Genomic DNA, 56929 nt, shown 5'->3' with positions numbered 1-56929 from the left:
CAGGCTCGGGAAGGTGGCCTGCACGTAGAGGCTGTTCTCATGGTCACGCTGGCGCCTGCCGCCAAAAATGGCATTGCGGGCTTCCGCCACCTTCAGGCGGTGGCCGTAGGCCACGTTCAAGGTGGCCTGCCCGGCAAAGGATTTGTAGACGCCCAGCCGGGCCACCTTCTCGCGGTAGGAGTAAACAGACTGCTGCGCCTCGTTGTCGCGCCAGTACAAGCCGCCATAGGCCACGAGATCGGGCTTGACGGCGTAGTTGGCAAACAGGCTCAGGCCGGTGAAATTGCCCTCCAGCGTCTGGTAGTCGCGCGAGAAATTGCGTACCTTGTACTCGTAGCTCGCCTCGACCTGGGCACGCGCCGTCAACTGCCGGCGAAAGCTCGCGCGCGCGCCAAAGGCGTGGTAGATCTTCTCGCCATACTCCCGGTTGAACTCGAACAGCGGCAGCAGTTGGAGCTGGTTGCGGGCCGAGCCGTACTGGTAGCCCAGGTACGTGGTGGAGACCAGGTTGTCGTAGTCCCCCTCCTCCCGGTAGGTGTTGCCGTAGTTGATGCTGCGCAGCATCACCGCATGATTGCCCGCCAGCGGCCACAGTTTGTTGATGGTGGCCTCGAAGTTCAGACCCGTGCCATGGATCTCGTGGCCCGGGTTGTTCCGCAGGCAAACCCCTTGAAGAACCCACGCGCACTGCTCGACCACCGTCGAGGCACTATTCAGGTTGTCCTCATGCACCAGCGCCAGCGACAGGTTCAACTGCCAGCGCGTGCGCCGCGCAATGTTCGCCAGCGATTCATCCACGTGCCGGGCAATCACCGGCGGCACCTGCTGGCCCTTGAGGTGCGCGTACACCTCGCGGGCATCGCGCAGGCGGCCATCGGCATACAGCGCGCGGGCCAGGTCCAACTCGCCGCGCACGAACTGCGGGTTGCTGCGCATCACCTCGCGGTAGCCCTCGATGGCGCGGGCCAAATCACCCTCGGCGGCGGCGCGGCTGGCATCGACGAAAACGGCCAGCGCCGGATCATGCTGCGGCACCTGCTGGTACTGGCGCAACGACCGGTCCGCGCCGAACCAGTCGCGGCGGTTCACCGCGCCCAGCACTTCCAGCATCAGCCGCTGCAGGCGCGTGCGCGGGCTTTGCGTCATGGCTTCCAGCGCCTGCCGGTAGGATTCGCTGACCGTCTCGTCTTCTTCCTCGTCGGGCCCGGGCGCCGCCTGCTGGCGCAACTGCTGGGACTGCTGCTCCGAGCCCTGCCAGAGCCGGTCGGCCGTATCCTGCTGCGCATGTGCCGCAGGGCTTGTGAAAGCCAGCCAGCCAGCCAGGCCAATAGCCCCTGCGGCTTTGCTCAAAAACGTCCCCGTCATTCGCGCACATTCCCCGGCCATTTCCGAACCTTTCCCCGCACCTTCCACCGTCATTCCGGCGAAGGCGGGAATCCAGGTGGCCCGATTGTGGCGCTGAAGGAAACGGCGACCAATGCACACGGCGCCACTGCATGCCGGGTCAAACCCGAAATGACGAGGCAAAGGCAACAGCATTGGGCCAAAGGCCCAGTCACGCCACCTGCGCAAGGCAGACGAGACAAGAATGGAGATGAAATTCATGGCAATCACAGGGCTTGTCGCCCGCCACGCTCTGCGATGAACACTGCATGTCCGCGCCAAACTGCCGCACGGGCCAAACAACGGGCAGCGAAAAACAGACTGTTCATGGCAGAGCGCGCCAAACGTTCATGTGAAAGAACCTGCCCGCAGGCAGGTTCCAAGGATCATCATGGTTCAACTGGCTTCACTTCTATGTGGCTATATGGATTTGTTGTTATTGACTGGCGTCAGCTCGGCTTATTGCGCAATGCCGCCGAAGGCTGCCTGGTAGGCGGAACCACCATCGGCAACACCCGCCACGGCACTGCTGGAGCCACTGCCGAAGAAAGCTCCGCTAGCAGTACCGGAATCGCTGTTGTAGGCAGAAGTACCGCTGAACGTACCGGCGCCCGCATTCACAGCGGTATTGATCACCAGGGTGTTGGTGCCATCCGTCAGGCCCGCGCCAGCGGTATTCAGATTGCCATTGACCAGATTCAGCGTACCTTGCAGCACGGCAGGGGAACTGCCGTTGCCAGTCGTCTCAACCAGCGCCACCGTGGTGTAGCTGGTGTTGCTGGTCGGGATGGCCCAGCCCGTGCGATCGCCCACGTAGAAGGCGGCGGTGTCGCTGCTGTCGGTGTTGGTGACCAGGCCGAAATACACTTCCTGGTTGCCGGTCGGCACCTGCGCCCAGTTGAAGTTGTAGTTCTCGATGCCATCAACACCCGGATGGGTGTAACCCAGCAACTGGTAGCGGTTGAACCCAGACTCCGAGCCTACTTGCAGCGCGGAGAACGAAATGCTGCTCAGGCTGATGACGTAATCAGCAAATCCGACGCCCGGCGCGCCATTGGGCCCATGGAAATGGGTGTCCGCGAAAGTCGATCCGCCGACATTCAGAAAGGACTTCGTCGTCTCACCGACGGAGTCAAATGCGCTGGCAACGCCTACGACGGCCAGCAGTGCGGTAGCAATGACTGTCTTCTTCATATGGAACTCCTTGACAAAGGGAATTGTGTGCATGGCACACGGTTTGCTTGAAATGTCCCTACCGCCAAGCTTGCGCCTTTTGTTGGGGACGGCGCCATGATTTCAGAAAATTCTCATTTTTCCAAGCAATCCAAATTACCCATGATAATAGTGCCAATATTATTTGGAAGAATGATTAATCCCCTCCGACTGATATGCCAGATATTAAAAACAAAAATTCCACGCCTTTGCATTGCAAAGGATTTTTCATATCAATTTCATCATCAATTCAACACAAATGATTCATTCCGCTGTCATTGACTGGCTGAACTGCCATATGCGTATTTCAAAAATATCTATCTGGATTTACACTCCCTGACAAAAAACTGGGGAAGACCAAAAAAATCCCTGGATCCGTATGGAGATGGAAGGATACGGTGTCCGTCTCCCGCCATGCCAAATGCCGTGACCGAGATCGCATCCCCCCAAACCCCACGCGTCCGCGCCCCGGATCGGGGACAAACAGCCTGTGCCTGCACCCAAAGAGCCGATCAGACCCATTTCATACGGGCATGCCTGCGAACACTCCCCGCATTCCCGCTGATCTCCCGTCATTCCCAAGCAGGCAGGAACCAGTGGCACGACCGAGGCCTCAAAGGCCATCTGGAAATACTGACAATGGATTCCGAGCTTGGCCCTGAATAACGGAGGTGAAATCGAAGATTTTCCTCACGGTTCTGCTCATCTGCCAAAACCCTGAGGGAAGCCCTTCCCCCCATTCGGAGAGAGGGATATATCACGTGCAAGGAATCAAGCCCGGTATTTATTCACTTCCGGCGCCGGTCTGTATCCAGGAAACGAAATGGCTTTCCCTTTCCTTGACCCCCACCACCACATTCAACTCATACGCGGAAGCCGGCTCCGTCTCATAAGCGACACTGAAAATCACCGACTCGCCTTTGCGGATGATTTGACCGTCTGACACTCCTCGCACCAGGGTCACAATGCCACTGGAGTTGTCCTGCACGGTAATCGTGTAATCCTGGTCGAAAGCCGTCAGGCGATACCAAGCAACAATCGAGGTGGTGCTGGTGCTGCCGTCCACTGCATACACACCGCCGGATTTACGGATTGGTAAAAATGCCTGAAGCCATTCCGCGGTATCTGCAGGCGGGTTGACCACGTCTCCGAGAACACCTGCGTACTCAAGCAAAAGGGTTGGATAGTTTTCGCGTGGAACCACGCTGAGCGTGAACGATTCCGCGCTGGTTTCCACGCCATCGCTGAGGAGAAACTCCACTTCATAATCACCCGCGATCAGCGACGGAAATGCCCTATTAACGGTTGCCGAGCCGCCCGTGACGGCGACCGAACTGGAATAGTCGGCTATTTCGGCACTGCCTGCGGGTCTGCTGGCAACCGTCCACGCGTAGTACAACGGGGTATCCTGATCCGGGTCGTATATGCTGGCGTACAGATTCGTCCCAGCGGTTGTTGCGCCATCCGCAATGATCCTGACCTGGCCTTCCGCCTTGCCATATTGCGATAAACCCAGGCTGCCGACCACTGGCGGGTTGTTGGTCTTTTTGGCAAAGACATTGACCACTGAATAGTTGGTGGAAGTGCTCCGGCTCGCCACCCCCTTGGAGTCGATCACCAGCAATTCGGCACTGTAGATGCCGGGCTGGTCGGCCACCACGGTTGCGGTGGAGCCGCTGGCGTTCAATACGGCGTTACTGCCATCGGGCCGGTCACGCAGTGTCCACTGATAGGTCAGTTCGTCGTCGTTGTCGTCTTTGCTGCCGCTGCCGTCGAAGATGATGGTATCGCCCACCAGCACCTTGGCAAGCTCAACCGCGGCCCTCACCGAGGGTGCGACGTTGGCGCCGTTCTTGATGATCAGATCAACACTGTCCGTACCGGTCGCACCTTGGGCGTCGGTGAGTGTGAGTTCGATCCTCCATGTGCCGGCAGTGGCCGCGGGCACATTGATGGTACTGCCACTCGCCTCATACACCTTGGCGGTGTCTTCCTTGTTCCAGTACTTCCAAGCATAGGTCCATGTTCCGCCATCCACGTCATAGGAGTGGGATGCGTAGATGGTGCAATACGGCCATATCGTCCCCATGCCGCCTGTTTCACATTCCAAGCTATCTATGTCCTCTCCCCAGAGTCCGATGACGGCCACTGGCGCGGTGTTGCTGGTGTCAGCCTCGGCCTTGACAACGGTGATGGTCAGTTGCTTCGTTGTGGCAACACTCTGGTCATAGACCGTGAAATCCACATAAAAAGTACCCACGGCATCGGCCACGAAGCTGGCCTGGGCGCTGGTGTGGTTGCTGATTTCCGCATTGGACGCGCGTGGAATGCGCTTGCTGCTCAGAATGGCAGGAAAGGACCAGCGATAGTGCAGGATGTCTCCATCGGGGTCACTGCTGGCGTTGCCATCCAGGCTGACGGTACTGCCCCTGGTCACGGTGAGGGCAGTGACCTCTTCGCCATTGATCTTGGCGACAGCCACCGGGCTGCTGTTGGCGACATTGACGATGACTTCGGCCCCGGCCTCGCTGGTCAAGTCTCCATAGCTGACCACCAGCCTGAGCCTATAGATGCCCACGGTAGCTGGCAGAAAACTGATGCTGGATGCGGTGGCATCGCCCAGAGTGGTGGTGTCGCCATCGGGCTGCTCGGTCAGCGTCCACTGGTAAGTCAGGGCGCTGGCGTCCTTGCCGGTGGGCGGGCGGCTGCCGCTGCCGTCGAGCGTGACGGTTTTGCCCAACAGCACGGCGGCGCTCGCGGGGCTGATGACGGCTACAGGGCTCGGATTGGTGGCGCTGATGGTCTGACTGGTGCTGTTGGTGGCCGTGCCATCGTTGACGGTGAGCTCGGCCACGTAGTCGCCTTCCACATCCGGCGTGAAGCTGACGGTGGCGGCGGTGCCGGAGAGTTCCACCGCGCTGTCATCGGGCTTGCTGCTCAGGGCCCAGGAATAGGTGATGCTGCCGGTATTGGGCGTACTGCTGCCACTGCCGTCGAGCGTGACGGCGGTGCCGATCGGCACGCTCTGGACGCTGGCCGAGATGGCTGCCGTGGGAGGAGTGACGGTGGGTGCGGGGCTGTCATCCCCGCCGCCGCCGCAAGCGGCGAGGAACAGGGCTGTTCCCAGCCCTGCCATCAGGTTGCGCAGAGAGAGCTTCATTGCGAATGTCCTATGCATGAGTGCCCGTTGAGCGTGGGCGGGTTGATGAAAAATCCGGTGGTGCGGCTAGCCATCGCAGCAGCTATTCACATTCAGAACGTCAGCGTCGCGCTCAGGCGCGCAGTGCGGCCGGGCGCGGGAATGAGGCCGAGGCTGAGCGCGTCGATGTAGTAGCGGTCGGTGAAGTTGTCGAGGTTGAAGTCGACGCTGAGGCTGTCGTTGACCTTGTAGCTGGCAAAGAAGTCGAACACCTTGTAGGAGTGCCAGGGCACGACGCGCAGGAAGCTGCGCGAGGTGTCGTTGTTGTATTCGGGCTCGGCATTGCGCTTGCCCATGAAGATGCCGCGCACGCCCAGGGTGAGCTTGCGCTGCAGCAGGCGCGTGCCGAGCGTGAGGTTGCCGTGCCAGTTGGGCGGCACCATGTTGTTGATGTAGCTGCCGGCGATGCCGTAGTCGTTGCACGGGTTGACGCGGTAGCTGCCCGCGTGACAGACCTCGATCTTGTTGTACTTGGTGGCGCCGAATTCGGTGAACACCGCGCCAAGGTCGTAGGAGCCGGAGAGTTCCAGGCCGTGGAAGCTGGCGCTCTGGATGTTGCGCATGACCAGCTCGGTGCTGATCGAGTTGGTGCTGCCACCCTCTTCCCAGAGGTTGGCGGTGGTGCGGGTGAGGTAGTCGCTGATGTCGTTGCGGAAGTAGGCGAACTTCAGGCGCAGCTTGTCGTTGCTGCGCAGCACACCGTCCTTGAGGTAGTTGATGCCGAATTCCTTGTTCCTGGCGTGCTCGGGGCTGAGGTTGATGTCCGGCTGGGTAGTGAAGGAGTAGCCGCTGGTGCTCTCGAACAGGCTGGGCATGCGGTAGGCTTCGGCATAGCGGCCATAGAACTGCAGACCGCGGTTGCCCGGCTCCCAACTCAGGCTGACGATGGGTGCGGTGCCGCTTTTCTTGTTGCGGCTGGCAAGGGTGTCGCAGGCGCCGTCGCCATCGGCGTCGGTGCAGTACGAACTCTCGGAGTCGTAGACGGTGATGCCCTTGGCGTCAAAGGACTTGAAGCGGGTATGGCGCAAGCCGGCATCGAAGGTGATGCTTTGCACGGGCTTGTATTGCCAGGCCGCGAACACGCTGTATTCCTGCCGGTCGCCATCGCGCCCGGCGTCGCGGACGTCATAGGTCAGCTGGGTGGTGCCAACGTCTTCCCGCTGCACGGCCAGTCCATAACGAAGCTGGCTCTCGCCCCAGTTGCCGGGGTGGCGCACGGTGCTGGTGTTGCTGAGGTCGAAACCGGTACGGCGGTATTGCTCCAGGTCGTTGTTGTAGAGCCCGACCTCGGTGTCGCTGGGGCTGTTGTTGGTGGATTTGGTGCGGGTGTGCCAGAGGTTGACGCGCAGATCGACGAGCGGGCGGTCATACGGGTTCCAGCGGTAGCGACTGGTGTAGGTCTGGGCCACTACGTCACTGTTGCGCGGCTGGGTGACATAGGACGTGCCAAGAGCCCGCAGGATCTGCGAGGGCATGATCTCGCTGTAGACGCTGCTGTAGCGCAGGTAGCTGAGTTCCAGTTCCTGGTCGGCCGGCAGAAACAGCTTGCCCTTGAGCAGGCCGGACTTGCTCTCGAAGTTGGTGCCAGGAATGCGTTCGCCGGTCTGGAAGACGGAGGCGCCCTCGACTGTGGGATAGACCTCGGTATAGAAGGGCAGCTTGCGCTGGCTGGCGGTGTCGACCCAGGCCCCGGGACCGTGCTCGCCCGCATAGTAGTTGCCCTGGCGCCGCTGGGCGTAGGCGGCCACGAGGTCGATCTTCTCCCAGCGCCTGGCAGCGGCGATGCTGCCTGCCCAGTTCTTGAAATCGAAGGTGGAGGGGCGGTTCAGCCCCTCGGGGTTGCCCCACTCGGTGGGCAGGGCGTACTGGCCGGAGCAGAGGCTGGGCGTGGCGCAATCGGTGCGGTAAGTGGCATTGCTGCTGCCGGAGTACAGACCGGCCGGCAGGCCAGCGGGCGTGTCGGCCGCCATGGGTGAGCCGGTGGTGTTGCCAATGGCCTGACCCCGGAGGCGCAAACCGAAGCTCTTGCCGGGCTTGGCGATATCGTCGGCATTGATGGTGCGCATACTCACCAGGCCGCCTGTGGCGCCCGTGCCATCGGCCGACATGACGGGGCCCTTGTCGATCTGTATGCCGCCGATCAGATCGGGGTCGATGTAGCTGCGCGAGCTGACGCCCGAGTACCCGCGATAGACGGTGGTTTCCTGCCGCGCGCCGTCGACGAGGATGGGCACGCGCCCCTGCCCCTGCATGCCGCGGATGTTGATGTCCAGGCCGCCGCTGTTGCGGTTTTCGCCCACCAGCACGCCGGTGCTGCCCTTGAAGATGTCGCCCACCGAGGTGCCGCGAAAACGCTCGATGTCGTCGCGCGATAGGACGCTGGTCGAGCGTGCCTCTTGAAAAGTCTGGTCCTTGGTCAGGATGTCGTCATCCGGTGTGGCGGTGACGACCACTTCATTGAGTGATGCCGTGGCGACCACCCCATCGACGGGCAGGGACTCGGACGCCTGGCCAGCCGCTTGCCCCGCCCTGCCAGCTCCCGCCGCCTGTTCAAGCACCACGGTGCCGCCATCGGTGTATCGATGCGCCAGACCAGTGCCCTGCAAAAGACGTTGCAGCGCCTCCTCGACCGTGAAGCGTCCCTGGATTCCAATGGTGTGCAGACCCTGTACCGATTGCGGGTCGAACACCACGCGGATGCCTGCGGTGCCTCCCACCTGCAGCAAAGCCTGGCTCAAGTCCGAGGCTGGCAGTGCGAAGTCATGGCTTGCGGCGACAACGGCGACCTGGGTGGCTGACTGCGCTCGCACCGCCGGTGCACGAACGGTAGCCGTGGCCGCAACCAGCATCGCGATGACGACATGGGCCAGCGTTGCGCAGCCGAGCCGCCCGAAAACCGCCAATGGCTTGCGCGGCATGCGAGGCATGCGCGAAGCAAACGCCGCAAACTCTGGTGGCAGCGCATGTTCTCCCGCCGCGCGAATGGGTTCGCTCATGAATGATCTTCCTGGGTTCTTGCCCCGCGTACATGCTTGTGCTTGCGCGGCTGGCAGTCTTGTTCTTGCAACTACCCTAGGAGACGTTCCATGAAATCCAAAAAAGTAATAGTAATGCGATTATTTTTTATTCTTTTTCTTATTACTAAATGACGTATGCACCAGAAAAGCCAGGAAGCCCTGGCATGCATGGCTCATCCCACTCAGTACAACACCGTCAGCAGCGGCAGGTGCTGCACACGCAGGCCCAGTTCGGCGGCAATGGCGTCAAGGCCTGCCCTGATGTCCTGCGCGGGCACGGAGGCGCTGACGTGGCGCTGCGCCATCGCCTCGGCCCGGAGCACGATGCGTCCGCCCTGGTAGCGCTCCAATTGCGCCAGCACTTCCTGCAGCGGTGCGTCGTCGAACAGCAGCATGCCCTTCTCCCAGGACTGCGCCTGGGCCAGCGGGATGCTTTCGACCGGCCCCAGCCCATTTTCGTCGTAGCGCACGCTCTGTCCTGGCGCGAGAATGACGGCGTCGGCGAGCGGCATGCCATGGGTGCCCACCGCGATGTGATGCTCGACGCCGGTGACGACGGTCTGGCGGCCCAGTCGCTCGACGATGAATTGCGTGCCCAGCGCCTGGGTGCGGCCATCGTCTGTTGCCACGACAAAAGGTCGTCCTCCCGCTGCAGCAGCGCCAATCGGCGCCGCCAAGAACAGGGCCCGGCCTTTGAGCAATTCAATGCGGCGCTGGTCCTGGCCATAGTGCACGGCAATCGCGCTGGCCGAGTCGAGCCGGACGGTGGAACCATCAGAAAGCTGCACGTCGCGGATCTCGCCCGTGGCGCTGCGATAGTCGGCCAGCACAGCCGTGTATGGATCGCCACCGGACCAGGACAATAGCCCGCCCACCAGCACTGCCACTGCCAGAGTGGCCAGCATGCCCGCGCGGCGGACCTGCCTTGTCCAGGCGGACGACCACGCCGAAGGCTGCTCCGCCGTCGTCGACATGTGCATCTGCTTCCGTGTCTGCGTCCGCGCCGGCATGTGCGGCTGCGCGACTGGCCCGGCAGAAAGACCATCTGAAACTTGCATGGGCAACTCGGGCATCAGCTCATCGAGCAGCTCAGGCATCTGCCGCAGTTGCGCAGCCATCAGCCAGTTCTGCAGTGCCTGTTCATAGGCACTGCGATGCAACTCCGACGCCTGCAGCCATTGCTCGAATGCACGCTGCTGTCCGGGACACTGCTCACCATCCAGTGCGACCACCCAAGCAGCGGCCTGCTCGGCCACGGGCATATCACCGGGGGAGGCTGAAGATGGCGTGGGTGCGCCGTTTGCTCGGAATCTTGGCATGTTTTCAAGGCGTGGGGATGACGGGAACGCTGCTGTCGGCCGTTTTTTGTGGTCGATGCAATGAAGACGTATGCACGGGCGCAATCGCGTAATTCATGCCCCGGGTGATCAAGGCGTCGGCAGGGCCTGGAGTGGTCATGGTGGGCTGGATATGTGCAAAACACCTCAGTGGGGCTTCATCCGCTCGGTCACATGGGCCAGGGCACGCGTAAGGTGCTTCTGGACCGTACTGACGGAAACCCCCAGTTGGTCGGCGACTTCCTTGTAGCTCATGTCATGGACCCGATTGAGCAGAAATATCTGCTGGGTCAGCTCCGGCAGCTGTTCGAGACACGCCACCAGTTGGCGCAGCCGCGACCGTGCGGCCGCAATTTGCTCGGGCCCGGGTGCGGTGTCAGGCGCAGAGACCAGCACCAATTCGTCGTGGCCGAGCGACTCGGTCGGCCTTGCCTGCTGCTGGCGCCTCAGATCAATCAGCATGTTGCGCGCCATCTGGAACAGGTAAGCGCGCGAGTCCTCTATCACGTGGGTGGACGCATATTGGACGTAGCGCAGGTACAACTCCTGCACCACATCCTCGGCCTGCTCCCGCTCGCGAAGATGGCGCATAAGCCACGCCAGCAATTCCTGACGGTGGCCGAGAAAAACGATGTGAGGATCCTGCGCCATGCAGCCTGATGATGTTGGGCAAGATGATGATTGTATCGAAGGGCAATAAAACTCATTTGCATGAACTCATGCGCCTTCCCGCTCGGCACTGCGCCAGCCCGGTGCGCGGGGCTATCGGGTGGATGTTTTCGTCATTCCGTGCTCGTCCCCGAAGTCAGTGACGTCGGCCCCATGGGTGCGACGGTCTTCATCACCAGGGCCACGCCACCTGGATTCCCTCCCTCGCGGGAATGACGGAAACATTCGCACGATCGCCCTGCCTTGTGTGCAGAGGGTCTCGCGCACCAAGGACGCAGGCGATATACTCAACCGTTTTGTCCTGCTGACTCCCTGGTTCTGTGCTGGAGATCAGGCGCGCGCTTTCACCAACAACAAAGACATGGTTGAATCCTTTACCTACGAGCAACTGATCGCATCCGGCGAGGGCCGGCTGTTTGGCCCCGACAGCGGCAAGCTGCCCCTGCCCCCGATGCTGATGTTCGATCGCATCAGCCATATCGACGATGAAAGCGGCTCCCACGGCCTCGGCCGGATCACCGCCGAGCTCGACATCAAGCCCGATCTCTGGTTCTTCGACTGCCATTTCAAGGGTGATCCGGTCATGCCTGGCTGCCTGGGTCTGGACGCCATGTGGCAACTCATCGGCTTTTACCTGACCTGGCTGAAGCTGCCGGGCAAGGGGCGTGCGCTGGGTGCCGGCGAGGTCAAGTTCACCGGCGAGGTCAAGCCGGACGTCAAGCTCGTCACCTACGAGATCGACATCAAGCGCGTCATCAAGCGCAAGCTCATCATGGCCATCGGCGACGCCCGCCTGCTGGCCGATGACCAGGAAATCTATACGGCCCATGACCTGCGTGTGGGCCTGTTCGAGACCGGCGCCAAGAAGGCCTGAACCTGTTCACGGTCTTTTCGTGAACGGGTTCTGAGCGGACGCCGCTGCATCCGCTCCATCACGTTGCGCTCACCGCGACCAGAAGCGCGGCACCTCGCTCAAGCTACGCAGGCTGTCGGCACAATCGCGCACCAGCTGTGGCTGGCGGGCGCTGAGCCAGCCCACGCCGAACCATGCCTGTGGCTGCGTGTCGCACAACTCTCGCCAGACCTGCAGTGCCACCACCTCGTCGTTGTAGTGGCCCAGCGCATCCTGCACCGGCCGCAGCCGGGCCAGATAGCGCGCAGACTGCGACCTGTCGAACAAGCCACCGACGAATTCACCCAGGTAACGCAGCCGCTTGAGCCGCTTGCGTGCCGCGTGCCGCTCTTGCGGCGCGAGCTTCGCAAACCGCTTGCCTGCACGCACGCTGCGCGCATGCAGGCGCGCCAGACGTTGACGCAGCAGCGCCATGGCTGCATCAGCGTCAAGCCCGGTCGCATCACCACCCTGTGGCTCCGAGACTGAATCGGCAGCAATGGACTCGGCCGCAAAGCCTGCCAGGCCCGCGAGGGCGCTCTGAAAGGCCGCATGACGCACGATCGCCTGCGCGCCAGGGCCACCGGATGCCGGCGGCAAAGCCACCGGCGGGCCGCCCGCCGCCAGCAGTTGCGCCCGCGTGGCTTCGAGCACCTCGTCCCGGTCACGCAGTTCTCCCAGCGCCCGGAACACCGCCACCAGCGGCGCCTGCCAGCCCGGGTCGATGGCCTGCGGCGCCAGTGGCGCCAACTCCCGCAAGGCGGTGCGCAAGCGGCGAATGCCGATGCGCAACTGGTGGATCTGCTCGGCATCGTCGCTGCCCGCGGCGATTTCGCTGGCATTGGGAAGAATCTGCGCCAGACAGGAGGCCACGGCCGCTTGCACGATCTCGCGTCCGCCCGGGTTCCGGCTTGCAAAGCGCGTGGGCTCTGCCTTGACCGCCGGCACCCGCGTGATGCCCGCGCGCAGACGCTCGCCCTGCTCGGCCTTGCTGACGGTGCTCAGCCACAGGCCGTGTCGGCTGGCCCAGCGCTGCGCGAGGGCCGTCAGTCCGGCCAGTTCTCCCTTGACCAGTTCCAGCTCGAGTTCCAGCACCGGAGCGCGCCGGCGCCGTCCTCCTTCCGGTGACTGCGCGCGAATCCAGCCTTGGTCGAGCGCCAGCTCGACCCAGCCGCCCGGAATGCGCAGCAGGCGTGTCAGACGCCAGATGTCGGTCTCATAGGTCAGGCCCAGCGGCTCATCGGTGCCCGACAGGGTCTTGAGCAGCAACTGCCCCGCCGGCGTATCGGCATGCAGGGACGGATCGGGTTCGGGCTGCGCACCAGAGCACGCCACGCCCAGATCGACGTTGTGCTCCAGGCGTTGCAGGCTGCCCTCGCCAGCGGCCTTGACGGTCTGCACCCAGCGGCTTCCTTCCTTGCGCAAGCGCAGGGCGATGCCATGGCGAGCCAGCACACTGGAGGCCGTGTCGAAGTAGCGCGCCTGCAGGCGGGTGCGCTCGACGCTGCCACGCCGCACTGCCGCCTCGACGGCCTTGTGCTGCTCAGGCGGAATGCAGAATTTGAATTCGATCTCGGTGTTGGCCATGCTGAGAAGACCCCGGGTTGAAAGCCGCCATCTTGCCTCAAGCCATCAAGGCCGGGACGAGGCAGTGCAAAAAATCATGCAGGGCCATTGGCGAGCCACACCGATGCACCGATCGAAGGATCGACCAATGGTCAATATGGAGTTGGAGCGGCATTGTCCGCACAGCCGCCATGCACGCGACATGGCGGCACCAACTCGCCATTCGCTCCACGCCATTGGCGCTCGCCATCGGTCTGGGGCTCGCGCACATCAGCAGGCCCCGCCACCGGCGAAGCTGCCGGCTGGGCATGCAACGGCCTGGCGTCGGGCCGATCGGGATCGTAGAGCACGGTGCCCACACCGGTGCCCACCCCCACGCGTGCCCCCCCGCCCACCGAGGTACTGGCACCGACCCCGACACCTCCACTGACCTGGCCGCGCTGGTTCACACCAACCCCGACGCCCACCGGTCCGGCACCGGTGCCAACCCCGGCGGAGACACCACCGCTACCCACTCCGACACCCACTGACACCGGCCCTACCGGCACCCCCACGCCCAGATAGGGGGAGCCGCACCCAGCCAGGGCCGTCAGCAGTGCTACCGCGCACAGCCCGCAGGCGATGCGACCGAAGCGGGGGAAGTGACTGTTTGAAAACATGGACCGAAATGGGAAACCGGATGAACAGGCGTTCCATGATACCTGTCCCGGATCACCCCTTCCAGATGCCATTCCGGCAGGCGCGGCCTGGCCGGTCCACCAGACGACGTGTACCGCCAGCAGCCGTTTCTTAGAACCTGTTGACGATCTTTTCGTGGGCCACGCAGGCGGTCAAAAATGCAGTGGGCAAGACGCCCGTCGCAGCCCAGACTGGCCGTCTGGGCAAGGCGGGCAACGCCGCCCGGTGCGTTTTTGACATCCTGCCCTTCGGGTTGCCCCGGCAGGCGCGCGCTGCGGCGTTACAAATCCTCGCCGGGCCACCAGCCCGACTGCGGTTTGCGCCTTGCATCGCATCGCCTGCCGGGGCAACGTAGCTCGCGAAAAGATCGTCAACAGGTTCTCAGATACGGGCATTGACCTTGAGATCCCCCGGGCGAATCCAGCCCCAGTGCCGCAGCACGGCGGCAAACAACAACGTCAGCAATGCCGGCAGCAGGAAGTGCAGCAGGCCGATCGAGAGCCATACGCTGGCGCCATCGCCCATGGCTGCGAGCGTGCCGACCTGCCCCACGAAGCCGCTGGTACCCATGCCGGAGCCGGTCGGAACGTTCTGCATGCCGAACAGCAGCGTAGCCACTGGCCCGAGGATGGCGGCACTGAGCGTGGGCGGAATCCAGATGCGCGGATTGCGCACGATGTTGGGCAACTGCAGCATGCTGGTGCCCAGCCCCTGGCTGAGCAGGCCCGAGAAGCCGTTCTCCCGGTAGCTCATGACGGCAAAGCCGATCATCTGTGAGGCGCAGCCCACGGTCGCCGCACCACCGGCGAGGCCACCCAGGTTCAGCGAGATGGCCAACGCCGCGCTGGACGTGGGCCCGGTGAGGATCATGCCCATCACCACCGCCAGGAAGATGCTCATCAGCAACGGCTGCCAGGTCATGGCCCACTGAATGGTATTGCCCGTCACCTCCAGCACGTTGCCGATCAGCGGTGAAAGCCAGTGGGCCACCAGAAAGCCGCTGGCCAGCGCCGTGGCGGGCGTGACGATGATGTCGATCGGCGTGGTCTTGGAGACCAGCTTGCTCATCTCGGTGGCCACCGCCACCGCCACGAAGCAGCCCACCGGCCCGCCCAGCCTGGCGCCCAGCGCACCGATGGCGGCACTGGCAAAGATCACGATCGGCGGCCCTTGCAGGCCATAGGCCACGGCCACGCCAATGGCTGCGCCCATGCTCTGCTGGGCCATCGCGCCAGCCTCGACCAGCCAGGCCTGCCCGGTCCACCCGCCCACGGTCTTGAGGATCAGGCCGATCACCAATGAGCCGAAGAGCCCCAGCGTCATGTAATTGAGCGCGTCGATACCATAGCGGCGCAGCGAAAACTCGATGTTGCGCGATTGCAGGAATGCCTTGAGCGACATGGCGCGGTCCCTTTCCATTCGGATGGCTGAGCCGTTAAAATGCTCTTTATGAGTATTATTTGAATTGGACGCCACTATATCCGAAAACAGGAGTGGGAATCACCGGCAACGGGAGCGGCCAAACCAGCGCTGGCAGCTCACCGCCGTCGCCTGCGTCAGTGCCTGTGCCTGTAGCTGTGCCAGCAAGGTTCAGGACCGCGCCGCCGCCGGGGCGCGCAGCGAACTGGCGATGCCCGCCAGCAGTGCACAGCCTGCAGCCAGCGCAAAGGCCACCTGCGGCCCCTGCGGCGCCAGCGTCGGCGGCCACAGCGCAAACACGCCGGCGGCCAGCGCCGCGCCCAGCGACTGGCCGGTCAGCCGGCCGGTGCCCAGCATGCCGCCGGCTGCGCCGGCTCGCTCGCGTGGACCGGTGGTGAGGATCACATGGTTGTTGGGCGACTGGAACAGCCCGAAGCCCAGGCCGCACAACGCCAGGCGCCAAGCCAGTTGCCAGGGCGACGCATCCGCGGGCGAGAGCAGCGCCAGCAGCAGCGACCCCAGCGTCAGCATGGCCATGCCGATGCCGCCGAGCACCGCGCCCGAATACCGTCCGATCAGGCGCCCCGCCAATGGGGCCATCAGCACAATGGCCACCGGCCAGACGCTGACCACCAGGCCGGCCTGCAGCGGCGTCTGGTGCAGGATCGTCAGGCACAGGAAAGGCAATGCGATGAAAGTGAGCATCTGTGCGCTGAAAGCCATCACCGAACTGCACATCGACAGCGCAAACACCGGCATGCGCAGCAGATCGAGCGGCAACAGGGGCGCGGCCAGGTGCCATTGGCGCCGCACGTACCAGCCCCACAGGAACAGGCTGACCAGCAATGCCGCCAGGCTGTTGACACCCTGGGACGTGAGCCGCCAGTCGGCGAAGCCGCGCGTGCTCAGGCCGTCGAATGCCCAGAAGAACAGACCGAAGGCGAGAATGTTGAGGATCACATCCAGCAGCACGATGTGCGTCTGCCCGTGGGCCTCACTCGGCGGCAGGCAGCGCCAGCCCAGCCATACCGTCAGAGCCACCAGCGGCACGTTCAGGCCGAACAGCCACGGCCAGCTCAGCGCCGAGAGAATCACGGCAGCCAGCGACGGCCCCGCCACCGAGGCAACCGCCACCACCATGGCATTGAGCGCAATGCCCCGCCCGAGCAGGCCCAGCGGATAGACCTGCCGCACCAGCGCCGCATTGACACCCATCACCGCCGCGCCGGCCAGGCCCTGCACGGTGCGGAACACCACCAGTTGCCACAGCGTCTGCGACAGCGCGCACAGCAGCGAGGCCACGCCAAACACCACCATGCCATGCAGGTAGACGCGGTGGTAGCCGATGCGCTCGCCGAGCGAGGCCATCGGCAGCAGCAAGCCCAGCACCGCCAGCTGATAGCCGGTGATGACCCACACCGCATCGGCGGCCGAGACATCCATGGCCGCGGCGATCCGGGGCAGCGCCAGCGTGGCGATCGAGCCATCGAGCACCACCAGCACCAGCCCGAGCAAAATCACCAGCACGGCCTTGCGGCGCTGGGCCGGTGGCAGGCCATCCTGGTGGGACGGGAGATGGGGAAGCGGAGAATTCAAGGTTGCCATGCGGAAGCCGGGGTCAGCCCGCGATTATCGCCATGCGCAGCCTGGCTTGCCTGTTCGCGTGGTGACAGGGCTGCAGGGGCAGTGTCCGCGGTCATGTCGGTATCGGTGGCGTTGGAGCGGCCACCGGCCAGATAGCTGACGGCGCGAAAGGCCAGAAAAGGCACGCCATTGGCCTGCGCCACCGTCGCAATGGCCGCCCACAGGACGTCGAGCCGACGCCGTTGGTGCAGCGATTGCTGCGCGCGCAGGGTTGACGCCTGGCTGGCGCCTGCCGCGCCTCAATGCAGGAAGTGCCGCACGCCCGAGAACACCATCACCACGCCGCGCTCGTTGGCCGCGTCGATGACTTCCTGGTCGCGCATCGAGCCGCCCGGCTGGATCACGCTGGTGGCACCGGCATCGACCACCACGTCCAGCCCGTCGCGGAACGGGAAGAAGGCGTCGCTGGCCACCGCCGTGCCCTGCAGCGAGAGCTTGGCGTGTTCGGCCTTGATGCTGGCAATGCGGGCCGAATCGAGGCGGCTCATCTGCCCTGCCCCCACACCCATGGTCATGCCACCCTTGCAGAACACAATGGCATTGCTCTTGACGAACTTGGCCACCTTCCAGGCGAACAGCAGGTCCTGCAGTTGCTCGGGTGTCGGCTGCTTGGTGGTCACCACCTTGAGGTCGCTGGCAGCGAGCACGTGGTTGTCCGAACTCTGCACCAGAATGCCGGAGCCAATGCGCTTGGCTTCCTGCGCGTTGCGGCCCTGCAGCCAGGGCGTGGCGCCGCCTTCGGGCAGCGCGATCCGCAGCAGGCGCACATTGGCCTTGGCCTTGAAGACCTCTTGTGCCTCGGGTGTGAAATCGGGCGCGATCAGCACCTCGACGAACTGCTTGACCACCGCCTCGGCCGCCTTGCCATCGAGCGTGCGGTTGAAGGCGATGATGCCGCCGAAAGCACTGGTCGGATCGGTCTGGAAGGCCTTGGAGTAAGCCTCGAAGGGATCGGCGCCCACGGCCACGCCACACGGATTGGCATGCTTGATGATCACGCAGGCGGGCACGTCGAAGCTCTTGACGCATTCCCAGGCCGCGTCCGAATCGGCGATGTTGTTGTAGCTCAGCTCCTTGCCCTGCAGCTGCTGGGCGGTGACCAGCGAACCCGGCGCCGGATACAGGTCGCGGTAGAAGGCGGCGTGCTGGTGCGGGTTCTCGCCATAGCGCAGGTCCTGCAGTTTGACGAAGCTGCTGTTGAGCTGGCCGGGAAACTCGCTGCGCGTCGGGGCATAGGCCTCGTCGGAGGCCCGGCTGTCGTCGAGTTGCACGGCCGAGAGAAAGTTGCTGATGGCCGCGTCATACTGGGCAATGCGGTTGAATGCCGCCACCGCCAGCTTGAAGCGCAGTGCATCGCTCAGCGGGCCCGCGTTGAGTTCGGCCAGCACCTCGGCGTACTGCGATGCATCGGTGACCACGCCCACGTCCTTCCAGTTCTTGGCGGCGCTGCGCACCATGGCCGGGCCGCCAATGTCGATGTTCTCGATCGCATCGGCCAGCGTCACACCGGGCTTGGCCACCGTGGCCTCGAACGGGTAGAGGTTGACCACCAGCAGATCGATGGTGTCGATGCCATGGGCCTTGAGCGCCTCGACATGGCTGGGAACGTCACGGCGTGCCAGCAGGCCGCCATGGATCTTTGGATGCAGCGTCTTGACCCGGCCATCGAGCATTTCCGGGAACTCGGTCACCTCCGCCACCTCGGTCACGGCCAGACCCGCCTCGGCCAGCAGTTTGGCCGTGCCCCCCGTCGAGAGCAGGCGTGCGCCGAGTTGCTGCAGCGACTGGGCAAATTCCACAATGCCGGTTTTGTCGGAAACGGATAAAAGGGCGGTAAAAGACATGGTCAAAGGCCTGAGAGCGGACAAAACCATTATTGTAGGCGCCATGCCCCATGACGAGCCGCCAAGCCTGCGGCAGCCGGCTTGGCATGGCGACGGGCGGGCAGACAGGCTCGGCCAGCGTTCGCGTCAGTGGCAGGCATCACGTACCCAATGAACCATATTTAACACTTCGTTAAACATTGGCACGATTCTGGCTTCCCCCCTCCCATCCATTCCGGATGCAGACTGGAGGCACATTGCAAAATGAGTGAATCGGAATTTGAACTGGCCCAATTGATGGCCCGCTTCAAGCTGCATGTGCGCAAGCACCTCGGTCTTGCCGTTGATCTGGAGCAAATGGCCAACGACAAAACCTACGCCAGTGCCATGCTGCGTGCCGTCGAAAACGAAGCAGAGGACGAAGACCTGCTGATATTGCTGGTGCGCCTGCGCAGCCGCCTCAACCGGCCGGCACCAGTCAGTACGGCCGGGGAAGCTCCCGCCGCCACGGACACACCCCGGAAGCCCTCACCCCTGCTCAGGGATCACCGTTTCGGTGCAAGAGGTTGAGCTCCCACTCAGAAGGCACAAATAAGACGCATAAGACGCATCGATTCCCCTGCAATGAGGCATTGCGCCTCCACCCCAGTGCCGTTCCGTTCTTGACTTCAGTTTCAGTTTCGCCTCAGAACCTGTTGACGATCTTTTCATGGGTCACGCGGGAGGTCAAAAACGCAGTGGGCAAGACACCCGTCGCAGCCCAGACTGGACGTCTGGGCAAGGCGGGCAAAGCCGCCCGGTGCGTTTTTGACCTCCTGCCCTTCGGGTTGCCCCGGCAGGCGCGCTCTGCGGTGTGACAAATCCTCGCCGAGCCACCGGCCCGACTGCGGTTTGCGCCTTGCATCGCATCGTCTGTCGGGACAACGTGACCCATGAAAAGATCGTCAACAGGTTCTCAGCGCCGCCCTGACAGCGCAATGCCCGCCAGGATCGCGGCCATGCCCACGACCTGGTAAGGCTGGGGCTGCTCGTCCAGCAGCACAGCCGAGAGCAACACCCCAAAAAGGGGCATCAGGTGGATGAACAGGCCGGCGCGCGCCGCACCGGCCTGGGCCACACCCCAGTTGTAGAGCAGATAGGCCAGCACCGACGGAAAAATGCCGATGTAGGCCAGCGCCAGCAATGAACTGGCCGTCCACACCGGCAATGCCCCGCCATGGCGCTCCCACAGCCAGAGCGGCAACAGCGCCAGCAGCGCCAGTGCCATCTGCACGGCCAGCAGGCCGGTACGGTCGATTCCGGCCGGAATGGCGCGCAGCCACAGGGTATAGACCGCCCAGCACACCATGGCCGAAAAGACGATCAGGTCGCCACGCCCGAACGACAGGCCCAGCAGGCGCGACCAATCCCCGTGCAGGACGATGGTGAGCACGCCGCAGAATGACAGCAGCAGGCCCAGCGCCTGCGGTCGGCGCAAGGCCTGCCCATAAAACAGCCAGCCCAGCAGCGCAATCAGGATCGGGATAAAGGAGTTGAGCAGAATGCCGTTGGTGGCCGTGGTGCTCTGCAGGCCGGTGTAGACCAGCGTATTGAAAGCGGCCACGCCGACGATGGAGAGGCCCAGCACACGCCAGCGGTAATGCCAGTAAAGCCGCCAGTCGCGGCGCAACGGCCGCAATGCGAACGGCAGCAGGCAAAGCAGCGCGATCACCCAGCGCAGGAACGAGAGCGTCACCGGCGGCACCGTGCCGCTCATGGCACGCCCGACGATGAAATTGCCAGCCCAGAACAGCGGCGGCAAGGACAGCAGCAAGGCCAAGCCGGCCGGGCTGCGGGCAGCCGGCTGATCGACGCTCACCGGACACCCGCTGGGAGTTTACGAGACACGCTCGGCCACCTGGGTCAGGCCATGCTCGAGCAGCTTCTTGCGCAGTGTGTTGCGGTTCAGGCCAAGCCACTCGGCCGCACGCGACTGGTTGCTGCCGGCCTGCTGCATGACCTCGTCGAGCAGCGGCTTCTCGACCAGATGCAGCACCATCTCATACAGATTGGACGGGGTCTGCTCGCCCAGGTCACTGAAATACTGCCGCAGGCTCTGGCGGACACATTCTTCGATATTCAGGCTCATATGCTCAATTCTTCTTGCTCGGACACAGCATCTGCGTCATGGCGGGCCTGCCGGGCCGGGGCTGCCGCCCCAGCAGGCTCGCCATTTCTGATCCTGTTCTCGTTGTCTTCGATGGTTGCTGGCCATTGTTCATGCTGGGCGGCCAGTTCACCCAGAAAATCCGCCACTGCCTGCCATTGCAGGCGCGCCTCTTCGATCGTGTTCATGTGGCGCCGGAATGCATCGCCGCCGGGCACGCCATGCAGATACCAGCCGATGTGCTTGCGTGCGCTGCGCACGCCACTGGCTTCGCCATAAAGCTGGTAATGGTCCAGCAGGTGATCGAGCAGCCACTGCCGCACTTCTACTACCGAAGGCGCGGGCAAATCTTGACCTGTCTCCAGAAAATGGGCGATTTCCCGAAAGATCCAGGGCCGCCCCTGCGCGGCGCGGCCAATCATCAGCGCATCGGCACCGGTGGCTGCCAACACCTGCCGGGCCTTGGCGCCACTGCCGATGTCGCCGTTGGCCACCACCGGAATGCGCACCGCCTGCTTGACGGCGGCGATCGTCGCATATTCCGCCGCGCCCCGGTAACCCTGCTCGCGGGTGCGCCCGTGCACGGTCAGCATCTGGATGCCAGCCTCCTCGAAGCGCCGCGCCAGCACCGTGGCATTGCGCTGCTGCTGCGACCAGCCGGTGCGCATTTTCAGCGTCACCGGCACGCCATGCGGCGCGCAGACAGCCACCACGGCCTCGGCGATGGCCACCGCCAGCGGCTCGTTCTGCATCAGCGCCGAGCCGGCCCACTTGTTGCAGACCTTCTTGGCCGGGCAACCCATGTTGATGTCGATGATCTGCGCGCCGCGCTCGATGTTGTAGCGCGCCGCCTCGGCCATCATGGCCGCATCGGTGCCGGCGATCTGCACCGCGATCGGCCCGGGCTCTCCGGCATGGTTGGCGCGGCGCGAGGTCTTGAGGCTCTGGAACAGATCGGGCCGGGAGGTCACCATCTCGCTGACCGCATGGCCGGCGCCAAGCCGGCGGCACAGCATGCGAAACGGCCGGTCCGTCACCCCGGCCATGGGAGCGACGAACAGGCGATTGGCAGGCGTGAAAGGGCCGATCTGCATGGCGGGGGAGTGCTGGAGGAGGATCACCTGCGCCAAGCAGGCGCGGGAGGCGGACCCGCGTGCGAGTGCGACGACAGGCCGAATAAGGAGGGCGGATTGTACTGCTGTTTTTTTAGGCAATCACCATGCTTTGCACAATGACCGCACGCAGCCCGCATGATGCTTCTTCATGGCTGCCGTCATCGCGGCATGCGGCCATGCGACATGACGGCAGGGCCTCCACCATCGGCTGGGCAAGACTTCTGCCCCATCCCGGGGCTGGACATCAGCGCCGCAAGGTCGACTGGCGCGACGACGCCCTGGAGACCGCCGTGCCACCGGCGCGCTGGCTGCCAGCGTCCGGCAGGCCCGCCAGTGCGGTCTCGCCATCGCCGCACGCGGGATCATCCTCGTCCGGAATCCACAGTGCGACGTCCTTGAGGCCCTGGTTGACCATGCCCAGGCGCTCGGCGGCCGCGCGGCTCAAGTCGATGATGCGATGGCCGGAATACGGGCCGCGGTCGTTGATGCGCACCAGCACCTCACGCCCGGTCAGCAGGCCGCGCACGCACACCTCGGTGCCGAACGGCAGGCTGCGGTGCGCCGCCGTCAGCGCATTCATGTTGTAGCGCTCGCCATTGGCCGTGCTCCGGCCATGGAAGCGGTCGCCATACCAGGAAGCCGTGCCGGTCTGGTACAGGTCCTTGACGGTCTCGTCGATGCGGCGCTCCCATTCCCGGAATCCCGGTATCAATCGGGCGTTGATCGAGGCCTCGCTGGCGCGCAGGCCAAGCGAACCCGTCAGTTGCGCACGCGGTGTCAGCAGCTCATAGACGTCCGGGGCAGTGGCGACGCCCAGGATTTCCATCACGTCCCAGCGCTCGTCCTCCAGAGCCTGGCGCTGTTGCAGGCCGGTACACGACGCCAGCAGCAGTGACAGAGCCACCGCGAGCGCGATCCGCCAGCGATGCAGCCGCTCAGCCATGGGGCCCGAGTCCCAGGCGGCGAGCGATTTCCCGCACCGGCTCGCTCTGGTTCATGGTGTAGAAGTGCAGGCTGGGCACGCCCTGGGCGATCAGCCGCTCGCACAAGGCCGTCACCACATCCAGCCCGAAGGCGCGGATGGATTCCACGTCATCGCCATAGCCGCGCAGGCGCAGGCGCAGCCAGCGCGGCACCTCCGCGCCACAGGCATCGGAAAAGCGCAGCAACTGGCTGGCACCGAGGATCGGCATGATGCCCGGGACGATGGGCGCCTCGATGCCCATGGCACGCACCTCGTCGACAAAGCGGAAGTAGGCATCCGCGTTGAAAAAATACTGGGTGATGGCGGAGTTGGCACCGGCCCGCACCTTGGTCGCGAAAGCCTGCAGATCCTGCTCGGGCGAATGGGCCTGCGGATGCATCTCCGGGTAGGCTGCCACCTCGATGTGGAAGGCATCGCCGGTCTCCGCCCGGATGAAGGCCACCAGATCGCTGGCGTAATGGAAATCGCCGCCCATGCCATAACCGCTGGGCAGGTCGCCGCGCAACGCCACCAGACGCTTGACCCCCATGCCTCGCAGCTGCTGCAGCTCGGCACGCACTTTCTCGCGCGTGGCACCGATGCAGGAAAAGTGCGAGGCGGCCGGGATGCCCTCGGCCTGGATCTCGGCCACGGTGGCAAAGGTGCCGGCCTGCGTGGAGCCGCCCGCGCCATAGGTCACCGAGCAGAATTCCGGCTGCAGGGCATAGAGCGCCTGCCGCACGCCCTTGAGCTTGGCGGCGCCCGCCTCGGTCTTGGGTGGAAAGAATTCCAGACTGACCGGCAGTGGGCTGCCGTGCTTGTTGTGTTGCGTGTGATTCACCACAGCGTCCTCTGTCAAAAAATACACGGCAGTCGGCCATGCCGGCCATCGGGCCGCCACGGAACGGGCTTCCGCATCGAATCGCCATCCAACCGCCGGCCGCAACCGAATCGCAGCCCGATTGGCGCGAGCAGTTCACGCGCGTGCGCGCACCGCCCACATGAAAAACTCCCGATTGCCATCGCCTCCGGTGATGGGGCTGGGGAGCCATTGGCGCACCTGCAGATCCAGCGGCAAGCAGGCGGCGCGGATGCGCGCCTCGACCTCGGCGTAGAGCCGCTCGTCGCGCACCACTCCGCCCTTGCCCAGTTGCTGCGGCTGCAGCTCGAACTGGGGCTTGACCAGCATCAGCAACTGGGTGTCACCATCCATGCACGCCGCCAGCGCCGGCAACACCAGCGCCAGCGAGATGAAGGAGAGATCCCCGGTAATCAGCGCAAAGCCAGCACCCGCTGGATCGACCTGCGCGCGCTGCAGTTCCCGTGCGTTGCACTTCTCCAGACTTGTTACGCGCACATCGCCAGCCAGGCGCGGGTGCAGCTGGCCATGGCCCACGTCCACCCCCACCACCGCGGCAGCGCCGCGTTGCAGCAGGCAATCGGTGAAGCCACCGGTGGACTGGCCGACGTCCAGACAACGCCAGCCGCGCACCACAAGACCACAGGCATCGAGCGCGCCTTCGAGCTTGAGGCCGCCGCGCGAGACGTAGCGCGCCTCCGCATCGTCGAGCAACTGCAATTCGGCCGCCAGAGGCAGTTCATCGCCGTTCTTGCGCACCGGCTGCCAGGCACCGCCCGCCAGCCGCCACTGCGCGCCGGCGGCAATCAGCCGCTGCGCCTGCGAACGGGTCCGGGCCAGCCCGGCCTGCACCAGCAACTGATCGGCTCGCATTTGCCCGGACAGCCCTTCAGCCCCGGTGTCAGCCGCGTGCGAACACGCTGGTCAGCAGCCAGATGATGAGCCCGTAGAGCACACCACCGAAGACACCGGACCAGAAGCCCTCGACCCGGAAGCTCTGCGTGACGCTGCCGGCCAGCCAGAACAGCAGACCGTTGAGGACCACGTAAAAGAGTCCCAGCGTCAGCACCGTCAGCGGAAAGGTCATGACCACCAGCACGGGGCGCAGCAGCGCATTGATGAGGCCCAGCACGACCGCGGCCAGCAACGCCGCCTTGAAGTTCTCGACATGCACGGAGGGCATGACATAGGCCACGCCCATCAGGGCCAGCGCACTGAGGATCCAGGTGAGTAGCAGATTGAAGATCATCGACGGCTCCTTCCAGCCATTTGCAGCGCACCCGCGCCGCTGCGGAGTGCAGACGCTGCGGCGCTGCCTTCGGCAGGGACTCGCAGCAACAGGTTCGGCCCGATCATAGCGCCGCCCGCTGCCGCCTGCCAGGCGGGGCAGCCGGCACGCACCAGCAGCGATCGATCAGTAGCGATAGGTATCGGGCTTGTAGGGCCCTTGCTTGCTGACGCCGATGTAGGCCGCCTGCGCGTCGCTGAGCACCGTCAGCTCGGCCCCCAGCTTGGAGAGCTGCAGGCGCGCGACGTGCTCGTCCAGGTGCTTGGGCAGCACGTAGACCTTGCCGGCTTCATACGCATCCGGCTTGGTGAACAGCTCGATCTGCGCCAGCGTCTGGTTGGCGAAGGAAGAGGACATCACATAGCTCGGGTGGCCGGTGGCGCAGCCCAGGTTCACCAGGCGCCCCTTGGCCAGCAGCGTGATGCGGCGGCCCGAGGGGAAGATCACGTGATCGACCTGCGGCTTGATCTCTTCCCACTGGTACTGCTCCAGCGAAGCCACATCGATCTCGTTGTCGAAGTGGCCGATGTTGCAGACGATGGCCTCGTTCTTCATCTCCACCATGTGCTCATGGCGGATCACGTCCTTGTTGCCGGTGGTGGTGACGAAGATGTCGGCCTTGTCGGCGGCGTACTCCATGGTCACGACGCGGTAGCCCTCCATGGCCGCCTGCAGCGCGCAAATCGGGTCGATTTCGGTCACCCAGACCTGGGCGCGCAGTGCCGCCAGCGCCTGGGCGCAGCCCTTGCCCACGTCACCATAGCCGGCCACCACGGCGATCTTGCCGGCAACCATCACGTCGGTGGCGCGCTTGATGCCGTCGACCAGCGACTCGCGGCAGCCATACAGGTTGTCGAACTTGCTCTTGGTGACCGAGTCGTTGACGTTGATGGCGCGGAACAGCAGCTCGCCCCTGGCCGACATTTCATTCAAGCGGTGCACGCCGGTGGTGGTCTCCTCGGTCACGCCGATGATCTCGGCGCCCTTGCGGCTGTACCAGGTGGCGTCCTCGGCCAGCCTGGCCTTGATGGCGGCGAACAGCACGCGCTCTTCCTCGCTGGCCGGGCTGACCAGCACGCTGGCATCGGTCTCGGCGCGGCGGCCCAGGTGCATCAGCAGTGTGGCGTCGCCGCCATCGTCGAGGATCATGTTCGGGCCTTCGCCCGGCGTGCCTTTGGCGCCGAACTCGAAGATGCGGTGGGTGTAGTCCCAGTAGTCGGCCAGCGATTCGCCCTTGACGGCGAACACCGGCGTGCCCTGGCCGCCATTGGCGCCGTTGAGGGCGATGGCGGCGGCGGCATGGTCCTGCGTCGAGAAGATATTGCACGAGGCCCAGCGCACCGTGGCGCCCAGTGCCTGGAGCGTCTCGATCAGCACGGCGGTCTGGATCGTCATGTGCAGGCTGCCGGTGATGCGCGCCCCCTTGAGCGGCTGGGCTGCGGCGTATTCGTCGCGAATGGCCATCAGGCCGGGCATTTCCGTCTCGGCAATGCGGATTTCCTTGCGGCCCCAGCCAGCGAGGGCGGGGTCGGCGATCACGCTCTGGTGCGCCAAGGGCAGATCGGTGTGGGCGTTCATGGAACTCTCCAATTCAATTCAGCAGTTGGAACAAGCCGCCGGCAGGAGAGGGGTTGCGCTGAGGATGGAATGCCACGCCCTCCGGCCCGTGCCGCGGATGAGCGTCGTTGCGAATGATGAAGGGGACAAACGCCCAGCCATGGCAGCATGGGGCCTGCGCCGGTTCTCGAGCCTCACACCGGGGCAGTGGGCCCATCTGGCCACGCCGGTGCTGCAACGCTCCTCGAAAACGGAGGCCGATTATAAGGCAAGGGCGTGCGGCAGGTGTCAGCGGCCCCTGCCCTGCGTTCAGCCCAGCGCACGCTCGATCGCGGCGGCCAGCCGCTCGGGCCGGGTCGCCGGCGCGAAGCGCCGCAGCACCTGGCCGTCGCGCCCCACCAGGAACTTGGTGAAATTCCACTTGATGCGCCGCGTGCCCAGGACGCCCGGCGCCTGCGCGGTCAGCCACGCGAACAGCGGGCTGGCATCGCTGCCCTGCACGTCGACCTTGGCCATCATCGGAAAGTCCACGCCGTAGTTGCGCTCGCAGAACTGTGCGATCTCGCCGTTGGCGCCCGGATCCTGGCCACCGAACTGGTTGCACGGAAAACCCAGCACCACCAGCCCCCGCTCGCGATACTGGCGCCACAGGCCTTCCAGGCCGCCAAGCTGCGGCGTGAAGCCACAGGCGCTGGCGGTGTTGACGATCAGCAGGACCTGACCCTGGTACTGCCGCAGCGCCAGCGGCGTGCCGTCGATGGCGGTGACGGTGAAATCGAAGACGGTGGTCGGCGGCATGGCGCAGCTCCGGTCAAAGACGGCGAAATGGAATCGATGTGGCGCACATCATGCCGCAACGGCAGCGTGGTCGCGCGCGCAAGGGGTATAGTCCTTGGCCTCCCTATGCAACATCTTCTCAATCTGCTTGCCGCCATCGCCCTGCTGGTCTGGGGCACGCATCTGGTGCGTGCCGGCATCCTGCAGGTGTTTGGCGCCAACCTGCGCCAGATCATCTCGCACGGCGTGCGCACGCGCCTGACGGCCATGCTCTCTGGCCTGGGCGTGACGGCGCTGGTGCAGTCGAGCACGGCCACCGCGCTGATCGTTTCCTCCTTCGTCGGCAAGGGGCTGATGGGCCTGAGTGCGGCGCTGGCGGTGATGCTGGGCGCCGACATCGGCACCAGCGTGATGGCGGTGGTGTTCTCGCTGGACCTGTCGTGGCTCTCGCCGCTGCTGATCTTCCTGGGCGTGGTGCTGTTCATCTCGCGCCAGGACAGCAATGCCGGCCGGTTCGGACGCACCATGATCGGCCTGGGGCTGATGCTGCTGTCGCTGCGGCTGATCACCGAGACCACCACCACGCTGACGCAGTCGGAGGTGATCCGCAGCCTGCTCGAGGCCCTCAGCAGCGACCTGATGCTGGAGATCACGCTGGGCGCGGCGCTGGCCGTGCTCTCCTACAGCAGCCTGGCGACCGTGCTGCTGACGGCCACGCTGGCGGGCTCGGGCGGCATTCCGCTCGAAGTGGCGCTGGGGCTGGTGGTGGGCGCCAACCTGGGCAGCGGCATCCTGGCGGTGCTCACCACGCTCAAGTCCAGCATCGCCACGCGCCAAGTGCCACTGGGCAACCTCGTTTTCAAGCTCATCGGGGTGTGCCTGATGGCGCCGCTGATCGGCGTCTGGCTGCAATACGCGGTGCCGCACATCGACGATCGCATCGCTCAGGTGGTGCTGTTCCACCTGGCCTTCAACCTCGCCACCGTGCTGGTCTGCATCGGCCTGTGCGGCTCGGTGGCGCGCCTGGTCCAGCGCCTGCTGCCCGATGAGGAGAGTACCGAGTCGCCGCTGCTGCGTCCGCTGCACCTGGACGCCTCGGCACTGGCCACGCCGTCGCTGGCGATCTCCGCGGCCGCGCGCGAGGCCCTGCACCAGGCCGACGTGGTCGAGACCATGCTGCGCGGTCTGCTGGCCGTCATCCAGAACAACGACCAGCGCCTCGCGCACGAATTGCAGGAACTCGATGACACCGTCGACAGCCTGCACTCGGCCATCAAGTACTACATGACACGCATCTCCCGCGCCGAGCTTGATGCCGACGAAAGCAAGCGCTGGACCGACATCATGGACTTCACCATCAACATGGAGCAGATCGCCGACGTCATCGAGCGCGTGCTGCAGGATGTGGAGGACAAGAAGATCCGCCGGGGCCTGCAATTCTCCGAGGCCGGCATGCAGGAAATCCGCGCCATGCATACCATGCTGGTGGCCAACATGCAGCTGGCCATGAGCGTGTTCCTCAACGGCAATGTGCGCGACGCGCGACGGCTGCTCGAGGAGAAGGCGCGTTTTCGCGATCTCGAACGCCAATACGCCGCCTCGCACCTGCAGCGCCTCTCCAACCAGACCCCGCGCAGCATGGAAACCAGCTCGCTGCACATCGACCTCATCAGCGACCTGCGCCGCGTCAACTCGATGCTGTGCGCCGTCGCCTACCCGGTGCTTGAGCCCACCGGGGTGCTGGCGCCGACGCGGCTGCGCAAGAAGAAAGTGGCCGAACGCAAGGCCGCCAGCGCAGCCGAGACGCGGGCGGGCAGCGGCCTGCCGGCTGCGCCCGATGCCGCCTTGCCGCCGGCGGCTTCTGGTGACGCACCGCCAACCGCCGCACCCAGGACAAGCGAATCGGCCGATGCACCACCACCTGCTCCGAAAGCAGAGGGAGGCAACGGGGCGCGCTGACTCCCCATGTACCGCCACGGCACCGCACGGCACGCGGACCAAGGGAAAAACCGCGTCAGCCCGCCGGGGATGCCTGCGCATCCTGCTGCAGGCGCAGACGCTCGAACTTCTGCCAGAGCGTCTCGCGGCTCTCGACATGCTGCGGGTTGACCGGAATGCAGGCCACCGGGCAGATCTCCACGCACTGGGGCGTGTCGAAATGTCCGACGCACTCGGTGCACTTGCCCGGCTCGATCTGGTAGTACAGCTCGCCCATCGAAATCGCATCATTGGGGCATTCGGGCTCGCACACATCACAGTTGATGCATTCGTCCGTGATCATCAATGCCATGCTGTCACCTTGCCTGCTCGTCGGATCATGCGCCGATCTTCATCGGGAAACGGGGATTCTGGAAAAACGGGTTTTAAACGGGGTCTTGCCCGGGCACACCATGGCGCCGGAGAGGCCCCAAGCATACGCGCTGCGACCAGTCCTGCCACCGCGCATGGGTTTTGTGGTGCAAGCCATCGACAGCGGCTCACAAGCGCTGCGGCACATCATCAAGGTACAGACCATACCCGGCTGCGCAGGCCACATCAAGGCCCGGCATGTCGTCCCTCGCCGGCAGCCCGCTGCAGACTGCGCACGAAACCGAAACGCCCCGGCAGATCGGCCCAGCGCGCCGGCAGGGGCTGCCAGGCGGGCTGCCGCTCCAGCGCATTGGCGAAGAACAGCATGTCCATGCTGTGCACCAGTCCCAGGCCGCGCTGGGTCTCCATATAGATGCGGCCCGCCTCGTCCTCATGGCAGCCCTGGCACTGCACCGGCAGACCGGTGTGGGTGCTGACCTCCCCGGCCTCATCGACGCGCAACACCCAGGGCGCCGATTCCAGTTCGACATAGACGCGCTGCGGGCCGTTCTGGAAATACCAGCAGCCATCGGCATCACAGGCATAGTTGCGCCCGATGAAGGCGACCAGGCCCTCGTGCTGCAGCTCGGCACCTTTGCTTTGCGGGAACGGCCCGCGCTGCTGCGTGGCATCGTCGCGCATGAACCAGTGCCCACGCGCATCGAGCCCCAGCCAGCCGCGGCAGGCCGGCACGTTCGGCCACTTGGCCATGGCTTGCTTGACGATGTCATCCATGCCCGCATTGTGCCGCAGACGCCTGCCATGCGGGCATGTCGTGATCGTCCGGGGCCGTGCACCGGCAGTACCGGCACAGTACCGCCAGCACTGGCAGCACCAAAACGCGGCCACCGTCTCTGCGGTACATTGGCCATCCAAACCATCTCCACAGCAAGCCCATGTCCTCCTCCACCTGGATCGAACGCAAGCGCCAGAGCGACGAACCCTATGTCGGTGCCGATTTCAATTCCGGTGCCCCCGACGCCCAGTACCAGCGCGACCGCGCCCGCATCATCCACAGCGCCGCGTTCCGGCGCCTGCAGTCGAAAACCCAGGTACTCAAGCCCGGCGAGAGCGATTTCTACCGCACCCGCCTGACCCACTCGCTGGAAGTCGCGCAACTGGGTTCCGGCATCTGCGCGCAGTTGGCGGCAACGCAACCGGCCGAGTACAGGGCCTGCATTCCCTCGCCGATGCTGATCGAGGCCATCTGCCTGGCCCACGATCTGGGCCACCCGCCCTTCGGCCATGGCGGCGAGGGCGCGCTCAATACCTTCATGAAGGACCATGGCGGCTTCGAGGGCAACGGCCAGACGCTGCGCATCGCCACCCGGCTGGGCGAATACTCCGAAGCGCATGGGCTGGACCTGACGCGCCGCACCCTGCTGGGCCTGCTCAAGTACCCCGCGCCGCACCACCGCGTGGCGCATTACCCGCAGCCGGATGCGGGCTGGCAGGCGCCCGCGCCAGGCAGCGGTATTCCCCGGCAGGCCTGCAAGCCGCCCAAGTGCATCCACGACGACGAAGCCGATGTGCTGGCCTGGATCCTGGCGCCGTTCTCTTCGGGGGACCGGCAGCGCTTCACCGCCATCGACGCCCCGGCGACGCCAGGCCGCCATGCCCGCACCCGCCACAAGGCTTTCGATACGTCCATCATGGAACTGGCCGACGACATCGCCTACGGCGTGCACGACCTGGAGGACGCCATCGCGCTGCGCCTGGTCACCGCCGCGCAGTGGCAGGCCAACGTGGTTGCACGTGCCGACGCCCTGCGCTGGGACACGCCCGAGCAGGCGCAGCAGTTCGGCGAATTGCTGACGTTTGCCAGCGCCCAGCTCTTTGGGGATGGCGAGAAGCCGCGCAAGCACGCCATCAGCAGGATCGTGGGCTTTCTGGTGCGGCATATCCGCATCGAACCCCAGCACCGCTTCGAGGCACCGCTGCTGGACCTGCAGGCCGTCATGGCACCGGGCGTGCAGGGCTTTCTGGCGCTGCTCAAGGATTTCGTGATGCAGTACGTGATCCTGCGGCAGCAAGTGCAGGAACTGGAATACAAAGGCCAGCACATGCTTATGCGCCTCTTCGAGGTGCTGCTGGAGAATCCCCGCCGGCTGCTGCCGCTTGACTGCCAGCAACTGCTGGAACAGGGCGCAGCGCTGGAGCGCACGGTCTGCGACCACCTCGCCAGCATGACGGACCGCGAGGCCACGCTCGGCTATGGCCGCCTGTTCATGCCCGGCATCGGCGCCTTTCCGGCCCACTGAGCTGCACTCTGGATGCACGGCAGCGGATGGTGTCGGCTTGCGTCAAAATAGGCGTCCGCCGCCCAAAGACAGCAGGAGCAGGACGGCGCCGTGACCGGCGCCGCCCACCGGGCCAGTTCGCGGCTCGTTCTACCCACATGCATTGTTCTTTATAACCATTTGGTTATACATGCGTGAGTATTCATTCGTTTGAAATCCGACGCGCCAAGGCTACAGTAGCGCCCTCAACAGCGGAAGATGCCACCTTTGGCCCTGCGCCCCGGTGCGACAGGACGGCCAAGGCCCAGAGATAACAGAATCCCCATGTACCAATACACCGATTTCGACCAGGATTTCGTGCGCAAGCGCTCGGAGCAGTTCCGCGACCAGCTCGAGCGCTGGCAGACCGGCAAGATCAGCGAGGACGAGTTCCGCCCGCTGCGCCTGCAGAACGGCTGGTACGTGCAGCGCTACGCGCCGATGTTGCGCGTGGCCGTGCCCTATGGCGAGATCTCCGCGCCCCAGTTGCGCGTGCTGGCCCGGATCGCGCGCGAGTACGACGAGCCCGAGGCCGAGGCCTACCGCCAGGCGCTGGATATCCAGGGCGCCATGGGCACCACTTACCTGCCCACGCACTACGCCCACTTCACCACCCGCACCAATGTGCAGTTCAACTGGATTCCGCTGTCCAAAGCCGCCGATGTGATGGACCTGCTGGCATCCGTCAGCATGCACGGCATCCAGACCAGCGGCAACTGCATCCGCAACACCACCACCGACGCGCTGGCCGGCGTGGCGATCGACGAGATCATCGATCCACGCCCGTATGCCGAGATACTGCGCCAGTGGACCACGCTGCACCCGGAGTTCGCCTTCCTGCCGCGCAAGTTCAAGATCGCCATCAGCGGTGCCCAGGAAGACCGCGCCGCCACCGGCTGGCATGACGTGGGCCTGCACCTGGTCAGGAACGAGGCCGGCGAGATCGGCTTCAAGGTCTTCGTCGGCGGCGGCATGGGCCGCACGCCGGTGATCGGCACGCCGATCCGCGAGTTCCTACCGTGGAACCAGATCATGAACTACATCGAGGCCATCGTGCGCGTCTACAACGAGCATGGCCGGCGCGACAACAAGTACAAGGCGCGCATCAAGATTCTGGTCAAGGCCGAGGGCCAGAAGTACATCGACGACGTGGAAGAGGAATTCCGCCAGATCGTCGAAGTCGACGGCGGCCCGCACACCGTGCCCGATGCCGAGCTGGAGCGCGTCAAGGCCTGCTTCACCGATCCCGACCTGAGCCACTACCCGGCTTTGAACGGTGCGGACGCCGAGCAGCTGCTGGCGCAACAGGCTGCGGCCGAACCCACCTTCGCCCGCTGGCTGGGGCGCAACGTGCACCCGCACCGCATCCCGGCACTGCGTGCCGTGACGCTGTCGTTCAAGCGCGTCGGCCAGGCACCGGGCGACGCCTCGGCCGACCAGCTCGACGCGCTGGCCGATCTGGTCGACCAGTTCTCGGCCGGCGAGGCACGCGTCACGCACGACCAGAACGTCGTGCTGCCCTGGGTGCATGCCTCGCAACTGCACGCGCTGTGGGAAAGAGCCAAGCAACTGGGCCTGGCCAGCACCAACGTCGACCTGCTGACCGACATGATCGCCTGCCCCGGTGGTGACCTGTGCGCGCTGGCCAATGCCCGCTCGCTGCCGATCGCCGCGACCATCACCGAGCGCTACCAGGACCTCGACGAGCTCGACGACATCGGCGACATCGACCTGCACATCAGCGGCTGCATCAACTCCTGCGGCCACCACCACACCGGCAACATCGGCATCCTCGGCGTCGACAAGGACGGCAAGGAGTGGTACCAGATCACCGTCGGTGGCTCGGACGGCTCGACCCTCTCGGGTCCGGCGCAGGCCGGCAAGGTGATCGGCCCGTCGTTCTCGGCGGGTGAGGTGCCGGACGTCATCGAGGCCTTGCTGACCACCTACCGCGATCTGCGCGAGCGTGGCGAGCACTTCATCGACACCGTGCGCCGCGTGGGCATCGACCCGTTCAAGAAAGCCGGTGCCGCCGCGCGCCACCCGGCGCCCGAGGCCGAGACCGCAGAAGCGGAAGGCTGAAGGCCAAAAGACCGCCCCCTTGCCCCACCGAATCGAACCCGTCATGAGTTTCCACGTTCTCACCCACGACCAGCACCAGCCGCCCGCCGAGGGCGATACCAGCATCCTGGCGCTGCCCAATGACGCCGACGCGCTGACCGTGCCGCTCGACGGCGTCACCCGCATCGACCTGGATTTCCCCGCTTTCACCGATGGCCGAGCCTTCAGCCAAGCCTACCTGCTGCGCCGCCGCCGCCGCTTCACCGGCGACATCCGCGCCACCGGCGACGTGCTGATCGACCAATTGCTGCAAATGCAGCGCAGCGGCTTCTCCACCGCCGTGCTCAAGGAAGGTGTGGACCCGGCCGATGCCCAGCGTCAGCTCGACCGCTTTGCGCACGGTTTCTACCAAGCCGATGCGATCCATGCCAAGCCGCACTTCGCCGAGCGCGCAGGCGCCTGAGACGTCCGAGAAGCCCCAGGCCCGAGAAGAAAGAAGAAGCCGCCCATGAACACCGTTGCCGAAGCCCCGCTGCTGAACCAGCTCTCCAACACCCACCTTGATGCGCTGGAGGAAGAGACCATCTTCATCCTGCGCGAAGTCGCTGCCAGCTTCGAGCGGCCCACGCTGCTGTTCTCCGGCGGCAAGGACTCGCTGGTCATGCTCAAGTGCGCCGAGAAGGCTTTCGGAGGCAAAAGCAGCCCATCCAGTAGCGGCCGCATTCCCTACCCGCTGCTGATGATCGACACCGGCCACAACTTCCCCGAAGTCACCGAGTTCCGCGACCGCCGCGCCAGGGAGCTGGGCGCCGAGCTGATCGTGCGCAGCGTCGAGGACTCGATGGCGCGCGGCACCGTGCGCCTGGCGCACCCTGGTGAAAGCCGCAACGCCCACCAGTCGGTCACGCTGCTCGAAGCCATCGAGGAATTCCGCTTCGACGCGCTGATCGGCGGCGCCCGCCGCGACGAGGAGAAGGCCCGCGCCAAGGAGCGCATCTTCAGCCACCGCGACAGCTTCGGCCAGTGGCAGCCCAAGGCGCAGCGCCCGGAATTGTGGACGCTCTTCAACACCCGCCTGGCGCCAGGCGAGCACTTCCGCGTGTTCCCCATCAGCAACTGGACCGAGCTGGACGTGTGGCAATACATCGACCGCGAGGCCATCGAACTGCCCAGCCTCTACTACGCGCACCGCCGCCCGGTGGTCGAGCGCAAGGGCCTGCTGGTGCCCGTCACGCCACTGACGCCGCCGCAGACGGGCGAGGCCGTGGTCGAACGCGAGGTGCGCTTTCGCACTGTCGGCGACATCACCTGCACCTGCCCGGTGGCCAGCAGCGCCGCCAGTGCCGCCGACATCGTCGCCGAGACCCTCACCGTCAGCGTCAGCGAGCGCGGTGCCACCCGCATGGACGACAAGACCTCCGACGCCTCGATGGAAAAGCGCAAGCGGGATGGGTATTTCTGAACCAGCACTGCGGCACACGCGGCAATCCGCGCCCCGAACACTCAACGAATGACATGAGCACTGACCAACCAAAAGCCGCTTTGCGCTTCATCACCTGCGGCAGCGTCGATGATGGCAAGAGCACCCTGATCGGCCGCCTGCTGGTGGACAGCAAGAGCGTGCTGCAGGACCAGCTCGCCGGCATCACGCGCCACAGCGCAGCGAGCAAGGAAGAGATCGACCTCGCGCAACTCACTGACGGCCTGGCCGCCGAACGCGAACAAGGCATCACCATCGACGTCGCCTGGCGCTACTTCTCGACCGCCGCGCGCAAGTTCATCATCGGCGACGCCCCCGGTCACGAGCAGTACACCCGCAACATGGTCACCGCCGCCAGCAACGCCGATGCCGCGGTGGTGCTGATCGATGCCACCAAGCTCGACTGGCAGAACCCCGCGCTGCAGCTGCTGCCGCAAACCAAGCGCCACAGCCTGCTCGCACACCTGCTGCGCGTGCCCTCGCTGATCTTTGCCGTCAACAAGCTCGATGCCGTGGCCGATCCGGCCCAGGCCTTCGCCAACATCCGTGCGGCCTTGCAACGCTTCACTGATGCGGAGGGGCTGCAACCCACCGCCATCGTGCCGATCTCGGCGCTCAAGGGCTACAACGTGGTCGACACCGAGCCTGGCTTTGCCGGCTACGATGGCCCGGCCCTGCTGCCGCTGCTCGAGGCGCTGCCCACCACGCCGGCCGACACCACGCTGCCGCTGGCACTGCCGGTGCAATGGGTGGAGAAGTTCTCCTCGTCCGCCGACACCAGCAAAAGCCGCCGCATCTTCTGGGGGCGCGTCGCCACTGGCCGGCTGCAGGCCGGCCAGGAAGTGCGCGTCTTCCCGAGCGGCCAGGCCGCCCGCGTCGTCGAGGTGCTGGACCATGCCCGCCAGCCCGTCGGCGCCACCGGCCTGCATGCCGGCACGAGTGCCGGCGTAGCGCTCGACCGCGAGCTCGACATCTCGCGCGGCGACTGGCTGCTGGCCGCCGAGGCACCTGCGGCCACGACCGGCGCCGACGATGACTTCGACGATTTCGACACCCTGGCCGCACCGGCACACGCCTGGCCGGGCCGGCGCGAGATCACTGCCACCATCGCCTGGATGGACGACGAGCCAGCCGCCCTCGGCCGCGTCTATTGGGCTCTGCACGGCCATCGCTGGGTCAAGGCCAAGATCCGCCGCATCGTGCAACGCCTGAACATCCACACGCTCGAACGCGAGGCTGCCGAGACGCTGGAGCCCAATGCGCTGGGAACTGTCGAACTGGTACTGCAAGAGGCCATCCCGGCAGCGCCTTTCGGCCAGTCGCGCTCGCTCGGTGCGCTGATTCTGGTGGACACGGCCAGCCACAAGACGGCCGCCGCGGTGCTGGTGAACCACTGAAACAAGGAGCATGCCGGGCACACTGACGCTCCCGATGCCGCATGGATGCACCGATTCGCGCACCGGTTCAAGCAGCGATTGATGCACCAAGTCCACACCAGCCGTCGGACGCCTTGTCCAAACTGGTGCCGGAAATGCGCCGCAGGACTAAAATCCGGGTTTCCCCCACGCTCCAACACAACCATAGATCGATTGCCCAGCCATGACACACGTCGTCACTGAAAACTGTATCAAGTGCAAATACACGGATTGCGTCGATGTGTGTCCGGTGGACTGCTTCAAGGAAGGGCCGAACTTCCTGATCATCGACCCGGATGAATGCATCGACTGCGCCGTCTGCGTGCCCGAGTGCCCGGCCGAAGCCATCTTCGCCGAGGAAGACGTGCCTGCCGATCAGCAGCAATTCATCCAGATCAATGCCGAGCTGTGCGAGAGCAAGAACTACAAGACGCTGACCAAGAAGAAGGCCTCGCTGCCCGATGCCGATGACTGGAACGGCACGCCCGACAAGCTGCAATACCTGGAGCGCTGAGGCAGGCTGAACACCAGGCCCGACCCCATCAGGATCGCCCCAGCCATGCACTCCGAGGCCGCGCCCATCTCCGTCCCGCTGGAGACCGAGGTCGTCGTCATCGGCGCCGGACCGGCCGGGCTGTTCCAGCTGTTCCAGCTCGGGCTGCAGGGCCTGGCCTGTCACGCCATCGAAGCTTTGCCGCATCCTGGCGGCCAGTGCGCCGAACTCTACCCCCACAAGCCGATTTACGACATCCCGGCACTGCCCGCCTGTTCGGGCGCCGAACTGGCCGAGCGCCTGCATGCACAGCTGGCGCCGTTTGCCATCGATTGGCACTGGGGTCAGCAGGTCACGGGGCTGCGCGACCAGCCCGACGGGCGCCTGCTGGTCGAGACGGCCCAGGGCCTGCGCATCACCGCGCAGGCCGTCGTGCTGGCGCTTGGTGCCGGCGCCTTTGTGCCACGCAAACCACGGCTGGAGGGCCTGGAGGCGCTGCTGGCCAGCGGCCATCAGGTGTTTCTGCAATCGCATGACCGTCTGGCCCCCGTAGCCGGGGCACGCGTGCTCATCCACGGCGGCGACGAGACGGCCGTCGCCAAGGCCCTGACGCTGGCGGCCCTGCCGGCCGAACAGGCCCCCCAGAGCATCGGGCTGCTGCACCGCCGCGATGTGTTCAAGGCCGATGCCCGGTCACTGCAAACCCTGCAGGCGCTGCGCGCGCAAGGCCGCATCCGTGTGCACATCGGCCAGCCCGAGGCGCTGCTCACCAGCGCCGATGCCACACCGGATGGCCGGACGCGCCTGCAGGCTCTGCAAATCCTCGATGCCGAAGGCAACACGCAGGAACTGCCGATCGACGTGCTGCTGGTCTACCAGGGTATCTCACCCAAGCTCGGCGAGGCACTCGACTGGGGACTGGCGCAGCAGAACAAGTACTTCATCGTCGATCCCGCCACGCAGCGCAGCAGCCGCACCGGCGTCTATGCGATCGGCGACATTGCCCACTACCCCGGCAAGCGCAAGCTGATCGCCAGTGCCTTTCACGAGGCCATCATGGCCGGCTTTGCCCTGGCCGAACAACTGCGCGGCCAGCCCGTGCTGCTGCAGTACACCACCACCAGTACGCAGTTGCTCGAGCGCCTGGGCAAGCCCGCCGCAGCACGCGACTGAGCGCCAGGCATCGAGCTCCGAGGGCTTGAGCGGGCGGGCGGCATGCCGGCTGACCGACAGGTGTCAGACAGCCGGCCGCCCATCCATCAACCCGCCAGTGCCGCCTTGACCGCCGCCGAGACCTCACCCATGTCGGCCTTGCCAGCCAGTGCCTTCTTGGCCGCGCCCATCACCTTGCCCATGTCGCCAGGGCCGCTGGCACCCACCTCGGCAACGATGGAGGCGACTGCTGCGGCAATCTCGGCCGCGGCCATGCGCGCCGGCAGATAGGCGCGCAGCACTTCCAGCTCGGCCTGTTCCTGGTCGACCAGATCCTGGCGGCCGGCCTGCTCGAAGGCGGCAATCGAATCCTTGCGCTGCTTGACCAGCTTGTCGATGAGCGCGACCACGGCGGCATCGTCGAGTTCGATCCGCTCATCAACCTCACGCTGCTTGATCGCCGCCTGCAACAGGCGGATCGTACCCAGGCGCTGAGCCTCCTTGGCGCGCATGGCGTTCTTCATGTCTTCGGTGATACGGGATTTGAGTGTGCTCATGGTTGAAATACTCCAGGAAAAGGCCGGTGCCTCGACGTCCCGGCCGCAGACCCGTCGCCAATGCTCGCGGGCGGGTCACAAAAACAAAAAACCGCGCAAGGCGTCCCTGGCGCGGTTGTCGGCAAGCTGCCTGACTTGTCCCTGGCTGGCATGCGCCAGCCGGTCATCAGTACATGCGCTTGGGCAGCTGCTGGCTGCGCACGCGCTTGTAATGGCGCTTGACCGCAGCAGCCTTCTTGCGCTTGCGCTCGGCAGTCGGCTTTTCGTAGAACTCGCGGGCGCGCAGCTCATTGAGCAGGCCCAGCTTCTCGATGGTGCGCTTGAAGCGGCGCAGTGCGATTTCGTACGGCTCGTTTTCTTTTACACGGATGGTAGTCATTCAAAAAAACATGTCTTGTGCCAAGCCAGCGTGTGCAGGGAGATCAGACCCGCAAGCGGCCCGGCGGTTTCGCCCCATTTATCGAAACTAGTATTGGCCAATGGGGCAATTGCCAGCAAAGTCGGCCATTATAAGCATGGCATTGTGGAAAGTACAGCATCAAGCGCGCACGCCCTGCCAATTGGCATGCAGCCGCCGCCCCGCAGGCGGTCATTGTGGTCAACTCGCAGCAGTCGCTGCAACACGCTGCACCGCCAGCGCCTCTGCGCAGGCATGGGCGCTGGCCCAGGCCCACTGGAAGTTGTAGCCACCCAGCCAACCAGTCACGTCCACCACCTCGCCAATGAAATAAAGCCCCGGCTGCTGCGTGCATTCCATGCTTCTGGAAGACAGCGCGCGGGTATCGACCCCCCCTAGCGTGACTTCGGCCTTGGCATAGCCTTCGGTGCCGCTGGGCGTGAGCTGCCAGTGCTGGATGCGCTCGGCAAGGCGGGCCAATGCCTTGTCCGGCACCTGATCGATGGCGCGCTGCCAGAGCACGTCCTCGCCGGCCAGTGCCTGCGCCAGCCGCACCGGCAGGTGGTCGGCCAGCACATTGACGAGCAGTTTGCGGCTGGTCTGCTTGGCCTCCAGCAGCAGCGCCGGCACATCCTGCCCCGGCAGCAGGTCGATCACCAACGGCATGCCGGCCTGCCAATAGTTGGATATCTGCAGGATGGCCGGACCGGACAGTCCCCGGTGCGTGAACAGCAGGTCCTCGAGAAACGCCGTGCGCTGCCGCCCGGCACCGACACTGATTTCCACCGGCAGCGCCAGCCCGGCCAGCTCGACATAAGGCTGCCAGCTGGCCGCATCGAAGGTCAGCGGCACCAGGCCGGGGCGCTGTGCCACCAACGGCACGCCAAACTGGCGGGCAATGCGGTAGCCCAGGTCGGTCGCACCGATCTTGGGAATGGAAAGGCCTCCGGTCGCCACCACCAGACTGGACGCCCAGGCCGTGCCTTCGGACGTGCGCACCCCATAACCGCTCTGTGCCTGGTGCGTGACGGTGTCGATCTCCAGCACCGTGCAGGGGCGCCACGACTGAACGCCCGCAGCCGCACACTGCGCCTGTAGCCATTCGATGATGTCCTGCGCACGGTGGTCGCAGAACAATTGCCCCTTGTGCTTTTCGTGGTAAGCGATGCCCTGGCGCTCGATCAGATCCACGAAATGCTGGGGCGTGAAGCGGGAGAGCGCCGAGCGGCAGAAATTCGGGTTATCGCTGATGAAGTGGCGCTGCGGCGCGCGTGTATCCAGCTCGCGGTTGGTGAAGTTGCAGCGCCCGCCGCCGGAGATGCGGATTTTCTCGGCCAACCGGCGTGCATGGTCGATGAGCAGCACCCGGCATCCGGCCGCGCCAGCCTGGGCGGCACAGAACAGCCCCGCCGCGCCGGCGCCGAGGATGATGGCATCGAACCAGGCCGGATCACTCCCGCCTCGTTGGGTAGGCGCGCCGGCACCGCTGGCCTCAACCAAACTGGAATTGTCCTTGCCTGCTGGCGGCAGGGACATGGGATGATCCGGCAGATTCGGTAGATTCGGCGGATTCAGAAAGTTCGGTCGGGACGCTGGCATACCCGTATTGTTGCAGCATGGCACTGGCCCGGAGCACATCGCCGACGACGATGATGGAGGGGCTGCCGAGTCCATGCACCTGCATGTCGGTGCACAGCCGCTCCAGCGTGCTGATCAGCCGCTGCTGCGCCGGAAGCGAGGCCGACTGCACGACGGCCACTGGCGTCTGTGCCGGCAAGCCCTGCAACAAACCGGCCTGGATGCGCGCCGCGCACTTGACGCCCATGTAGATCACCAGCGTGAGTTGCGCGGCATGGGCGGTCTGGGCCAATTGCGCCCAGTCGATTTCGCGCTGGCCGGGCGCGGCGTGGCCGGTCACCATCACCACGCCATGCGCGTGCTCGCGGTGCGTCAGCGGCACGCCCAGTGCAGTGGCCGCCTGCAGACCCGAGGTGATGCCATTGATCACCTCCACCTCGATGCCGGCCGCCCGCAGGGCTTCGAGCTCCTCGCCGCTGCGGCCGAAGATCAGCGGATCACCGCCCTTGAGGCGCACTACCGTCTCGCCTGCCCGCGCCTGCTGCACCATCAGCTTCTCGATGAAGGCCTGCGGCGTGCTCTTGCAGCCGCCGCGCTTGCCCACGTGGATGACCCGCGCATCTGGCGCCGCATGGGCCAGCACCGCGTCGCCGACCAGATCATCAACCAGCAGCACGGTGGCACGGCCCATGGCCTTGACCGCCTTGAGTGTGAGCAAGTCCGGATCTCCCGGCCCGGCGCCAACCAGGATGCAGCGGCCCGGCTGCTGAATACCAGCCGGATCGGCGGTCGGCGCATGCGCGCGCCTGGAGGGGGGAAGTGTGCCAGCGTCCATCATGGATATATCAAATTTCCCGTCATTATCCGAAATTCCCGAATGCTTGTTCTTATATGGAGAATGCCATGCGAGGCAAACCCATCCACATGGCGACGGCAACGACGCACCACCCGGGATGCCCTGATAATGGCCGTATCGGCAATACCCGGCCAAGGCACTGCGCGCCAGCGCCGATTCCAACAAGGAGCCACCATGAACATCCGCTTGATCCTCATCCTCCTGCTGACGGCCGCACTCGCGGGCATCTCCTTCCTGAACTGGGGCACCCTGATCACCCCGTCGGAACTGTCGCTGGGGTTCATGACGGTGCAGGCGCCGCTGGGGCTCATCATCCTCGTGCTGACCATTGCGCTGGGAGCCCTGTTCCTCGCCTACATCCTGTGGCTGCAGGGCACGGTGCTGCTGGACTACCACCGTCACAGCAAGGAAATGGCGCAGCAGCGTGAGCTGGCCGACAAGGCCGAGGCCTCGCGCTTTACCGAACTGCGGGAGTTCCTGATCGAGTATTACGGCCAGGGCCAGCAGGCACTGACGCAGCACCTCGACGCACTGGAAGCCCGCCTGCAAAGCCGCGCCGATGCATCCGACAACAGTACTGCAGCCTACATCGGCCAGCTCGAGGATCAGCTGCAATCGCGCCAGGGCAGCACCCTTGCGCCAGCATCGCAAGCGGCCTCCGACGACGGCACGCCGCGCCTGGGCTGAAGCGGCTCCACAGACCTCTTCATCGAGGCCTGACCCGTCCTGCCATAGGTTGACACCTATGAGGGACACAGAGCCGGCCTGCAGGACGGTCCATGGTTGCCATGGGAACAGTACTGGATACCTCGCTCAAAGTGATGCTCCAGCGCCTGTTGCCCGTGCCGGCCTTTGAGCGCCGCCCTCAGCGCGCGGCTGACCTGCGCGACAGCAAGCTGTTGTGCACGTGATGACCCACGATCTTGCACGCCCCCCATCGGTGACCAGGCTGAGGTAGACGAATCCCCGATCGATGGGCAGGTACATGGCATTGCCTCCCACACCTGCTCGAGCACCAACAGCTTAAAGCCAGCGCATGGTCACGCGGTATGCGTTTGATGCCTGATTCCATTGAGTCCACCGTTTCTCAGAGGAAAAGGCATCAACCCTGGGTAGCACGCGGGTCAGGCAAAAAGAAAAAGCCCTGCAAAAGCAGGGCTTCGGGCCTACTGACGCATTGCGCGCCATGGGCAGGATCTTTCTCGATCAGACCAGGCCAGCCTTCTGGACCAGACGGGTGGCAACCCAGTTCTTGGTCTTGGAAAGCGGACGGCTCTCGGTGATCTCGATGGTATCGCCCAGCTTGTACTCGCCCGTTTCGTCATGAGCGTGGTACTTGCTCGAACGAACCACGATCTTGCCGTAGATCGGGTGCTTGACGCGGCGTTCGACCAGCACGGTCACGGTCTTGGCACGCTTGTCGCTGACCACCTTGCCAATCAAGGTGCGCTTGAGGGATTTCTTTTCTTCCGTCATTTCGGCTCCTTAGTTGGCTTTGGCGGCTTGTTCAGCGGCCTGTTTCTCGGCCAGGATCGTCTTGGCGCGGGCAATGTCGCGACGCGTCGTGCGCAGCACCGAGGTGTTGGCGAGCTGTTGCGTGGCCACTTGCATGCGCAGGCCGAAATGGGCCTTTTGCAGCGACTTGACTTCTTCCTTCAGACCGGCGACATCCTTGCCGCGCAGCACTTCAGCCTTGGTTTGCTTGTCAGCAGATTTCTTAGCCATGTTCATCTCCTGATCAGGCGCCCAGCTGGCGGGCAACGAAGGTGGTGCGCAGCGGCAGCTTGGCTGCGGCCAGGCGGAAAGCCTCGCGCGCCAGATCCTCGGGGACTCCGGTGATCTCGTAGATCACCTTGCCCGGCTGGATCTCGGCCACGTAGTAATCCGGATTGCCCTTGCCGTTACCCATACGCACTTCGGCGGGCTTGGTGGAAATGGGCTTGTCCGGAAACACGCGGATCCAGATGCGGCCGCCACGCTTGACGTGACGGGTGATCGCACGGCGCGCCGACTCGATCTGGCGGGCCGTCAGACGGCCGCGGTCGGTGGACTTCAGGCCGTATTCACCGAACGCCACCGTGTTACCACGGGTTGCGATGCCGGTGTTGCGACCCTTTTGCTCTTTGCGGAATTTGCGACGAGCAGGTTGCAGCATGGTTATTCTCCTTTACCGTCCGCAGCTGTAGCGGGCGCGCTTTCGGCGCGCTTAACGGCGGTAGATGCAGAGCCTGTGGCTTCTGCGGGTTTGTCACTTCCGTCTGCAGGCGCGGCATTGCTGCCACGTCCACGGCGATCGCCACGATCCCCACGGCCACCACCGGCCGGACGACGGCCGCGCGGACGGCGCTCGTCATCGGCACGCGGCTCGGGAGCAGCAGGCAGGTCGCCCCGGCCCAGCGTATCGCCCTTGTAGACCCACACCTTGACACCGATGATGCCGTAGGTGGTGGAGGCTTCGGACGTCGCGTAGTCGATATCGGCGCGCAGCGTGTGCAGCGGCACTCGGCCTTCGCGGTACCACTCGGTACGGGCGATTTCGATGCCGTTCAGGCGGCCCGACGACATGATCTTGATGCCCTGGGCACCCAGACGCATGGCGTTCTGCATGGCTCGCTTCATAGCGCGGCGGAACATGATGCGCTTCTCGAGCTGCTGGGTGATGCTGTCGGCGATCAGCTGTGCATCGATTTCGGGCTTGCGCACTTCCTCGATGTTCACTGCGACGGGCACGCCCAGGCGCTTGGTGAGTTCCTTCTTCAGATTCTCGATGTCCTCGCCCTTCTTGCCGATCACCACGCCCGGACGTGCCGAGTAGATGGTGATGCGGGCGTTCTTGGCGGGGCGCTCGATCAGCACGCGCGAGACTTGCGCGTTCTTGAGCTTCTTCTTGAGGTAGGCGCGAACCTCGATGTCCTCGGCGAGCATGCCGGCGAAATCGCGGTTGTTGGCGTACCAACGGCTGGACCAATCACGGCTTACCGCCAGGCGGAAACCGGTTGGGTTGATTTTCTGTCCCATAGTCTTCCTCTGGCTTAATTGCCCACGGTCACGTAGACATGGCAGGTGGGTTTGCTGATGCGGTTGCCACGGCCCTTGGCGCGGGCGGTGAAGCGCTTCAGCGTCGTACCTTGCTCGACATAGATGGTCTTGACCCGCAACTCGTCGATGTCGGCGCCATCATTGTGCTCGGCATTGGCGATGGCCGATTCGAGCACTTTCTGGATGATGCCGGCCGCCTTCTTGGGCGTGAAGGCCAGGATGTTCAGGGCCTGGTCCACCTTCTTGCCGCGGATCAGGTCTGCCACCAGGCGGCCCTTGTCCACGGAGAGGCGGACGCCACGGAGTACAGCACGTGTTTCAGACATGGTTTACTCCTTAGCGCTTGGCTTTTTTATCAGCCGGGTGACCCTTGAAGGTGCGAGTCAGTGCGAACTCGCCCAGCTTGTGGCCAACCATTTGATCGGTAACATAAACAGGCACATGCTGCTTGCCGTTGTGCACAGCGATCGTCAGACCGATGAACTCCGGCAGCACCATGGAACGACGCGACCAGGTCTTGACCGGGCGCTTGTCCTTGCCAGCGACAGCCTTCTCGGCCTTGGCCAGCAGGTGGTGATCCACGAAGGGACCTTTTTTGAGTGAACGTGTCATGGCGCCCTACCCTTATTTCTTGCGACGCGACACAATGAAAGTCTGTGTCCGCTTGTTGTTACGGGTCCTGTAGCCCTTGGTCAGGTTGCCCCATGGGTCGACAGGATGACGGCCTTCACCGGTCTTGCCTTCACCACCACCATGCGGGTGGTCAACCGGGTTCATCACCACACCGCGCACGGTCGGGCGAATACCCATCCAGCGCTTGACACCGGCCTTGCCGAAGCGGCGCAGGCTGTGCTCTTCGTTGGCGACTTCACCGATGGTGGCACGGCACTCGATGTGCACCCTGCGCACTTCACCCGAACGCAGGCGAATCTGAGCGTACACACCTTCGCGGGCCAGCAACGTGGCCGAGGTACCGGCCGAACGGGCGATCTGGGCACCGGCACCGGGCTTGAGCTCGATGGCGTGGATGGTCGAACCGACGGGGATGTTGCGGATCGGCAGCGTGTTGCCAGCCTTGATCGGCGCTTCCGAGCCGGACACCACGGTGGCACCGACTTCCAGGCCACGCGGGGCGATGATGTAGCGACGCTCGCCATCGGCGTACAGCACCAGGGCCAGATGGGCCGAACGGTTCGGGTCGTACTCGATGCGCTCGATCTTGGCGGCGATGCCATCCTTGTCGTTGCGGCAGAAGTCGACCACGCGGTAATGGTGCTTGTGACCACCGCCCTTGTGACGGGTGGTGATGTGGCCGTTGTTGTTGCGGCCCGACTTCTGGAACTGCGGCTCCAGCAGGGGGGCGTAACCACTGCCCTTGTGCAGGTGGTCGCGGGAGATCTTCACCGCACCGCGCTGACCCGGGGTCTGGGGTTTGAGTTTGATGATAGCCATGGTTTACGCAGCCTCCCCGGACAGGTTCAGCTCTTGACCTTCCTTCAAACGGACATAAGCCTTGCGAACATGGTCGCGGCGGCCGGTCGTGCGTCCGAAACGCTTGGTCTTGCCTTTGACGTTGACGACGGAGACGCCAGCCACTTCAACCTTGAACAGCAGTTCGACGGCGGCCTTGATTTCGGCCTTGGTAGCATCACGCAGGACCTTGAAGGTCACGGCGTTGGACTGTTCGGCCGCGAAAGTGGCCTTCTCCGAGACGATGGGAGCCACCAGCACCTGGTACAGACGACCTTCGGTGAACTGACGCTCTTTGGGAGTCGGGTTGGTGCGGCTCATGCGAACATCTCCTTGAGCTTGTCGACGGCACCCTTGGTCACCAGCACCTTCTTGAAGTGCACCAGCGACAGGGGATCCACGTAACGCGGCTCGACGACATACACGTTGGTCAGATTGCGCGACGCCAGGTAGAGATTCTCATCAATCTCTTCGGCGATCACCAGCGCGGAATCGACCTTCAGGTTCTTGAGTTTGGAAGCGAAGGCCTTGGTCTTCGGGCTGTCCAGCTTGATGTCCTCGACGATCGACAGGCGCCCATCGGCAACCAGCTTCGAGAAGATCGAAACGATACCGGCGCGGTACTGCTTCTTGTTGACCTTGTGCGAGAAGTTTTCTTCCGGCAGGTTCGGGAACACGCGACCGCCCCCACGCCAGATCGGCGAGGACGTCATACCGGCACGGGCATTGCCCGTACCCTTTTGGCGGAACGGCTTCTTGGTCGAGTGCTTGACCTGCTCGCGATCCTTCTGGGCACGCGTGCCTTGGCGGGCATTGGCCTGGTAGGCCACCACGATCTGGTGGATCAGCGATTCGTTGTAGTCACGACCGAACAGGTCCTCGGGCGCATCGAAGGTCGATGCCTGGCCTTGGTCATTCAGGAGCTCGAGTTGCATGGCTTATGCTCCCTTCTGTACAGGCGCCTTGACGGCGGGACGGACGGTCACGAAACCACCCTTGGAGCCGGGCACGGCACCCTTGATGAGCAGCAGCTGGCGGGCTTCGTCCACGCGGACGATGTCCAGGTTCTGCGTCGTCACGGTCTCGTCACCCATATGGCCAGTCATGCGCTTGCCGGGGAAAATGCGACCCGGATCCTGCGCCATGCCGATCGAGCCGGGCACGTTGTGCGAGCGGCTGTTACCGTGCGAGGCGCGCTGCGAACCGAAGTTGTGGCGCTTGATGGTACCGGCGTAGCCCTTACCAATGGAAGTACCCTGCACGTCCACCTTCTGGCCAGCAGCGAAGAGGTTGGCCACGGGAACCGTGGCTCCGGCGGCGTATTGGCCGGCAGTCTCTTCACTGACGCGGAATTCACGAATGATTTCGCCCGCTTCGACACCAGCCTTGGCTAGGTGACCCGCTTGGGGCTTGGTCACACGCGAGGCCTTGCGCGACCCGAAGGTCACCTGCAGAGCGGTGTAACCGTCATTCTCTTGGGTTTTGACCTGGGTCACGCGGTTGCCGGACACGTCCACCACCGTGACAGGGATCGATTCCCCGTCGTCGGTGAAGATGCGCATCATGCCCACCTTGCGGCCCAGCAACCCCAGGGAGTTACTCAGACTCATGTTATTACTCCAAAACTCCCACCACAGCCACTGCAATTGGTGAGCTGTGTTGCCAGCGGCCGCCCGCGACACGGACCAGGCCAAGGCATGAGAGAAGGTTGATAAAAAGACTCCACCGGAAAAGGCCCACCCATGCAATGGGCGCACCAATCCTAGCGAAGCCGCAGATTATAGCGCGCCCCTCGAAAGGGGGCAAGCATTCATCATGCCCAAGTGCATCTCAGCAACGCCGGCGCCACACTCGAACATCATTCGGGCATCACGGTCACGCCCACGTCGAGCTCATGCGAGCCGCCACCACGAATCACCCCGCGCAGCGGTGCCACATCGCCATAGTCGCGGCCATAGGCCAGCCGCACATGGGTCTCGCCGGCGAGGCAGTTGTTCGTCGGATCGAACTCCAGCCAGCCGGCCTGCGGGCAGTACACGCTGACCCAGGCATGCGAGGCGTCGGCGCCAACCAGCCGCGGCTGGCCTGGCGGTGGCTCGGTGAGCAGGTAGCCGCTGACGTAGCGCGCCGCCAGCCCCAGCGAGCGCAGCGCGGCGATCATGACCTGCGCAAAGTCCTGGCAGACGCCGGCACGCAGCGCCAGTGCACGCAGCGGCGGCGTGCTCACATCGGTGGCCTGCGGCTTGTACTGAAAGTCGCGATAGATGCGGTGGCACAGCGCCGCGGCGACTTGGTGTGCCGACCAGTCGCGGCGCGGCGCCGTCGCCAGCGCATAGTCCCGGAAGGAATCCTGCACCGGTGCCAGCGGCGACGGCTGGGCATATTCGCGCGCATCGTCGAAGGCCTGGCCGGCCTCGTACTGCATGGCGCGCGCCACGGCTTCCCAGGGTATGCCGTCGGGCAGCACCACACTGGGGAACTTGCCCTGCCATGCGGGCGGCAGGGCCGTGGTGCTCAGGCGGCTTCGGGCCACCACCAGCAGTTCCTCGTGCGGCTCGGTGAGTTCGAAGTAGCAGCGCTGCTGGCCATAGCGGTCCATGCTCCAGGCCTGCGCCGAGGGTTCGGGTTCGATGGCGAGACTGAATTCATGCAACTGCTGCTCGCTCGAATTCACCGGCCGTAGATAGGCCATGTGGTGGGCCTGCAACACCGGTGTCTCGTACCGGTAGCGGGTTTCGTGAATGACGCTCAGTTGCATGGGGATGAACTCGGCGGGAACGGCAGGGACGGCCGGCGCTCAGCCACCGCCGACGGAATGGCTATCGGCGTGGGCATGGATGAAGAACTGCTGCGTCAGGCGGTCCGAGATGTGCTGGGCGGCCATGCGCGCGGTGTGGATGCGTGCCGCCAGGTGCATGTACTCGCGGCGATCGGCCCAGCCCAGCAGCTCCTGCGAGCACCAGCACTGTGGCAGTCCCTGGAACTCGCTCTCGACCTGCCAGGCCGCCAGTGGATGACCAGGCAGGCGCGCCAGCCGTCCGGTGAGCGTGTCGGAAATCCAGGCCAGCGAGCGGGGATTTTCCTGCTCGAGCACCAATAGCTCGATCAGCGCGTAGGCATCACGGTGCTGCTGGTAGCGCGAACGGTAGGTGATGGTGCTGTCGAACAGCTCGAGCAGCAGCGCAAAGCCGGCCTCATCATCGACCACGCCCAACTCGAAGGCCGAACCCAGTGTGCCGGCCAGCGTGCCCAGTCGCTCGACCTGACGGCCCAGTGACAGCATGCGCCAGCCGTCGTCGCGGGTCATGCGGTCGAGCTGCGCGCCGGTCATGGCCATGGCCTGGGTAGCCAACAACTCCAGTGCGCGCTGGGCCTGGCGCGTCTGCAGCGGCTCGCCCTGCAGCGCCGCCAGAAACTGCTGCTGGGCCTGGTTGACCATGGTCCACTGCTCTTGCGCCAGCCGCTCGCGCACGGCAAAGGCGGAGAACTGCAGCGAGTCGAGCACGGTGGCCACGCTCCAGGCGCCATGCTTGGCATGGCGGTCGCCCAGCGAGGCCACCAGGGCCCGCTCGAACATGGCCTTGGCCACACGCGGCGATGGGGCTGCCTTGCTGACCAGGCCGTGGTCCTCGCACAGATGGTGCAGCCAGTCCAGGGTGACCGGCGTCAGGTCCATCTCGATGTTGTTGAGCGCCTCGAGCACGATGCGCGCGAGACGCACGCTGTTGTCGAGCCGCTCCGAATAGCGCCCCAGCCAGAACAGGTTCTCGGCGGCGCGGCTGGTGATGACGCTGCCGGGTCGGTGGTGCGGTCCCATGGCGCTGGGGCGATCGGGCACCTCGCGATCGGCCATCACCCAGAGATCGGCGGAACTGCCGCCCCGGAACATCGAGACCACTTCGCGGCCTACCGGGGCGATGCGGGTCAGGCCGCCCGGCATCACATGCCAGCGGCCCGGACCGTCCGAAAGCGCGAACACGCGGATCATCATGGCCTGGCTGCCCATCGGAGCCTGGTAAGGCGAGGCTTCGCCCTGCGCCGCCGCACCGCCGGGCCGCCAGGTGGGCATGTGCGAGAGCGGAATCCAGGCCTGCGCGGCATGGTCCTCGGGCCGGGCCTGGATGCGCTGGCGCCACTGCGCCAGCTCGGCAGGCTTGAGCCGCAAGCCCATGGCCGGAACGAAGCGGCGCGGCTGGTCGTTGAAGGTCGGCTTGATCACGTAATCGGGCAATTGCGGCAGCAGGTGGCGCATGGCAGCACGCTCGCCAAACCACCAGCTGGCGACCGAGGGCAGCGACAGCGGCTCGCCCAGCAGACGCTCGCTGATGGCGGGCAGAAAGCCCATCACGGCGGTCGACTCCAGGAAGCCGCTGCCCGGCGCGTTGGCGATGACGACATGGCCGGCGCGCCAGGCCTGCATCATGCCGGGGATGCCCAGCGCCGAATCGGCACGCAACTCGAGCGGGTCGAGGTAGTCGTCGTCAAGCCGCCGGATGATCACATGCACCGGCTCCAGCCCCTTGATGGTCTTGAGCCAGACGCGTTGCTCGCGCACCACCAGGTCACCGCCTTCGACCAGCGTGATGCCGAGGTAGCGCGCCAGGTAAATGTGTTCGAAATAGGTCTCGCTATAAGGCCCGGGCGTCAGCAGCACGATGCGCGCGTCGTCACCGGCGCTGCTGTGCGCGGCCAGGCTGCGCAGCAGCGCCGAATAACTCTCGACCAGCCGCTCGATGCGCAGCGCGGAGAAGGCCTGCGGGAACAGGCGCGAGACGATCAGCCGGTTCTCCAGCGCGTAGCCCAGCCCCGAGGGCGCCTGGGCCCGCTGGGACATGACCCACCAGTGGCCATCCGGCCCCTGTGCGAGATCGAAGGCGGCAATGTGCAGGTAGGTTCCCCCCGCCGGCTCGATGCCATGTGCCGCCCGGAAGTAGCCGGGATGGCCATGCACCAGCGCACTGGGCAGCAGGCCCTCCTGCACCAGGTGCTGCGGGCCGTACACATCGGCCAGAATGCGGTTGAGCAGCTCGGCACGCTGCGCCACGCCGGCCCGGATCGCCTGCCAGTCCTGCTGGGTGACGATCATCGGGAACAGGTCCAGCGACCAGGGGCGGCTGTGATTGACGGCGTCCGAATACAGGTTGTAGGTGATGCCGTTGTCCTCGACGCTGCGCACCAGGCTTTGCTGCAGTTCGTCGAGGCGGCTGGTCAGCAGGTGTGCCGTATCGGCCATGCCGGCCTGGCTGTGCAGGCTGTCGATGGCACTGGCGAAAAAGGTGTTCCAGTGCTTCGCCAGGCCGCCGCGGCCGAGCCCGTCGCGCAGGTTGTCGAAATGACCGGCGGGCGGATGGTTGGCCAGTGGCGGGATCAGGCTGTCGGCCAGATCGGTCGCGGCAAGCTCGGTATCGAACAAGGACATAGGCATCGTGGGCGCGTAGTGTAATGCCGCCGGGCCCCAACCATCAGTTGGCGGCCACGTCCCTGCCCACGGGCGAGAATCGGTTGACATTCAGCGTGGAAAAACCGCGACAGGCGGCCACTGCGGCACGCCTGTCCGAGCGGACTCCCGCCTGACCGTCCACGGCCTTCACACCCTTCGCAGGTCAAGCGTGAACGGCATTTCCCGGCTCGGCTTGGGTTGTGCCACCACCATGCGTCCCGGTGTGTGGCCGATGCGGAAGAAGCGCGCCAACCGACGCGACTCTGCCTCATAGGCATTGATCGGGAACGTGGAAGGGTTGGCCCCGCCAGGATGCTGCACGTGGTATTGGCAGCCGCCCAGACTGCGCTGCATCCAGGTGTCGACGATGTCGAAGCTCAGCGGCGCATGCACGCCGATGCTCGGGTGCAGCGCCGAGGGCGGGTTCCAGGCCTTGTAGCGCACGCCGGCGACGAATTCACCCGCCGTGCCGGTGGGCTGCAGCGGCAGCGCATGGCCGTTGACAGTGACCAGATAGCGACTGCCGGCCATGCCGCTCATCTTGACTTCCAGGCGCTCCAGCGAGGAATCGACGTAACGCACCATCCCCGCCGCAGCGCCCTCCTCGCCCATCACATGCCAGGGTTCGAGCGCACCGCGCAGCGTCAACTGCATGCCGTGTACGGCAATTTCGCCAAACTGCGGGAAACGGAACTCGAAATGCGGCGCGAACCAGGCCGGATCGAAGGCATAGCCGCCATGCTCGGGCAAAGCCAGCTCGGCCAGCACATCCTCGAAGTCCATCCGGATGAAGGTCGGCAGCATGAAACGGTCATGCAGCGCCGTTTCCCAGCGCGCCAGCGGCGCACGGTAGGGCTGGTTCCAGAACCGGGCCACCAGCGCACGCAGCAGCAGCTGCTGCACGATGCTCATGCGGGCATGCGGCGGCATCTCGAAGGCACGCAGCTCCAAGAGGCCCAGGCGGCCGGTCGGGCCATCGGGCGAATACAGCTTGTCGATGGAGAACTCGCTGCGGTGAGTGTTGCCGGTCACATCGACGAGGATGTTGCGCAAGGTGCGGTCGAGTACCCAGGGCGGCATCTCCTGGCCATGGATGCGGCGATTGCGCTCGACCTGCGCAATGGCGATCTCCAGTTCGTAGATCTGATCGTTGCGCGCCTCGTCCAGGCGCGGAGCCTGGCTGGTCGGGCCGATGAAGAGACCGCTGAAGAGATACGACAGGCTGGGATGGTTGTTCCAGTAAGCCAACAGGCTGGTCAGCAGTTCGGGGCGGCGCAGGAAGGGCGAATCCGCCGGTGTCTTGCCACCAAGCACGAAATGGTTGCCGCCGCCGGTGCCGGTGTGACGCCCGTCGAGCGCGAACTTCTCGGCGCACAGATGCGTCTCGAACGAAGACTGGTAAAGGAATTCAGTGTGTTCGACCAGCTCATTCCAGTTGCTGGCGGGATGAATGTTGACCTCGATCACTCCGGGGTCGGGCGTGACCTGCAGCACCTTCAGACGCGCATCGCGCGGTGGCGGATAGCCTTCGAGCACGATCTTCACGCCCAGTTGCGTGGCGGTGGCCTCCACGGCAGCCAGCAGGTCGAGGTAATCGTCCAGCTCGGCCAGCGGCGGCATGAATACATAGAGCACGCCCTGGCGCGCCTCCACCACCAGCGCGGTGCGGATCAGCCAGTAGGCCGACTCGAAGCGCCGGGGCATCAAGGTCGGAATGGCCGGCTGGTAACCCGCCGGCCCCGATCCGGCAGATGCCGCAGCCGCGCCCGCGCCCGTCGAGCCACTCAAGCCCGTTGAACCCACCGGGCCAGCCGTTGGGCCATCGATCCCGTCAGCCTTTTCCGCAATGGGTTGCTGCATGCGCAGCGGCGCCGTGCCATCGCCTGCCGCGCCATAGCGCTCGGCGAAAGTGCGCGCTGACGGCAGCTCTTGCTGCGGCGCGTAGGGATCGCGGTCGATGAAGTACGGGTAGTCGCCCTTGCCGACCCAGGGCAGCGAGTCGAGCGGCAGGCGATAGCCCATGGCCGAGTCACCCGGGATCAGGTACATGCGCTCATCACGCAAGAACCAGGGGCCGGTCTCCCAGCGCGAACCACTCAGGCCCACGGCGCTGGCCGGGGTGAGTGGCAACACGTAGCCGACCTTGTGCGCCAGACCCTGGAGGGCCCAGCGGCGCAGACGATCGCGCTCCATTTCATCGTCGATGCGCGCATCGAACGGATCGACGTTGACCGGCAGACGCCGCTCGCGCCAGAGAAAGTACCAGGTATCCTCGTAGCCTGGCTGGACGAACTCATCGCTCAAACCCAGCGTGCGGCTGAGCGTACCGATGAAGCGCTGGGCATCGTCCCCGCCATAGTGCGACGCCTCGCGCTCGTCGGCAAAGAGTTCGGGGTTCTGCCAGATCGGCTGACCGTCGGCTCGCCAGAAGATCGACAGTGCCCAGCGCGGCAACTGCTCGCCCGGGTACCACTTGCCCTGCCCGAAATGCAGGAATCCACCCGCACCATAATGGGCACGCAGCTTTTGCACCAGTGCATTGGCATATCCCCTTTTGGTGGGGCCGAGTGCCGCCGTGTTCCATTCCGGTGCGTCGCGGTCGCTGTCGGCCACGAAGGTCGGTTCGCCCCCTTGCGTCAGGCGCACATCACGGGTTTCCAGATCGCGCTCGACCTGCTCGCCCAGGGTCAATACAGACTGCCATTGCTCGTCGGTGTAGGGCCGGGTCACGCGCGGCGATTCATGGATGCGCATCACCGCCATGTGGTGGGAGAACTCCACCTCGGACTGGGTCACCGCGCCCTCGATTGGTGCGGCTGACGATGGCTGTGGGGTGCAGGCCAGCGGGATGTGCCCTTCGCCGGCCAGCAGCCCGGAAGTCGGATCGAGACCGATCCAGCCGGCACCGGGCAGAAACACCTCGCACCAGGCATGCAGGTCGGTGAAATCGCTCTCGGGCCCGCTCGGGCCGTCGAGCGCCTTGACATCCGGTGCCAGCTGGATCAGGTAGCCCGAGACGAAGCGCGCGGCCAGTCCCAGGTGGCGCAGCAGATTGACCAGCAGCCAGCCGGAATCACGGCACGAGCCGCTGCGCAACTGCAGGGTCTGCTCGGGCGTCTGCACGCCCGGCTCCATGCGGATGGTGTAGTCGATGTCCTCGTAGAGCATGCGGTTGATGTCCACCAGGAAATCCACCGTGCGGCGCGGACGGCGATCGACACGCCCGAGGTATTGGGCCAGCAGCGGCGTCAGCGGCCCGGGCGTGCGGTAGGGCACCAGATCCTGCAGCAGTTCCGGCGCGTAGCTGAACGGGAATTCCTCGGCTTCGGGCTCCAGGAAAAAGTCGAACGGATTGTGGACCGCCATCTCGGCCACCAGATCGATGGTGACCTTGAACTCCCGCGTGCGTTCGGGAAAGACCAGCCGCGCCATGTAGTTGGCAAATGGGTCCTGCTGCCAGTTGCAGAAATGGTTCGCCGGCTCGATGCGCTGGCTGAACGAGAGAATGCGCGTGCGGCAATGCGGGGCCGGGCGCAGGCGCACGATTTGCGGTCCCAGCTCGACCGGACGGTCGTATCGGTAATGGGTGACGTGGTTGAGCGCAACGTGAATGGTCATGGTCAGCGGCTGGAGAGTGTGGATGGCGTCAAGCAAAAAGCACGCCACCAGCCGCTTCCAGGCCAGGCCGGGCAAAGGCATGCACGCTGCCAGTATGCCTGCCCGGCATGACGAATGCCAGACACATGGGTTGCCACGGCCCCCGTCGCCAGCACCATGAAAAAAGGCCCCGACGCATCGCGCCAGGGCCTTGCAGGGCTCGGCCGATCACTCGGCCGTGCATCGATTACTGCAGCTTGATCTCGACGTCCACGCCGGCCGGCAGGTCCAGCTTCATCAGCGCGTCGACCGTCTTGTCGGTCGGATCGACGATGTCCATCAGACGCTGGTGGGTGCGGATTTCCAGCTGGTCGCGGCTCGTCTTGTTGACGTGCGGCGAACGCAGGATGTCGAAGCGCTTGAAGCGTGTCGGCAGGGGCACGGGGCCCTTGACGATGGCGCCGGTGCGCTTGGCGGTATCGACGATCTCGGCAGCGGATTGGTCAATCAGCTTGTAGTCGAACGCCTTGAGGCGGATGCGGATGCGTTGCTTGCTCACTGTGTGTTTTCCTTTCACACAGGCGATCAGGCAATGATCTTGGCAACCACGCCGGCGCCGACGGTGCGGCCACCTTCGCGGATGGCGAAGCGCAGGCCTTCTTCCATGGCGATCGGGGCGATCAGCTTGACGGTGATGGCCACGTTGTCGCCAGGCATGACCATTTCCTTGCCTTCAGGCAGGGTGATCGAGCCGGTCACGTCGGTGGTACGGAAGTAGAACTGCGGACGGTAGTTGCTGAAGAACGGCGTGTGACGGCCACCTTCGTCCTTGGAGAGCACATACACTTCGGCAGTGAACTCGGTGTGCGGCTTGATCGAGCCGGGCTTGGCCAGCACTTGGCCGCGCTCGACGTCTTCACGCTTGGTGCCGCGCAGCAGCAGGCCGACGTTGTCGCCAGCCTGGCCTTGGTCCAGCAGCTTGCGGAACATTTCGACGCCGGTGACGGTGGTTTTCTGCAGGTCGCGGATACCGACGATTTCGATTTCCTCACCGACCTTGATGATGCCGCGCTCGACACGACCGGTCACCACGGTGCCTCGGCCGGAGATCGAGAACACGTCTTCAACGGGCATCAGGAAGGCGCCGTCAACGGCACGTTCCGGCGTCGGGATGTAGCTGTCGAGCGCGTCGGCCAGGCTCAGGATGGCCGGCTCGCCGAT

General features: G+C 64.8%; 53 protein-coding genes and 1 riboswitch (1 of these 54 cut by a window edge). Of the genes, 12 read left to right on the top strand and 41 right to left on the bottom strand.

Annotation, left to right across the window (positions count from 1 at the left end; translation table 11 throughout):
• The 6 genes from EV687_RS16810 to EV687_RS16785 all read right to left on the bottom strand — a co-directional run.
• Window positions 1–1350 carry the 5' portion of a surface lipoprotein assembly modifier gene (locus tag EV687_RS16810; protein WP_162846661.1) on the bottom strand. 120 nt of this gene lie to the left of the window's left edge, so the window shows 1350 of its 1470 coding nt (coding positions 1–1350); it begins with the start codon at window positions 1348–1350; its stop codon lies beyond the left edge, outside the window.
• 492 nt (window positions 1351–1842) lie between these two features.
• Window positions 1843–2577 (bottom strand): HupA family protein, encoded by a 735-nt coding sequence (locus EV687_RS16805; RefSeq protein WP_122231355.1) that lies wholly within the window; start codon window positions 2575–2577, stop codon window positions 1843–1845.
• An 802-nt stretch (window positions 2578–3379) separates the two neighbouring features.
• Entirely contained in the window at window positions 3380–5755 is a 2376-nt protein-coding gene (locus tag EV687_RS16800; RefSeq protein WP_122231353.1) for a PKD domain-containing protein, read from the bottom strand.
• A 92-nt stretch (window positions 5756–5847) separates the two neighbouring features.
• A complete protein-coding gene (locus tag EV687_RS16795; RefSeq protein ID WP_122231351.1) occupies window positions 5848–8790 on the bottom strand; it encodes a TonB-dependent receptor in 2943 nt (980 codons plus the stop codon).
• A gap of 203 nt (window positions 8791–8993) precedes the next feature.
• The gene (locus EV687_RS16790; RefSeq protein WP_165392837.1) at window positions 8994–10073 is read right to left on the bottom strand and encodes a FecR family protein; all 1080 of its coding nucleotides are present in this window, start codon (window positions 10071–10073) and stop codon (window positions 8994–8996) included.
• Between the two features lie 222 nt (window positions 10074–10295).
• Window positions 10296–10799 (bottom strand): RNA polymerase sigma factor, encoded by a 504-nt coding sequence (locus tag EV687_RS16785; protein ID WP_122231347.1) that lies wholly within the window; start codon window positions 10797–10799, stop codon window positions 10296–10298.
• Between the two features lie 379 nt (window positions 10800–11178).
• Between EV687_RS16785 and fabA the strand changes: the two genes are divergently transcribed.
• Window positions 11179–11691 carry a bifunctional 3-hydroxydecanoyl-ACP dehydratase/trans-2-decenoyl-ACP isomerase gene (gene fabA, locus EV687_RS16780; protein ID WP_122231664.1) on the top strand — a complete coding sequence of 171 codons (513 nt, stop codon included), beginning with the start codon at window positions 11179–11181 and terminating at the stop codon, window positions 11689–11691.
• 69 nt (window positions 11692–11760) lie between these two features.
• Here the strand turns inward: fabA and EV687_RS16775 are convergent, their stop codons facing one another.
• The 5 genes from EV687_RS16775 to purH all read right to left on the bottom strand — a co-directional run bounded on the left by EV687_RS16775 (window position 11761) and on the right by purH (window position 18860).
• Window positions 11761–13296 carry a CYTH and CHAD domain-containing protein gene (locus EV687_RS16775; RefSeq protein ID WP_122231345.1) on the bottom strand — a complete coding sequence of 512 codons (1536 nt, stop codon included), beginning with the start codon at window positions 13294–13296 and terminating at the stop codon, window positions 11761–11763.
• A 131-nt stretch (window positions 13297–13427) separates the two neighbouring features.
• Window positions 13428–13934 carry a hypothetical protein gene (locus tag EV687_RS16770; RefSeq protein ID WP_122231343.1) on the bottom strand — a complete coding sequence of 169 codons (507 nt, stop codon included), beginning with the start codon at window positions 13932–13934 and terminating at the stop codon, window positions 13428–13430.
• Between the two features lie 400 nt (window positions 13935–14334).
• Entirely contained in the window at window positions 14335–15354 is a 1020-nt protein-coding gene (locus tag EV687_RS16765; protein ID WP_122231341.1) for a PTS sugar transporter subunit IIC, read from the bottom strand.
• A 189-nt stretch (window positions 15355–15543) separates the two neighbouring features.
• The gene (locus EV687_RS16760; RefSeq protein WP_122231339.1) at window positions 15544–16977 is read right to left on the bottom strand and encodes an MFS transporter; all 1434 of its coding nucleotides are present in this window, start codon (window positions 16975–16977) and stop codon (window positions 15544–15546) included.
• A 278-nt stretch (window positions 16978–17255) separates the two neighbouring features.
• Entirely contained in the window at window positions 17256–18860 is a 1605-nt protein-coding gene (gene purH, locus EV687_RS16755) for a bifunctional phosphoribosylaminoimidazolecarboxamide formyltransferase/IMP cyclohydrolase (RefSeq protein ID WP_122231335.1), read from the bottom strand.
• 243 nt (window positions 18861–19103) lie between these two features.
• On the opposite strand from purH, the gene EV687_RS16750 reads away from it, so the two are divergent.
• Window positions 19104–19409, top strand: a complete 306-nt coding sequence (locus tag EV687_RS16750; protein ID WP_122231333.1) for a hypothetical protein — start codon at window positions 19104–19106, stop codon at window positions 19407–19409.
• Between the two features lie 385 nt (window positions 19410–19794).
• Here EV687_RS16750 and EV687_RS16745 read toward each other — a convergent pair whose 3' ends face one another.
• The 9 genes from EV687_RS16745 to EV687_RS16705 form a co-directional block, all read right to left on the bottom strand.
• Window positions 19795–20697 carry a DMT family transporter gene (locus EV687_RS16745; RefSeq protein ID WP_122231331.1) on the bottom strand — a complete coding sequence of 301 codons (903 nt, stop codon included), beginning with the start codon at window positions 20695–20697 and terminating at the stop codon, window positions 19795–19797.
• A gap of 18 nt (window positions 20698–20715) precedes the next feature.
• Window positions 20716–20967, bottom strand: a complete 252-nt coding sequence (locus EV687_RS16740) for a helix-turn-helix domain-containing protein (RefSeq protein ID WP_122231329.1) — start codon at window positions 20965–20967, stop codon at window positions 20716–20718.
• Window positions 20964–22079 carry a tRNA dihydrouridine synthase DusB gene (gene dusB / locus EV687_RS16735; RefSeq protein WP_122231327.1) on the bottom strand — a complete coding sequence of 372 codons (1116 nt, stop codon included), beginning with the start codon at window positions 22077–22079 and terminating at the stop codon, window positions 20964–20966. The genes EV687_RS16740 and dusB overlap by 4 nt, the downstream gene beginning before the upstream one ends.
• 265 nt (window positions 22080–22344) lie before the next feature.
• Complete coding sequence (locus EV687_RS16730; protein ID WP_242612703.1) at window positions 22345–23043, bottom strand: septal ring lytic transglycosylase RlpA family protein; 699 nt, start codon at window positions 23041–23043, stop codon at window positions 22345–22347.
• Window positions 23036–23905 (bottom strand): methylenetetrahydrofolate reductase [NAD(P)H], encoded by an 870-nt coding sequence (gene metF, locus EV687_RS16725; protein WP_122231660.1) that lies wholly within the window; start codon window positions 23903–23905, stop codon window positions 23036–23038. Before metF ends, EV687_RS16730 begins: the two co-directional genes overlap by 8 nt.
• Window positions 23906–24040: 135 nt before the next feature.
• Window positions 24041–24796: a TlyA family RNA methyltransferase gene (locus EV687_RS16720; protein WP_122231325.1), complete on the bottom strand. Its 756-nt coding sequence runs from the start codon at window positions 24794–24796 to the stop codon at window positions 24041–24043.
• Between the two features lie 28 nt (window positions 24797–24824).
• Window positions 24825–25172, bottom strand: coding sequence for a phage holin family protein (locus EV687_RS16715; protein WP_122231323.1), 348 nt, complete (start codon window positions 25170–25172; stop codon window positions 24825–24827).
• A 165-nt stretch (window positions 25173–25337) separates the two neighbouring features.
• Entirely contained in the window at window positions 25338–26789 is a 1452-nt protein-coding gene (gene ahcY / locus EV687_RS16710; RefSeq protein WP_122231321.1) for an adenosylhomocysteinase, read from the bottom strand.
• Window positions 26790–26881: 92 nt separating this feature from the next.
• A riboswitch (S-adenosyl-L-homocysteine riboswitch) is annotated at window positions 26882–27020 on the bottom strand.
• A 57-nt stretch (window positions 27021–27077) separates the two neighbouring features.
• Complete coding sequence (locus tag EV687_RS16705; protein WP_122231319.1) at window positions 27078–27566, bottom strand: glutathione peroxidase; 489 nt, start codon at window positions 27564–27566, stop codon at window positions 27078–27080.
• Between the two features lie 105 nt (window positions 27567–27671).
• Between EV687_RS16705 and EV687_RS16700 the strand changes: the two genes are divergently transcribed.
• A complete protein-coding gene (locus tag EV687_RS16700) occupies window positions 27672–29504 on the top strand; it encodes a Na/Pi cotransporter family protein (RefSeq protein ID WP_122231317.1) in 1833 nt (610 codons plus the stop codon).
• Window positions 29505–29559: 55 nt separating this feature from the next.
• Here EV687_RS16700 and EV687_RS16695 read toward each other — a convergent pair whose 3' ends face one another.
• Window positions 29560–29835 carry a YfhL family 4Fe-4S dicluster ferredoxin gene (locus EV687_RS16695; RefSeq protein WP_122231315.1) on the bottom strand — a complete coding sequence of 92 codons (276 nt, stop codon included), beginning with the start codon at window positions 29833–29835 and terminating at the stop codon, window positions 29560–29562.
• 245 nt (window positions 29836–30080) lie between these two features.
• Window positions 30081–30629: a DUF2946 family protein gene (locus tag EV687_RS16690; RefSeq protein ID WP_122231313.1), complete on the bottom strand. Its 549-nt coding sequence runs from the start codon at window positions 30627–30629 to the stop codon at window positions 30081–30083.
• A gap of 161 nt (window positions 30630–30790) precedes the next feature.
• On the opposite strand from EV687_RS16690, the gene EV687_RS16685 reads away from it, so the two are divergent.
• From EV687_RS16685 to EV687_RS16655, 7 genes are all read left to right on the top strand, one after another.
• Complete coding sequence (locus tag EV687_RS16685) at window positions 30791–32155, top strand: anti-phage deoxyguanosine triphosphatase (RefSeq protein WP_122231311.1); 1365 nt, start codon at window positions 30791–30793, stop codon at window positions 32153–32155.
• A gap of 303 nt (window positions 32156–32458) precedes the next feature.
• Window positions 32459–34255: a nitrite/sulfite reductase gene (locus EV687_RS16680; protein ID WP_122231309.1), complete on the top strand. Its 1797-nt coding sequence runs from the start codon at window positions 32459–32461 to the stop codon at window positions 34253–34255.
• 43 nt (window positions 34256–34298) lie between these two features.
• Window positions 34299–34697 (top strand): DUF934 domain-containing protein, encoded by a 399-nt coding sequence (locus tag EV687_RS16675; protein ID WP_122231307.1) that lies wholly within the window; start codon window positions 34299–34301, stop codon window positions 34695–34697.
• A 45-nt stretch (window positions 34698–34742) separates the two neighbouring features.
• Window positions 34743–35696 (top strand): sulfate adenylyltransferase subunit CysD, encoded by a 954-nt coding sequence (gene cysD, locus EV687_RS16670; protein WP_122231305.1) that lies wholly within the window; start codon window positions 34743–34745, stop codon window positions 35694–35696.
• A 53-nt stretch (window positions 35697–35749) separates the two neighbouring features.
• The gene (locus EV687_RS16665; protein WP_122231303.1) at window positions 35750–37111 is read left to right on the top strand and encodes a sulfate adenylyltransferase subunit 1; all 1362 of its coding nucleotides are present in this window, start codon (window positions 35750–35752) and stop codon (window positions 37109–37111) included.
• Between the two features lie 202 nt (window positions 37112–37313).
• The gene (gene fdxA, locus EV687_RS16660) at window positions 37314–37643 is read left to right on the top strand and encodes a ferredoxin FdxA (RefSeq protein WP_122231301.1); all 330 of its coding nucleotides are present in this window, start codon (window positions 37314–37316) and stop codon (window positions 37641–37643) included.
• Window positions 37644–37688: 45 nt separating this feature from the next.
• Window positions 37689–38795, top strand: a complete 1107-nt coding sequence (locus EV687_RS16655) for an NAD(P)/FAD-dependent oxidoreductase (protein ID WP_122231299.1) — start codon at window positions 37689–37691, stop codon at window positions 38793–38795.
• A gap of 86 nt (window positions 38796–38881) precedes the next feature.
• Here EV687_RS16655 and EV687_RS16650 read toward each other — a convergent pair whose 3' ends face one another.
• From EV687_RS16650 to cobA, 4 genes are all read right to left on the bottom strand, one after another.
• On the bottom strand, window positions 38882–39331 hold the full coding sequence (locus tag EV687_RS16650; protein ID WP_122231297.1) for a GatB/YqeY domain-containing protein: 450 nt from the start codon (window positions 39329–39331) through the stop codon (window positions 38882–38884).
• Window positions 39332–39497: 166 nt separating this feature from the next.
• A complete protein-coding gene (gene rpsU / locus EV687_RS16645; protein WP_122231295.1) occupies window positions 39498–39710 on the bottom strand; it encodes a 30S ribosomal protein S21 in 213 nt (70 codons plus the stop codon).
• 219 nt (window positions 39711–39929) lie between these two features.
• Entirely contained in the window at window positions 39930–41264 is a 1335-nt protein-coding gene (locus EV687_RS16640) for a BaiN/RdsA family NAD(P)/FAD-dependent oxidoreductase (protein ID WP_122231293.1), read from the bottom strand.
• A complete protein-coding gene (cobA, locus tag EV687_RS16635; RefSeq protein ID WP_122231658.1) occupies window positions 41221–42141 on the bottom strand; it encodes a uroporphyrinogen-III C-methyltransferase in 921 nt (306 codons plus the stop codon). The genes EV687_RS16640 and cobA overlap by 44 nt, the downstream gene beginning before the upstream one ends.
• A gap of 195 nt (window positions 42142–42336) precedes the next feature.
• Between cobA and EV687_RS16630 the strand changes: the two genes are divergently transcribed.
• Together EV687_RS16630 and EV687_RS19455 are read left to right on the top strand one after the other, a co-directional pair.
• On the top strand, window positions 42337–42849 hold the full coding sequence (locus tag EV687_RS16630) for a LapA family protein (protein ID WP_122231291.1): 513 nt from the start codon (window positions 42337–42339) through the stop codon (window positions 42847–42849).
• 101 nt (window positions 42850–42950) lie between these two features.
• A complete protein-coding gene (locus tag EV687_RS19455; RefSeq protein ID WP_423201106.1) occupies window positions 42951–43073 on the top strand; it encodes a hypothetical protein in 123 nt (40 codons plus the stop codon).
• 295 nt (window positions 43074–43368) lie between these two features.
• Here EV687_RS19455 and rpsQ read toward each other — a convergent pair whose 3' ends face one another.
• The 15 genes from rpsQ to EV687_RS16555 all read right to left on the bottom strand — a co-directional run.
• Window positions 43369–43638: a 30S ribosomal protein S17 gene (gene rpsQ, locus EV687_RS16625; protein WP_122231289.1), complete on the bottom strand. Its 270-nt coding sequence runs from the start codon at window positions 43636–43638 to the stop codon at window positions 43369–43371.
• A 9-nt stretch (window positions 43639–43647) separates the two neighbouring features.
• Window positions 43648–43887, bottom strand: a complete 240-nt coding sequence (gene rpmC, locus EV687_RS16620) for a 50S ribosomal protein L29 (protein WP_122231656.1) — start codon at window positions 43885–43887, stop codon at window positions 43648–43650.
• Window positions 43888–43900: 13 nt separating this feature from the next.
• Window positions 43901–44317 (bottom strand): 50S ribosomal protein L16, encoded by a 417-nt coding sequence (gene rplP / locus EV687_RS16615; protein ID WP_122231287.1) that lies wholly within the window; start codon window positions 44315–44317, stop codon window positions 43901–43903.
• 2 nt (window positions 44318–44319) lie between these two features.
• Window positions 44320–45180, bottom strand: a complete 861-nt coding sequence (rpsC, locus tag EV687_RS16610) for a 30S ribosomal protein S3 (protein WP_122231285.1) — start codon at window positions 45178–45180, stop codon at window positions 44320–44322.
• Between the two features lie 14 nt (window positions 45181–45194).
• Window positions 45195–45527 (bottom strand): 50S ribosomal protein L22, encoded by a 333-nt coding sequence (rplV, locus tag EV687_RS16605; RefSeq protein ID WP_122231283.1) that lies wholly within the window; start codon window positions 45525–45527, stop codon window positions 45195–45197.
• Between the two features lie 10 nt (window positions 45528–45537).
• Window positions 45538–45813, bottom strand: a complete 276-nt coding sequence (rpsS, locus tag EV687_RS16600) for a 30S ribosomal protein S19 (protein ID WP_122231281.1) — start codon at window positions 45811–45813, stop codon at window positions 45538–45540.
• Between the two features lie 12 nt (window positions 45814–45825).
• Entirely contained in the window at window positions 45826–46653 is an 828-nt protein-coding gene (gene rplB, locus EV687_RS16595) for a 50S ribosomal protein L2 (RefSeq protein WP_122231279.1), read from the bottom strand.
• A gap of 3 nt (window positions 46654–46656) precedes the next feature.
• Complete coding sequence (rplW, locus tag EV687_RS16590; RefSeq protein ID WP_122231277.1) at window positions 46657–46992, bottom strand: 50S ribosomal protein L23; 336 nt, start codon at window positions 46990–46992, stop codon at window positions 46657–46659.
• The gene (rplD, locus tag EV687_RS16585) at window positions 46989–47606 is read right to left on the bottom strand and encodes a 50S ribosomal protein L4 (RefSeq protein ID WP_122231275.1); all 618 of its coding nucleotides are present in this window, start codon (window positions 47604–47606) and stop codon (window positions 46989–46991) included. The genes rplW and rplD overlap by 4 nt, the downstream gene beginning before the upstream one ends.
• A gap of 3 nt (window positions 47607–47609) precedes the next feature.
• A complete protein-coding gene (rplC, locus tag EV687_RS16580) occupies window positions 47610–48281 on the bottom strand; it encodes a 50S ribosomal protein L3 (RefSeq protein WP_122231273.1) in 672 nt (223 codons plus the stop codon).
• Between the two features lie 248 nt (window positions 48282–48529).
• Window positions 48530–49429 carry a transglutaminase family protein gene (locus EV687_RS16575; protein WP_122231271.1) on the bottom strand — a complete coding sequence of 300 codons (900 nt, stop codon included), beginning with the start codon at window positions 49427–49429 and terminating at the stop codon, window positions 48530–48532.
• 39 nt (window positions 49430–49468) lie between these two features.
• Window positions 49469–52096, bottom strand: a complete 2628-nt coding sequence (locus tag EV687_RS16570) for a circularly permuted type 2 ATP-grasp protein (protein WP_165392836.1) — start codon at window positions 52094–52096, stop codon at window positions 49469–49471.
• A gap of 162 nt (window positions 52097–52258) precedes the next feature.
• On the bottom strand, window positions 52259–55729 hold the full coding sequence (locus tag EV687_RS16565) for a transglutaminase family protein (RefSeq protein WP_122231654.1): 3471 nt from the start codon (window positions 55727–55729) through the stop codon (window positions 52259–52261).
• A 226-nt stretch (window positions 55730–55955) separates the two neighbouring features.
• Window positions 55956–56267 carry a 30S ribosomal protein S10 gene (rpsJ, locus tag EV687_RS16560; protein ID WP_122231267.1) on the bottom strand — a complete coding sequence of 104 codons (312 nt, stop codon included), beginning with the start codon at window positions 56265–56267 and terminating at the stop codon, window positions 55956–55958.
• Between the two features lie 26 nt (window positions 56268–56293).
• On the bottom strand, window positions 56294–56929 hold a 636-nt coding region (locus EV687_RS16555), incomplete at its 5' end, for an EF-Tu C-terminal domain-related protein (RefSeq protein WP_242612702.1).

Source organism: Corticibacter populi (assembly GCF_004217315.1).
GTDB lineage: Bacteria > Pseudomonadota > Gammaproteobacteria > Burkholderiales > Burkholderiaceae_C > Lampropedia > Lampropedia populi.
The sequence above is the reverse complement of the archived record's forward strand: the minus strand, read 5'-3'. Positions and strand labels throughout refer to the sequence as shown.

Bases quoted from the DNA above. Each gene is read 5' to 3' on its own strand.
- EV687_RS16805 (WP_122231355.1), bottom strand. From the start codon at position 2,577: ATGAAGAAGACAGTCATTGCTACCGCACTGCTGGCCGTCGTAGGCGTT.
- EV687_RS16800 (WP_122231353.1), bottom strand. From the start codon at position 5,755: ATGAAGCTCTCTCTGCGCAACCTGATGGCAGGGCTGGGAACAGCCCTG.
- EV687_RS16795 (WP_122231351.1), bottom strand. From the start codon at position 8,790: ATGAGCGAACCCATTCGCGCGGCGGGAGAACATGCGCTGCCACCAGAG.
- EV687_RS16790 (WP_165392837.1), bottom strand. From the start codon at position 10,073: ATGCCCGTGGCCGAGCAGGCCGCTGCTTGGGTGGTCGCACTGGATGGT.
- EV687_RS16785 (WP_122231347.1), bottom strand. From the start codon at position 10,799: ATGGCGCAGGATCCTCACATCGTTTTTCTCGGCCACCGTCAGGAATTG.
- fabA (WP_122231664.1), top strand. From the start codon at position 11,179: ATGGTTGAATCCTTTACCTACGAGCAACTGATCGCATCCGGCGAGGGC.
- EV687_RS16775 (WP_122231345.1), bottom strand. From the start codon at position 13,296: ATGGCCAACACCGAGATCGAATTCAAATTCTGCATTCCGCCTGAGCAG.
- EV687_RS16770 (WP_122231343.1), bottom strand. From the start codon at position 13,934: ATGTTTTCAAACAGTCACTTCCCCCGCTTCGGTCGCATCGCCTGCGGG.
- EV687_RS16765 (WP_122231341.1), bottom strand. From the start codon at position 15,354: ATGTCGCTCAAGGCATTCCTGCAATCGCGCAACATCGAGTTTTCGCTG.
- EV687_RS16760 (WP_122231339.1), bottom strand. From the start codon at position 16,977: ATGGCAACCTTGAATTCTCCGCTTCCCCATCTCCCGTCCCACCAGGAT.
- purH (WP_122231335.1), bottom strand. From the start codon at position 18,860: ATGTCTTTTACCGCCCTTTTATCCGTTTCCGACAAAACCGGCATTGTG.
- EV687_RS16750 (WP_122231333.1), top strand. From the start codon at position 19,104: ATGAGTGAATCGGAATTTGAACTGGCCCAATTGATGGCCCGCTTCAAG.
- EV687_RS16740 (WP_122231329.1), bottom strand. From the start codon at position 20,967: ATGAGCCTGAATATCGAAGAATGTGTCCGCCAGAGCCTGCGGCAGTAT.
- dusB (WP_122231327.1), bottom strand. From the start codon at position 22,079: ATGCAGATCGGCCCTTTCACGCCTGCCAATCGCCTGTTCGTCGCTCCC.
- EV687_RS16730 (WP_242612703.1), bottom strand. From the start codon at position 23,043: ATGGCTGAGCGGCTGCATCGCTGGCGGATCGCGCTCGCGGTGGCTCTG.
- EV687_RS16720 (WP_122231325.1), bottom strand. From the start codon at position 24,796: ATGCGAGCCGATCAGTTGCTGGTGCAGGCCGGGCTGGCCCGGACCCGT.
- EV687_RS16715 (WP_122231323.1), bottom strand. From the start codon at position 25,172: ATGATCTTCAATCTGCTACTCACCTGGATCCTCAGTGCGCTGGCCCTG.
- ahcY (WP_122231321.1), bottom strand. From the start codon at position 26,789: ATGAACGCCCACACCGATCTGCCCTTGGCGCACCAGAGCGTGATCGCC.
- EV687_RS16705 (WP_122231319.1), bottom strand. From the start codon at position 27,566: ATGCCGCCGACCACCGTCTTCGATTTCACCGTCACCGCCATCGACGGC.
- EV687_RS16700 (WP_122231317.1), top strand. From the start codon at position 27,672: ATGCAACATCTTCTCAATCTGCTTGCCGCCATCGCCCTGCTGGTCTGG.
- EV687_RS16695 (WP_122231315.1), bottom strand. From the start codon at position 29,835: ATGGCATTGATGATCACGGACGAATGCATCAACTGTGATGTGTGCGAG.
- EV687_RS16690 (WP_122231313.1), bottom strand. From the start codon at position 30,629: ATGGATGACATCGTCAAGCAAGCCATGGCCAAGTGGCCGAACGTGCCG.
- EV687_RS16685 (WP_122231311.1), top strand. From the start codon at position 30,791: ATGTCCTCCTCCACCTGGATCGAACGCAAGCGCCAGAGCGACGAACCC.
- EV687_RS16680 (WP_122231309.1), top strand. From the start codon at position 32,459: ATGTACCAATACACCGATTTCGACCAGGATTTCGTGCGCAAGCGCTCG.
- EV687_RS16675 (WP_122231307.1), top strand. From the start codon at position 34,299: ATGAGTTTCCACGTTCTCACCCACGACCAGCACCAGCCGCCCGCCGAG.
- cysD (WP_122231305.1), top strand. From the start codon at position 34,743: ATGAACACCGTTGCCGAAGCCCCGCTGCTGAACCAGCTCTCCAACACC.
- EV687_RS16665 (WP_122231303.1), top strand. From the start codon at position 35,750: ATGAGCACTGACCAACCAAAAGCCGCTTTGCGCTTCATCACCTGCGGC.
- fdxA (WP_122231301.1), top strand. From the start codon at position 37,314: ATGACACACGTCGTCACTGAAAACTGTATCAAGTGCAAATACACGGAT.
- EV687_RS16655 (WP_122231299.1), top strand. From the start codon at position 37,689: ATGCACTCCGAGGCCGCGCCCATCTCCGTCCCGCTGGAGACCGAGGTC.
- EV687_RS16650 (WP_122231297.1), bottom strand. From the start codon at position 39,331: ATGAGCACACTCAAATCCCGTATCACCGAAGACATGAAGAACGCCATG.
- rpsU (WP_122231295.1), bottom strand. From the start codon at position 39,710: ATGACTACCATCCGTGTAAAAGAAAACGAGCCGTACGAAATCGCACTG.
- EV687_RS16640 (WP_122231293.1), bottom strand. From the start codon at position 41,264: ATGTCCCTGCCGCCAGCAGGCAAGGACAATTCCAGTTTGGTTGAGGCC.
- cobA (WP_122231658.1), bottom strand. From the start codon at position 42,141: ATGGACGCTGGCACACTTCCCCCCTCCAGGCGCGCGCATGCGCCGACC.
- EV687_RS16630 (WP_122231291.1), top strand. From the start codon at position 42,337: ATGAACATCCGCTTGATCCTCATCCTCCTGCTGACGGCCGCACTCGCG.
- EV687_RS19455 (WP_423201106.1), top strand. From the start codon at position 42,951: ATGGGAACAGTACTGGATACCTCGCTCAAAGTGATGCTCCAGCGCCTG.
- rpsQ (WP_122231289.1), bottom strand. From the start codon at position 43,638: ATGACGGAAGAAAAGAAATCCCTCAAGCGCACCTTGATTGGCAAGGTG.
- rpmC (WP_122231656.1), bottom strand. From the start codon at position 43,887: ATGGCTAAGAAATCTGCTGACAAGCAAACCAAGGCTGAAGTGCTGCGC.
- rplP (WP_122231287.1), bottom strand. From the start codon at position 44,317: ATGCTGCAACCTGCTCGTCGCAAATTCCGCAAAGAGCAAAAGGGTCGC.
- rpsC (WP_122231285.1), bottom strand. From the start codon at position 45,180: ATGGGACAGAAAATCAACCCAACCGGTTTCCGCCTGGCGGTAAGCCGT.
- rplV (WP_122231283.1), bottom strand. From the start codon at position 45,527: ATGTCTGAAACACGTGCTGTACTCCGTGGCGTCCGCCTCTCCGTGGAC.
- rpsS (WP_122231281.1), bottom strand. From the start codon at position 45,813: ATGACACGTTCACTCAAAAAAGGTCCCTTCGTGGATCACCACCTGCTG.
- rplB (WP_122231279.1), bottom strand. From the start codon at position 46,653: ATGGCTATCATCAAACTCAAACCCCAGACCCCGGGTCAGCGCGGTGCG.
- rplW (WP_122231277.1), bottom strand. From the start codon at position 46,992: ATGAGCCGCACCAACCCGACTCCCAAAGAGCGTCAGTTCACCGAAGGT.
- rplD (WP_122231275.1), bottom strand. From the start codon at position 47,606: ATGCAACTCGAGCTCCTGAATGACCAAGGCCAGGCATCGACCTTCGAT.
- rplC (WP_122231273.1), bottom strand. From the start codon at position 48,281: ATGAGTCTGAGTAACTCCCTGGGGTTGCTGGGCCGCAAGGTGGGCATG.
- EV687_RS16575 (WP_122231271.1), bottom strand. From the start codon at position 49,429: ATGCAACTGAGCGTCATTCACGAAACCCGCTACCGGTACGAGACACCG.
- EV687_RS16570 (WP_165392836.1), bottom strand. From the start codon at position 52,096: ATGCCTATGTCCTTGTTCGATACCGAGCTTGCCGCGACCGATCTGGCC.
- EV687_RS16565 (WP_122231654.1), bottom strand. From the start codon at position 55,729: ATGACCATTCACGTTGCGCTCAACCACGTCACCCATTACCGATACGAC.